The 56695-nt window shown below is 51.0% G+C and carries 57 protein-coding genes and 3 pseudogenes (1 of these 60 cut by a window edge); 19 read left to right on the top strand and 41 right to left on the bottom strand.

Annotated features, from left to right (window positions below; translation table 11 throughout):
* From AC1MDE_RS00300 to AC1MDE_RS00290, 3 genes are all read right to left on the bottom strand, one after another.
* On the bottom strand, nucleotides 1–479 hold the 5' portion of the coding sequence (locus AC1MDE_RS00300; protein ID WP_058960964.1) for a substrate-binding domain-containing protein. 385 nt of this gene lie to the left of the window's left edge; the window shows 479 of its 864 coding nt (coding positions 1–479); its start codon is at nucleotides 477–479; its stop codon lies off the left edge, out of view.
* 119 nt (nucleotides 480–598) lie between these two features.
* Nucleotides 599–1240, bottom strand: a complete 642-nt coding sequence (locus tag AC1MDE_RS00295; protein ID WP_058960965.1) for a LysE family translocator — start codon at nucleotides 1238–1240, stop codon at nucleotides 599–601.
* A gap of 67 nt (nucleotides 1241–1307) precedes the next feature.
* On the bottom strand, nucleotides 1308–1754 hold the full coding sequence (locus tag AC1MDE_RS00290) for an NUDIX hydrolase (RefSeq protein ID WP_306301160.1): 447 nt from the start codon (nucleotides 1752–1754) through the stop codon (nucleotides 1308–1310).
* Nucleotides 1755–1873: 119 nt separating this feature from the next.
* Here AC1MDE_RS00290 and AC1MDE_RS00285 point away from each other — a divergent pair, with 119 nt between their 5' ends.
* The gene (locus AC1MDE_RS00285; RefSeq protein WP_374754041.1) at nucleotides 1874–2041 is read left to right on the top strand and encodes a hypothetical protein; all 168 of its coding nucleotides are present in this window, start codon (nucleotides 1874–1876) and stop codon (nucleotides 2039–2041) included.
* Between the two features lie 56 nt (nucleotides 2042–2097).
* Here the strand turns inward: AC1MDE_RS00285 and AC1MDE_RS00280 are convergent, their stop codons facing one another.
* Entirely contained in the window at nucleotides 2098–2451 is a 354-nt protein-coding gene (locus AC1MDE_RS00280) for a DUF1428 domain-containing protein (protein ID WP_034829871.1), read from the bottom strand.
* Nucleotides 2452–2629: 178 nt separating this feature from the next.
* Between AC1MDE_RS00280 and AC1MDE_RS00275 the strand changes: the two genes are divergently transcribed.
* From AC1MDE_RS00275 to AC1MDE_RS00265, 3 genes are all read left to right on the top strand, one after another.
* On the top strand, nucleotides 2630–3313 hold the full coding sequence (locus AC1MDE_RS00275) for a RipA family octameric membrane protein (RefSeq protein ID WP_058960967.1): 684 nt from the start codon (nucleotides 2630–2632) through the stop codon (nucleotides 3311–3313).
* A gap of 100 nt (nucleotides 3314–3413) precedes the next feature.
* Complete coding sequence (gene blc / locus AC1MDE_RS00270; RefSeq protein ID WP_268152319.1) at nucleotides 3414–3941, top strand: outer membrane lipoprotein Blc; 528 nt, start codon at nucleotides 3414–3416, stop codon at nucleotides 3939–3941.
* A gap of 458 nt (nucleotides 3942–4399) precedes the next feature.
* A complete protein-coding gene (locus AC1MDE_RS00265) occupies nucleotides 4400–4948 on the top strand; it encodes a hypothetical protein (RefSeq protein WP_058960969.1) in 549 nt (182 codons plus the stop codon).
* A gap of 13 nt (nucleotides 4949–4961) precedes the next feature.
* Here the strand turns inward: AC1MDE_RS00265 and AC1MDE_RS00260 are convergent, their stop codons facing one another.
* Nucleotides 4962–5663, bottom strand: a complete 702-nt coding sequence (locus AC1MDE_RS00260; protein WP_480344098.1) for an alpha/beta fold hydrolase — start codon at nucleotides 5661–5663, stop codon at nucleotides 4962–4964.
* A 356-nt stretch (nucleotides 5664–6019) separates the two neighbouring features.
* On the opposite strand from AC1MDE_RS00260, the gene AC1MDE_RS00255 reads away from it, so the two are divergent.
* Complete coding sequence (locus AC1MDE_RS00255) at nucleotides 6020–7735, top strand: ABC-F family ATP-binding cassette domain-containing protein (RefSeq protein ID WP_480344097.1); 1716 nt, start codon at nucleotides 6020–6022, stop codon at nucleotides 7733–7735.
* Nucleotides 7736–7825: 90 nt separating this feature from the next.
* Here AC1MDE_RS00255 and AC1MDE_RS00250 read toward each other — a convergent pair whose 3' ends face one another.
* From AC1MDE_RS00250 to AC1MDE_RS00235, 4 genes and pseudogenes are all read right to left on the bottom strand, one after another.
* Entirely contained in the window at nucleotides 7826–8629 is an 804-nt protein-coding gene (locus tag AC1MDE_RS00250; RefSeq protein ID WP_479415118.1) for an anti-sigma factor family protein, read from the bottom strand.
* Nucleotides 8626–9092, bottom strand: a pseudogene (locus AC1MDE_RS00245) (sigma-70 family RNA polymerase sigma factor). Before AC1MDE_RS00245 ends, AC1MDE_RS00250 begins: the two are co-directional and overlap by 4 nt.
* 75 nt (nucleotides 9093–9167) lie before the next feature.
* Nucleotides 9168–9704: a tetratricopeptide repeat protein gene (locus AC1MDE_RS00240; RefSeq protein ID WP_082678128.1), complete on the bottom strand. Its 537-nt coding sequence runs from the start codon at nucleotides 9702–9704 to the stop codon at nucleotides 9168–9170.
* Nucleotides 9705–9707: 3 nt separating this feature from the next.
* Complete coding sequence (locus AC1MDE_RS00235) at nucleotides 9708–10304, bottom strand: cytochrome b (RefSeq protein ID WP_479415117.1); 597 nt, start codon at nucleotides 10302–10304, stop codon at nucleotides 9708–9710.
* A gap of 172 nt (nucleotides 10305–10476) precedes the next feature.
* Here AC1MDE_RS00235 and AC1MDE_RS00230 point away from each other — a divergent pair, with 172 nt between their 5' ends.
* Nucleotides 10477–11652: an efflux RND transporter periplasmic adaptor subunit gene (locus tag AC1MDE_RS00230; RefSeq protein WP_479415116.1), complete on the top strand. Its 1176-nt coding sequence runs from the start codon at nucleotides 10477–10479 to the stop codon at nucleotides 11650–11652.
* Nucleotides 11649–13583, top strand: a complete 1935-nt coding sequence (locus AC1MDE_RS00225; protein WP_479415115.1) for a MacB family efflux pump subunit — start codon at nucleotides 11649–11651, stop codon at nucleotides 13581–13583. The genes AC1MDE_RS00230 and AC1MDE_RS00225 overlap by 4 nt, the downstream gene beginning before the upstream one ends.
* A 76-nt stretch (nucleotides 13584–13659) precedes the next feature.
* Here AC1MDE_RS00225 and AC1MDE_RS00220 read toward each other — a convergent pair whose 3' ends face one another.
* Entirely contained in the window at nucleotides 13660–14487 is an 828-nt protein-coding gene (locus AC1MDE_RS00220) for a MurR/RpiR family transcriptional regulator (protein WP_160867490.1), read from the bottom strand.
* Nucleotides 14488–14661: 174 nt separating this feature from the next.
* Here AC1MDE_RS00220 and AC1MDE_RS00215 point away from each other — a divergent pair, with 174 nt between their 5' ends.
* Complete coding sequence (locus AC1MDE_RS00215; RefSeq protein ID WP_479415113.1) at nucleotides 14662–16218, top strand: maltose/glucose-specific PTS transporter subunit IIC; 1557 nt, start codon at nucleotides 14662–14664, stop codon at nucleotides 16216–16218.
* Nucleotides 16215–16904, top strand: a complete 690-nt coding sequence (locus tag AC1MDE_RS00210) for an N-acetylmannosamine-6-phosphate 2-epimerase (RefSeq protein WP_058960978.1) — start codon at nucleotides 16215–16217, stop codon at nucleotides 16902–16904. Before AC1MDE_RS00215 ends, AC1MDE_RS00210 begins: the two co-directional genes overlap by 4 nt.
* A gap of 69 nt (nucleotides 16905–16973) precedes the next feature.
* Here AC1MDE_RS00210 and AC1MDE_RS00205 read toward each other — a convergent pair whose 3' ends face one another.
* From AC1MDE_RS00205 to AC1MDE_RS00195, 3 genes are all read right to left on the bottom strand, one after another.
* A complete protein-coding gene (locus AC1MDE_RS00205) occupies nucleotides 16974–17189 on the bottom strand; it encodes a YdgH/BhsA/McbA-like domain containing protein (RefSeq protein WP_034829885.1) in 216 nt (71 codons plus the stop codon).
* Nucleotides 17190–17527: 338 nt separating this feature from the next.
* Nucleotides 17528–17839, bottom strand: coding sequence for a cupin domain-containing protein (locus tag AC1MDE_RS00200; RefSeq protein ID WP_097119056.1), 312 nt, complete (start codon nucleotides 17837–17839; stop codon nucleotides 17528–17530).
* Between the two features lie 86 nt (nucleotides 17840–17925).
* Nucleotides 17926–19056 carry an MFS transporter gene (locus tag AC1MDE_RS00195; protein WP_479415112.1) on the bottom strand — a complete coding sequence of 377 codons (1131 nt, stop codon included), beginning with the start codon at nucleotides 19054–19056 and terminating at the stop codon, nucleotides 17926–17928.
* A gap of 135 nt (nucleotides 19057–19191) precedes the next feature.
* Between AC1MDE_RS00195 and AC1MDE_RS00190 the strand changes: the two genes are divergently transcribed.
* On the top strand, nucleotides 19192–19941 hold the full coding sequence (locus AC1MDE_RS00190) for an IclR family transcriptional regulator (RefSeq protein ID WP_034829888.1): 750 nt from the start codon (nucleotides 19192–19194) through the stop codon (nucleotides 19939–19941).
* 41 nt (nucleotides 19942–19982) lie between these two features.
* Here the strand turns inward: AC1MDE_RS00190 and AC1MDE_RS00185 are convergent, their stop codons facing one another.
* The 5 genes from AC1MDE_RS00185 to AC1MDE_RS00165 form a co-directional block, all read right to left on the bottom strand.
* Nucleotides 19983–20288, bottom strand: a complete 306-nt coding sequence (locus AC1MDE_RS00185) for a CcdB family protein (protein ID WP_034829889.1) — start codon at nucleotides 20286–20288, stop codon at nucleotides 19983–19985.
* A 3-nt stretch (nucleotides 20289–20291) separates the two neighbouring features.
* Nucleotides 20292–20510: a type II toxin-antitoxin system CcdA family antitoxin gene (locus AC1MDE_RS00180; protein ID WP_034829890.1), complete on the bottom strand. Its 219-nt coding sequence runs from the start codon at nucleotides 20508–20510 to the stop codon at nucleotides 20292–20294.
* A gap of 236 nt (nucleotides 20511–20746) precedes the next feature.
* Nucleotides 20747–20956 carry a YdgH/BhsA/McbA-like domain containing protein gene (locus tag AC1MDE_RS00175; protein WP_182059268.1) on the bottom strand — a complete coding sequence of 70 codons (210 nt, stop codon included), beginning with the start codon at nucleotides 20954–20956 and terminating at the stop codon, nucleotides 20747–20749.
* A 191-nt stretch (nucleotides 20957–21147) separates the two neighbouring features.
* Nucleotides 21148–22401: an enolase C-terminal domain-like protein gene (locus AC1MDE_RS00170; RefSeq protein WP_479415111.1), complete on the bottom strand. Its 1254-nt coding sequence runs from the start codon at nucleotides 22399–22401 to the stop codon at nucleotides 21148–21150.
* 76 nt (nucleotides 22402–22477) lie between these two features.
* Entirely contained in the window at nucleotides 22478–23179 is a 702-nt protein-coding gene (locus AC1MDE_RS00165) for a FadR/GntR family transcriptional regulator (RefSeq protein WP_479415203.1), read from the bottom strand.
* A 279-nt stretch (nucleotides 23180–23458) separates the two neighbouring features.
* Between AC1MDE_RS00165 and AC1MDE_RS00160 the strand changes: the two genes are divergently transcribed.
* The 3 genes from AC1MDE_RS00160 (at nucleotide 23459) to idnD (ending at nucleotide 26778) form a co-directional block, all read left to right on the top strand.
* Nucleotides 23459–24226, top strand: coding sequence for an SDR family oxidoreductase (locus AC1MDE_RS00160; protein WP_480344096.1), 768 nt, complete (start codon nucleotides 23459–23461; stop codon nucleotides 24224–24226).
* 141 nt (nucleotides 24227–24367) lie between these two features.
* Complete coding sequence (locus AC1MDE_RS00155) at nucleotides 24368–25729, top strand: MFS transporter (RefSeq protein WP_479415109.1); 1362 nt, start codon at nucleotides 24368–24370, stop codon at nucleotides 25727–25729.
* Nucleotides 25730–25737: 8 nt separating this feature from the next.
* Complete coding sequence (gene idnD, locus AC1MDE_RS00150; RefSeq protein ID WP_337024386.1) at nucleotides 25738–26778, top strand: L-idonate 5-dehydrogenase; 1041 nt, start codon at nucleotides 25738–25740, stop codon at nucleotides 26776–26778.
* A gap of 58 nt (nucleotides 26779–26836) precedes the next feature.
* On the opposite strand, the gene AC1MDE_RS00145 is transcribed toward idnD, so the two are convergent.
* From AC1MDE_RS00145 to melA, 3 genes and pseudogenes are all read right to left on the bottom strand, one after another.
* Nucleotides 26837–27052 (bottom strand): YdgH/BhsA/McbA-like domain containing protein, encoded by a 216-nt coding sequence (locus AC1MDE_RS00145; protein ID WP_034829885.1) that lies wholly within the window; start codon nucleotides 27050–27052, stop codon nucleotides 26837–26839.
* A gap of 132 nt (nucleotides 27053–27184) precedes the next feature.
* Nucleotides 27185–28612: pseudogene (gene melB / locus AC1MDE_RS00140) on the bottom strand (melibiose:sodium transporter MelB).
* A 90-nt stretch (nucleotides 28613–28702) separates the two neighbouring features.
* Nucleotides 28703–30007, bottom strand: a complete 1305-nt coding sequence (gene melA / locus AC1MDE_RS00135) for an alpha-glucosidase/alpha-galactosidase (protein ID WP_058960985.1) — start codon at nucleotides 30005–30007, stop codon at nucleotides 28703–28705.
* Between the two features lie 219 nt (nucleotides 30008–30226).
* Here melA and AC1MDE_RS00130 point away from each other — a divergent pair, with 219 nt between their 5' ends.
* Nucleotides 30227–31066, top strand: coding sequence for an AraC family transcriptional regulator (locus tag AC1MDE_RS00130; RefSeq protein ID WP_479400206.1), 840 nt, complete (start codon nucleotides 30227–30229; stop codon nucleotides 31064–31066).
* Between the two features lie 17 nt (nucleotides 31067–31083).
* Here AC1MDE_RS00130 and AC1MDE_RS00125 read toward each other — a convergent pair whose 3' ends face one another.
* The 13 genes from AC1MDE_RS00125 to AC1MDE_RS00065 form a co-directional block, all read right to left on the bottom strand.
* Nucleotides 31084–31233 (bottom strand): hypothetical protein, encoded by a 150-nt coding sequence (locus tag AC1MDE_RS00125; RefSeq protein WP_479400207.1) that lies wholly within the window; start codon nucleotides 31231–31233, stop codon nucleotides 31084–31086.
* A 92-nt stretch (nucleotides 31234–31325) separates the two neighbouring features.
* On the bottom strand, nucleotides 31326–31541 hold the full coding sequence (locus tag AC1MDE_RS00120) for a YdgH/BhsA/McbA-like domain containing protein (RefSeq protein ID WP_058960987.1): 216 nt from the start codon (nucleotides 31539–31541) through the stop codon (nucleotides 31326–31328).
* 127 nt (nucleotides 31542–31668) lie between these two features.
* Nucleotides 31669–32562 carry a dihydrodipicolinate synthase family protein gene (locus AC1MDE_RS00115; protein WP_479400208.1) on the bottom strand — a complete coding sequence of 298 codons (894 nt, stop codon included), beginning with the start codon at nucleotides 32560–32562 and terminating at the stop codon, nucleotides 31669–31671.
* A 71-nt stretch (nucleotides 32563–32633) separates the two neighbouring features.
* Entirely contained in the window at nucleotides 32634–33962 is a 1329-nt protein-coding gene (locus AC1MDE_RS00110) for a cytochrome c (RefSeq protein WP_479400209.1), read from the bottom strand.
* Nucleotides 33955–35559, bottom strand: a complete 1605-nt coding sequence (locus AC1MDE_RS00105; RefSeq protein ID WP_480344095.1) for a GMC family oxidoreductase — start codon at nucleotides 35557–35559, stop codon at nucleotides 33955–33957. The genes AC1MDE_RS00110 and AC1MDE_RS00105 overlap by 8 nt, the downstream gene beginning before the upstream one ends.
* A 20-nt stretch (nucleotides 35560–35579) precedes the next feature.
* Nucleotides 35580–36080 carry a sugar dehydrogenase complex small subunit gene (locus AC1MDE_RS00100; RefSeq protein WP_479400212.1) on the bottom strand — a complete coding sequence of 167 codons (501 nt, stop codon included), beginning with the start codon at nucleotides 36078–36080 and terminating at the stop codon, nucleotides 35580–35582.
* Between the two features lie 56 nt (nucleotides 36081–36136).
* Nucleotides 36137–37516, bottom strand: a complete 1380-nt coding sequence (locus tag AC1MDE_RS00095; protein ID WP_058960992.1) for a c-type cytochrome — start codon at nucleotides 37514–37516, stop codon at nucleotides 36137–36139.
* Nucleotides 37517–37518: 2 nt separating this feature from the next.
* Nucleotides 37519–39147 carry a GMC family oxidoreductase gene (locus AC1MDE_RS00090; RefSeq protein WP_479400214.1) on the bottom strand — a complete coding sequence of 543 codons (1629 nt, stop codon included), beginning with the start codon at nucleotides 39145–39147 and terminating at the stop codon, nucleotides 37519–37521.
* 20 nt (nucleotides 39148–39167) lie between these two features.
* Complete coding sequence (locus tag AC1MDE_RS00085; protein ID WP_200574869.1) at nucleotides 39168–39707, bottom strand: sorbitol dehydrogenase family protein; 540 nt, start codon at nucleotides 39705–39707, stop codon at nucleotides 39168–39170.
* 365 nt (nucleotides 39708–40072) lie between these two features.
* A complete protein-coding gene (locus tag AC1MDE_RS00080; RefSeq protein ID WP_058960995.1) occupies nucleotides 40073–41014 on the bottom strand; it encodes a sugar phosphate isomerase/epimerase family protein in 942 nt (313 codons plus the stop codon).
* A gap of 27 nt (nucleotides 41015–41041) precedes the next feature.
* Entirely contained in the window at nucleotides 41042–41470 is a 429-nt protein-coding gene (locus AC1MDE_RS00075; protein ID WP_058960996.1) for a PTS mannitol transporter subunit IIA, read from the bottom strand.
* 34 nt (nucleotides 41471–41504) lie between these two features.
* On the bottom strand, nucleotides 41505–42515 hold the full coding sequence (locus AC1MDE_RS00070) for a Gfo/Idh/MocA family protein (protein ID WP_479400217.1): 1011 nt from the start codon (nucleotides 42513–42515) through the stop codon (nucleotides 41505–41507).
* A gap of 15 nt (nucleotides 42516–42530) precedes the next feature.
* Nucleotides 42531–43940 (bottom strand): sugar porter family MFS transporter, encoded by a 1410-nt coding sequence (locus tag AC1MDE_RS00065; protein WP_480344094.1) that lies wholly within the window; start codon nucleotides 43938–43940, stop codon nucleotides 42531–42533.
* A 754-nt stretch (nucleotides 43941–44694) separates the two neighbouring features.
* On the opposite strand from AC1MDE_RS00065, the gene AC1MDE_RS00060 reads away from it, so the two are divergent.
* Nucleotides 44695–45564, top strand: a complete 870-nt coding sequence (locus tag AC1MDE_RS00060) for an AraC family transcriptional regulator (RefSeq protein ID WP_480344093.1) — start codon at nucleotides 44695–44697, stop codon at nucleotides 45562–45564.
* A 60-nt stretch (nucleotides 45565–45624) separates the two neighbouring features.
* Here AC1MDE_RS00060 and AC1MDE_RS00055 read toward each other — a convergent pair whose 3' ends face one another.
* Complete coding sequence (locus AC1MDE_RS00055) at nucleotides 45625–46716, bottom strand: YncE family protein (RefSeq protein WP_058960999.1); 1092 nt, start codon at nucleotides 46714–46716, stop codon at nucleotides 45625–45627.
* Between the two features lie 450 nt (nucleotides 46717–47166).
* Here AC1MDE_RS00055 and fhuE point away from each other — a divergent pair, with 450 nt between their 5' ends.
* Nucleotides 47167–49344 carry a ferric-rhodotorulic acid/ferric-coprogen receptor FhuE gene (gene fhuE / locus AC1MDE_RS00050; protein ID WP_479400220.1) on the top strand — a complete coding sequence of 726 codons (2178 nt, stop codon included), beginning with the start codon at nucleotides 47167–47169 and terminating at the stop codon, nucleotides 49342–49344.
* 40 nt (nucleotides 49345–49384) lie between these two features.
* Here fhuE and AC1MDE_RS00045 read toward each other — a convergent pair whose 3' ends face one another.
* Both AC1MDE_RS00045 and AC1MDE_RS00040 read right to left on the bottom strand, forming a co-directional pair.
* Nucleotides 49385–49936 (bottom strand): C40 family peptidase, encoded by a 552-nt coding sequence (locus AC1MDE_RS00045; RefSeq protein WP_058961001.1) that lies wholly within the window; start codon nucleotides 49934–49936, stop codon nucleotides 49385–49387.
* Between the two features lie 263 nt (nucleotides 49937–50199).
* On the bottom strand, nucleotides 50200–51717 hold the full coding sequence (locus AC1MDE_RS00040) for an MDR family MFS transporter (RefSeq protein ID WP_479400222.1): 1518 nt from the start codon (nucleotides 51715–51717) through the stop codon (nucleotides 50200–50202).
* Nucleotides 51718–51796: 79 nt separating this feature from the next.
* Between AC1MDE_RS00040 and AC1MDE_RS00035 the strand changes: the two genes are divergently transcribed.
* The 3 genes and pseudogenes from AC1MDE_RS00035 to AC1MDE_RS00025 all read left to right on the top strand — a co-directional run.
* A complete protein-coding gene (locus tag AC1MDE_RS00035) occupies nucleotides 51797–52462 on the top strand; it encodes a TetR/AcrR family transcriptional regulator (RefSeq protein WP_058961003.1) in 666 nt (221 codons plus the stop codon).
* Nucleotides 52463–52521: 59 nt separating this feature from the next.
* Nucleotides 52522–52986 (top strand): SRPBCC family protein, encoded by a 465-nt coding sequence (locus AC1MDE_RS00030; protein ID WP_058961004.1) that lies wholly within the window; start codon nucleotides 52522–52524, stop codon nucleotides 52984–52986.
* A gap of 80 nt (nucleotides 52987–53066) precedes the next feature.
* A pseudogene (locus AC1MDE_RS00025) lies at nucleotides 53067–53198 on the top strand (porin); the annotation flags it as partial.
* A gap of 65 nt (nucleotides 53199–53263) precedes the next feature.
* Here the strand turns inward: AC1MDE_RS00025 and AC1MDE_RS00020 are convergent.
* The 4 genes from AC1MDE_RS00020 to accC all read right to left on the bottom strand — a co-directional run.
* Nucleotides 53264–53602, bottom strand: a complete 339-nt coding sequence (locus AC1MDE_RS00020; protein WP_034829921.1) for a helix-turn-helix domain-containing protein — start codon at nucleotides 53600–53602, stop codon at nucleotides 53264–53266.
* Complete coding sequence (locus tag AC1MDE_RS00015) at nucleotides 53599–53949, bottom strand: type II toxin-antitoxin system RelE/ParE family toxin (RefSeq protein WP_479401937.1); 351 nt, start codon at nucleotides 53947–53949, stop codon at nucleotides 53599–53601. The genes AC1MDE_RS00020 and AC1MDE_RS00015 overlap by 4 nt, the downstream gene beginning before the upstream one ends.
* Nucleotides 53950–54069: 120 nt before the next feature.
* Nucleotides 54070–55341, bottom strand: a complete 1272-nt coding sequence (locus AC1MDE_RS00010; protein WP_479400225.1) for a Glu/Leu/Phe/Val family dehydrogenase — start codon at nucleotides 55339–55341, stop codon at nucleotides 54070–54072.
* Nucleotides 55342–55411: 70 nt separating this feature from the next.
* Nucleotides 55412–56695: acetyl-CoA carboxylase biotin carboxylase subunit (gene accC / locus AC1MDE_RS00005; protein WP_480344092.1), on the bottom strand; the 1284-nt coding region annotated here is incomplete at its 5' end.

The raw sequence follows: 56695 nt of genomic DNA, 5'->3' as shown, positions 1-56695 counted from the left end.
CCGGCCACCAGCTGAATGTTCAGCGTTTTATGTTCTGCCTCAAGGCTGGACACCAGGCCTGCCATTTGACGCGAGGGATCGGCCTGCTGCTGACTGTGCATAAAGCCAAAGCGTTGATGTCCTTGAGACAGTAACAATAACCCCATCTCGGCACCCGCATCGAAACCATCGGCCATAACGACCTTAGCATTAGCCTCACGACTTTGGCTTAGGTGCACTGTCGCCACGCCAGGCAAAATGTTAGCTGCGATATGCAATTCATCATCAAACTGGGAAGTCAGAAACACTAACCCCGCCAGCGGCAATGATGCAGCATTCTGCAACATACGTTGATAGTTTTCGGGCGAATCGACATTCAGCAACAGCGTCACTAAACTACGCGCATTCAACTGGCGCGTCATTTCATTCAGCAGCGTGACGGTATTAGGGTTGGTGAATTCATCGCTGATGATACCGATGATATTGGGATTAACTGCCATGAACGGGCTCTCCTGCAACTTAGCGTGCGGTCATTATTTTGTAGGTAACGTAAGACACTTCACGTTACCCGATTAGGTCGCTATCGCCAATCATCAGACTTGCTGTCTCTTCTGCATTTTTAACGTCGGGTCAGGGCCAGGCGAATTCCCAGGCCAATAAATGTCATACCGACGATACGATCCAGCAGCTTTTGCAGCGTAATGTTGCGCGATACTGCACTCGCAGCACCGCCCGCCAGCAGGGCAAACGTCACATCAGTGATCAACCCAATCACCGCGTATGTTAGTCCCAGCAGCAGGAAGGAACTCGCATGATAGTTACCCTCTACCACGACGAATTGTGGGAAGAACGAAATGAAAAACAATAACACTTTGGGATTAGTGATAGAGGTAATAAAACCGCGTACTAAAAGATTACGTGTATTGGAGCGTGGCACCTGAGTCTGTGAGCGACATCCCTGAGGTTTGGCAATAAACGTTTCCCACACCATCTTGCCACCTAAATAAATAAGATAAGCAGCCCCGATATATTTAATCGCTGTGAATAACATCGGCGAGGCGGTAATTAACGCCGTTAAGCCTATTGCACTGGCCAACGCATGAGTACAGCTGCCGAGCGCCACACCGCTCGCAGATATCACGCCGCTGCGTCGCCCATTGGCCACGCTTTGCCCGATCACATAAGCGAGGTCCGGCCCCGGCGTGATACACAGCAGGAATACCGAAATGAGGAACAGGGGGAAATGGATGATATCCAGCATGCTAACTCCTTGTTGACGTGGCGTTTGTTGTACTGAGCATGGCCACGTAATCCAATCTGATGACGATTTATTTCGATACAAAGTAACGAAGGTAGAGCTGATACTCTTCGCTCATATTATCGGGCATATCATCAGTGGTGAAGAATGCCAATGACAACCCCTCACTTTTATCATTTATTAAATTACCATGCCATTTTTTTGACCAGTAAAGGGCGGTGACAACATTGATTTCATCGTTATTGTTAAGCGTAAAAGTAAATTCTTTGCCAGAAAAGACTTTCAAAAAATGAAGTTCATCGATATCAATGTTCGTCTCTTCTTTCACTTCACGCACAGCGGTTTGTTCGAGGCTTTCACCCGGTTCCATCAACCCACCGGGTAGTCCCCAGCTTCCGTCTAATCGCTGCTGTAGTAAAATACGTTGCTTATCGTCAAGGATGATGACGTTCGCTCCCGCAAGCAGCAACATACGATGTCCAACTAAGGTTCTCATCTCACTGACATAGCTCATCATGCTCTCCATCCCGTTTAGAATTACGAAAAAATAGCGTTAATTCATGACGATTTAGCAACGCCAATACACAATGCACTTCGCATCCGGTCATCCCTTCACCGTCATCAGAACATCTGTTGGTGCTGTATTTACCCGAGCGTGATAGGTGGCAGCAAACATGCCAGCAAATGGTATTGGCGGGATTTGTACAGATTGATTCGTTCAACCCATATTGGGATCAAAACGGAAAAACGTATCAAGATCACGATGGTTATCGAACCGTCATACAGTGTCAGCAGTGGCCGTAACCTCTCGCATGCCTGACCGCGACAGAAATGTGCAGGGCGCCGACGCGCCCTGCACATTACTCCTCGAGTAGAATCGAGAAACCGCCGTAAATCATTCTTTTGCCATCAAACGGCATGTTTTCGCCCATCTCTTTCATCCGCGGATCGGACATCATTTTCTGATTGGCCGCATCACGCACTTCACGTGAGGGATATTCAATCCAGCTGAACACCACTGTTTCTCCCTCTTCCGCTTTCACCGACCGATAAAAATCCGTGAGCTTGCCTTCAGGTACATCATCTGCCCAGCATTCCACGATGCGGGTGGCACCAAACTCCTTAAACAGCGGCGCTGCTTTGGCCGCCATGGCACGGTAATCCTCTTTATTAACTTCAGGCACCGCAACGACAAAACCATCTACGTACGACATAGGCTTTTCCTCCGTCGTGCTGTACACGGCCGACAGTGACCGCAGAGTAAAGTGTACAAATGATGTGCAAATCATGAGCAACTGCAGCACTGAAACTGCGTGTTGTCTCGCAGATTCCTGCCTGCGGCCGAAATTGCGTTACACTGTGCACCTCGATAGTTACGCCATCAGGATAGTTATGCGCATCACCATTGATTCGGCCGATCAGCCGTTTATTCACCGTTTGCTCGGAGAAGAGATAGGACAAGTGGATACCCAATCCAGCGACACGCGTTTACAACACGCCCTCGACATCGCTCGGCAGCAGAAAAATCACGAAGCGGAACTCGACTGGAAACGCAATGCGGTGTTTTTAGCGTTGTTTATTTTCCTCTATGCCGTCCTGGGCGCCTCGCTGACGCTGGATCTCACCGCACAAGCACCCAGCCACAAAAGTTTGGTGTATGCATTAGAAGCTGTCCCCGTGCTGATCGCCTTTTCCGGTCTGTTTGTCTCGTTGTTATTCCTGTTCTTCACCCGCAGCAGCGCGCGACGCCTGCGCAGTTGGGATCAAGGCATTTTTGTGCTGGAGAAATACGTTGGCACCAACCTCTATAAGCAAATCAATGAGATGGGCGCTCGCACCACCAACTATTCACAGTCAGCCATTAACGTTGCGCTTGCCCTGTTTATTTGTGTGACCTGGGTGGTGATGTACAACTACTTCACCTTTACCACCAGCGGCGTGATTGGCAGCGTGATTTCTTTGTTTATCACCACCATGACCTACGTGATACTCGATATTCAGTTGTTAAAGTCAGGCACCTCTATTGCGATTGATGAGCCACTGATTCCGGCTGACGAAGATAAAGAGAAGAAATAATCCCCTGCAGCAGGTGGCCTAAGGGCCGCCTCGATATTTCTTGCCTATAATCATGCTGACATACCCTTTAATACGGATCAGGATCGATAAAGGAGCAGTAATGAAAATATGGCCCATCGCCGCACTTGCCGCGTTAACGTTAACGCTGGTTGCCTGTAAATCCCCGACGCCACCAAAAGGTGTCACGCCCATCAGCCCTTTTGATGCCAACCGCTATTTGGGCAAATGGTACGAAATCGCCCGTCTGGATCACCGCTTTGAGCGCGGCAAAGATCATGTCACAGCCACTTATACTCAACGCGACGATGGCGGCATAAACGTGCTGAATCGCGGATATGATCCGGTGAAAAAAGAGTGGAGTGAGAGTGAGGGCAAGGCCTATTTCACCGGCAAATCGGATACCGCAGCGCTTAAAGTCTCCTTTTTTGGCCCGTTCTATGGCGGCTATAACGTGATCGCATTGGATGATGATTATCAATACGCGCTAGTGAGCGGTCCAAATCGGGGTTATTTATGGATCTTGTCGCGAGAGCCGAAGCTTCCGAATCAAGTGAAAAAACAGTACCTGGCTATCGCGCAAAGGCTGGGGTTTGATGTGGATAGGCTCATCTGGGTGGATCAAGGTTAAAACTGCACTCAGGAATGAAGTCATTCTACTTTCCATCCCTGTGTAGTTCAGCATAACCGGGCGTGAGACTCTGGTTATGCTGCAGCGTTGGGGTGGAGAATCTTCAATCGGCTTATGACCAATAACTTGCAGGCTTGCAACCTATCACGGGTTACCCCTTATTGGATGAGGAACACATCATTCCGTGAAAACTGTACATGAATGATTTATTTAAACGAATCACTTATTTATTAATCATATAACCAGGCATGTTTATAATGCGCTTCTCTTCGCAATATTGTCCTTTCAAAAAACCTGCTAAAATACGTCATCGTCTATGTTTTTATCAGTATAAAATATCTTTATCTGAAATTTCAAAGTTCTGATCATTCTGACTTATCAATCAACATATTGAGTCAACCCATCAGGCTGCTGTTCGCTTTTTTTTTCATTATCGCATTGCCAGTGGTGAGGGAAAAATGAATGAAATAACAGAAGAATCCCCCAGAACAAATCTCAGATTATTATGGGGCTTACTGATTATATTAACACTCATTTCGCTGCAGTGCCCAGCGAGCGAAATTAACCTATATTCCATCAACACGGGTTCCTACGTTTATCATCTGACCGGGAATCATGGGCAATATACTGAAAATTTTGAGAATAATTTCTTTTCGGTAGAAAGAAAATTGTCCGAAGATTCCACCTATAGCGTACTGGTCGGCACCATGAAAAACAGCTTTGACGATCGCTGTCTTGCGTTAGGGGTGAGAAAAGACTGGAAAACCTGGGATGATGGCTGGACCTTTAAAGGTATCTACGGCTACACCGGTGAGTTTTTTTTCGATGCCTTTAAGGATTGTGGCGATCACGGTTCCTATCACGACTTTAAAAAGGCCACCGGAATAGGATTCTCACCCTATATTTATCATGGCTTTCAATATAATTTCACACCCTATTTCGGCATTGAATCGGGGATTATTATCCCCTCGGTATTTGTTATCACCATTCAATGGAGCTTTAGATAAGCTCTGCACTTTTTTATTCAAAGTGCTGTTTTTCAAGCCAATCGGCGATGACAGAAGTGAGTCGAACAGGTTGCTCAAGGGGCAACATATGACCACTTTCACCGATAATTACCATATCGCCCCCCAATAAAGTGACAATCTCTCGGGACTCTTCAAGACCGCGCAGGCCATCTCCTTCAGATGCAATGACCAATATTGGGCAACGAATCGGTTGCTGCGTGACACCACTGCGATCAAGCATGGCTTGTGTTCGAAAAACATTTGCACCGAGATGTTTCCCCATAACACGAATTTTATCAATTAGTTGAGCATCATTCTGTCGCGAGGAATGTAACGATGGCTTCAGCACCGCCTGGCTAAAGCCATTAAAATCACCCATTAAGGCCGTTTGTGATGCCTTATCCAGTAACTCACGTTGTTCAGGAGGATCTTCACGAAGTGAAGTGGCAACCAAAACCATTCCTGCAGTACGCTCGGGAAAGGCTTCGGCGATGGCTCTTGCCACATAGCCTCCTAGTGAGAAACCGACCAAAATAAAGCGCGGCGGTAAGGTTGCCACGATATTGTCAGCATATTCGGTGATGCTTTCGCCGTGGCTCAAGCTGGCTCTGATACAGGTTCTGTCATCTGGATAGGCGCACACAAAATCATCCCAAAGTGTTTCATCCAGCATAAATCCTGGAATGAGTACGAGAGGTAAAGTTGTATTGTTCATCCGTGAATCCTTCAGTGTGGGGAATTAATGAGAATGTGTGACATCAAGTCCGTATAAAGGCTGTGGCTTCACAACATCGCGAATATTCTGTGGATAATGCCAGCCAAGGTGACTATCATCAACCCACCCTACTCACTACTGATAAATAAGGAGGATTACTATGCCATCGTGTGAATTGTTTATTTACTCACACTTTTATAGTAATTGGCCGCGCTCAGCTATCTCTGCATTCGTGCTGCGATAATCCGCCTGAGCGAAGTCTACTGAAATTCTCATCCCTTCCTCCGGCTTACCGGGTTGTCGTCAGCAGTTTTTGACGTCAGGCGTTCGCATGCCTGCAACTTATGAGTAAGCACATGAGCACATTACTATCCGCACACGCTGTCGGCTTTGATAACGCCTTCGGTACCCTATTTCACGACATCAATTTCAGCCTCAAAAAAGGCGATCGCATTGGGCTGCTCGGTGATAACGGCACGGGAAAAAGTACTCTGCTAAAGATCCTCAGCGGTGAACTTGCAAGCAGTAAGGGCAGCGTTACGTTAGCCAACCACTGTTTGCTGGCGCGAATTGAGCAACATCTTCCCCCTCTGCTCCAGCAAGCCACGCTGCTGACAAGCGTGATTGCGCGTCTGCCAGAACAGCAACAGGTCAGTGAAGCCTGGCGAGCGGAAGCGCTACTCTCTTCGCTGGGGTTCGATGCTGAACAGCATACCCAAACGGCAGCCACGTTGAGTGGCGGTCAACATGTGCGGTTACTGCTGGCGCGTGCACTTATTCTCCAGCCTGACCTGCTGTTACTGGATGAACCCAGCAACCATCTGGATCTTCCAACGCTGCTTTGGCTGGAACAGTTCCTGATAAATTGGAAAGGCAGCTTTGTGCTGGTCTCACATGACAGCACCTTGCTGGATCAGGTCACCAATTGCAGCTGGATCCTGCGCGATCAAACCCTGCAATTCTTCCGCCTGCCCTGCTCTGCGGCCCGACAAGCGCTGGCCCAGCAGGATGAAACCGATGCACAACGTTATCAGGCAGAACAGAATGAGATTGAGCGCGTCGAAAAAAGTGCCAAACGGCTGGCAATTTGGGGACGCACCTACGACAACGAAGGTCTGTCGCGTAAAGCGCAGCAAATGGAGAAGCGCGCCAGTTGGTTGAAAGAGGCACAAACCACGTTGACCGAAGGCAGCTTATGGCGCCTTCAACTGCTGGGAGAAGCGCTGGATGCCGATCGGGTGCTGGCACTGACTGAAATGCACATTCGCCCAGCGGAGAACGCGCCTGCGTTGTTTTCGTTACCCAGCCTGCAGGTTAAAAGCGGCGACCGCATCGCCATAGTGGGCCGCAACGGCAGCGGGAAATCTTCGCTGCTGCGCCAACTCTGGCTGGAATACCAGCGTGAGACCACCACACTGTTTCATCCGCGTGCAAAGTTAGGTTATTACGACCAAAGCCTCACGCAATTGCATGATGAGGAGAGCCTCAACGAGGCACTGGCGCATTTTGCCCCTCTAAGTGACGACCAGCGAAAGATGGCTCTGATAGGTGCGGGGTTCCCTTATCTCCGTCATCAGCAATTAGTGGGCTCGCTGAGTGGCGGTGAACGCTCACGCCTGCTGTTTGTCGGGCTGACACTCGCGCGCTATTCCTTATTGCTGCTGGATGAGCCCACCAACCATTTGGATATGCTGGGTAAAGAGGAGTTGGCAGCCGCCCTCAATCAGTTCGAGGGCGCGGTGTTGCTGGTGTCGCACGATCGCAATCTGATCGCCAGCAGCTGTAACCGTTTCTGGCTGATTCAGGATCAGCAACTGAGCGAGTGGCATGACTTTGCACAAGTGATTGAACTTATGGGGGCCGAACAACCGTCAGAAAAAAGTGTTGCTAGCGTTCAGCCCGTGGCGGCCGAATCGCATAACGACGAGGAGGAACTACTATTGGCCTTGTGCGATTTAGAGAGCAAGCTTGATGAAGATATGATGCGAAAGCCTAAACATCAAAAACCGACGTTGCAGACACAATGGCGCGTTGAGATTGCGCAGTTGAAACAGCTGCTGGGGATCTCGTAAGCGTTCTGCCGATAAAAAAAGCCCCTACAATATTTTGATGCAGTGTCGTAGGGGCATAATCGGGGGCGGTTCAAAGGTTGCCTTGTACATCTACACCAGAGCGGCGCTCAACACCTGCGCCGCTCGTTTTAACTGATCAGCAGGATTGCGCCCAATCAGCACGTACTGATATCCGCTGCGATGCCACCACACCAGATTCATACCGTGCCGTTTTTCCTGCGCCAATGCCCTCTGTTTACTCGCATCTTCCCGCGAAATACACAGGGCCATCGGACCGTAATTGCTGTGATTCCAGGCGATTTGAGTGATCAGTGAATCGTCGTAGCGCAGCATACGCACACTTTTCAAGCTTGCTTCAGGAAGCGTCAATTGCTCAGTCGTCAGACGCAGATCGAGGTCGCGCGCCGTGCGTTGTAATGAACGCGCTAACACCTGTGGCGAACTGTCGACATCCGCCAACGTTTCCGGGCTATAGAGCGACATATATTGTGCTTCCAGTTCACGTATTCGCGCGCTCTCATCCTGTTCAGCTTTCGCGACGGGTCTGGCCCAAAAACCGACGGCACTGCCCACCAGCAGAAAACTGACTGATGCCGCGATCAACGCACGGCGGCTAACCTGAACAGCCTCTTTTATCGGTGCGGACGGTGTGTTGTCCAGCAGGTACGCCAGTCGTGACTCCATACGCTCCAGCGGCGCCTCATCCAGCATTGGCGCGAACGCATCCGCAAAAGGTTGATTGCTTTTCATCAGCTCAGCCGTCCGTGCTGACAACGTTTCACTGCGCTTTAATTCGGTTTCAAACGCCTGCGCATCCTCCGCGCGCATTTCACCATCCAGCCAGGCAACGATAGCTTCGTCGGCATAGGGCGAGGTAAATCGTGGTGCATTCACAAGCGTTTCTCCTGTACCGCAGGCCGCGCTGTCACTGCGCTGGCTAAAGTAGTGCGTGCCGCAGCGAGGCGGCTCATGATGGTTCCAATCGGCACGGCCAGCGTGTCGGCGGCTTCCTGATAGGTAAAACCCTCGACATAAACTAAAAATACCGCGTTGCGCTGTGCCTCTGGCAACTGCCCAACCCGTTGCATCACTTTGGCATATTGCATGCGCTGTTCATTGTGTTGCTGATGGTCGGGAGCGAGCAATTCATCACTCTCGACGAATCCCTGCCCCATGCGTACCCGCTGCGCGCGCAGTTCGTTGATCCACACGGAGTGCAGCACGGTAAACAGCCAGCGATCGATGCGTGTGCCCGGTGTGTGCGGGCGCTGCGTTCCAGCGCCCGCACACAGGTGGACTGCACTAACTCTTCGGCCACATCTTTATTACGCGATAACACCATCGCGTAACGCCACATACGCGTCAGATGCGCCGCCAGATGTTGACGGACTTCAGTGCTGGTAATATTTCTATCCTCCGTCAACAGCGGTCATCAGGACTCAGGATGACCATTAATGGCCGCGTGCAAATCCTGATACTCTTCACACTTCACACCGCACAGCGATTTGATGATAGTGAGCTGCTCTTTAGCCAGATCCGGTCGGCCTTTGATCATCCAGGCTTCACCTAAATATTCACGCACTTTGGCATATTTCGGGTCTAGTGCGATCGATTTCTGATAGTAACGCATCCCTTCGTCGGTGCGGCCCAGTTTACGTGTGGCGTAGCCGCGATAATTCCATGCCTCTTTGGTGTTCTGATTGTGCAACGTATCCAGTAACGTCAGCGCAGCTTGATACTCGCCTTTTTTCGCCAGGTGGTAGGCGTAATTCGTCTTATCCTCATCACTCAGCATGCTGGTTTTTTCCGGCACGCAGGATTTGGTTTTGCTGTCATAAACCTGCCCTTTCGGACAGTCCGGGGTTTTCTTGTCACTGTCGTCATCGCCCATGGCGAATGCAGTCGGTGCATGTAACACCATCAGCAATACCGGCACGGCAAACCAGCGAACCTGATTCATCATCTTCATCATTCATTTATCCTCGTGGAGGGGCATCGAATCGCGCAACGGCAGCATACGGCGCAGCACGTTGTCACGCAGAACGTAGTGATGGAGTAACGCCGCCAGCGCATGCGCGCCTGCCAGGCTAATCAGCGCCCAGCCAACGTTATTGTGTAATCCCGCCAGCGTGTGACGCAGTGCGGTATCGACATGAATAAAGGTTGGAATATCGAACAGGCCAAAGAAATTAAACGGTTCCTGTTGCGACCAACGAAACAGAAAACCCAATACAACCTGAGTGAATAACAACAGGTACAACAAGCCATGAACGGCATGCGCGATGATGCGCATCGGCGTGCTGCTTTCAGCTGGCGCCACGGCCAAATGCGTCTGACGTTGGCAATAGAAACGCCACAGTGGGCGCACAATCATCACTAAAGCCAGCAAAATGCCAAAAGAGATATGCCACGCCTGTAAACCCTTGCGCAGCGGTGTGCCCTTTTCCAGTTGTTCCCAAATGTGCGCCGAGGCAAACAGAAAAATGACGCTAAACGCAGTGATCCAGTGCAGCGTCATGCTGAAAGCGTCATAGCGTTGACGTGAGTTTTGGCGGGCCGGAGCGGACATAGCATTTCCCAAATAGTGAGTGGTTTAGGGGTAAACAACTCAACGACGATTTCTATTCGAAAAATTTTCATTTTTTTCTCAACGCACCCAACTTAATGCAGAAATCCTGACGAATTTTCTCCTGTTTGTTGCATTTAGTGATTACTATTCTCGCTTCATTAAAGGGATGCTTATGTTGAATACCTCTAAAAAGCGGCTTTTGGTCGCGATCGCTATTTTGGCGATCATTATTCTGGTCTGGGCCTACAGCAGTTCAAGACCAAAACCGAATCCACTGGTCACTGCCGTGGTGCGTCAAGGCGACATCGAAAACGTCATCGCTGCGACCGGCAAGATGGACGCTATTGAGCGCGTCAATGTCGGTGCGCAGGTTTCAGGTCAGGTGAAAAAGCTCTATATCAAAGCCGGAGATAACGTCAGTAAGGGCGAGCTGATCGCTGAAATTGACGACCAGCCACAGCGCAGTGATTTACGCAACGCGCAGGCTGCACTGAGCGTCGCGCAAGCCGATCTGGAAACACGTGAAGCGACGTTGGTCAGGCAGGATGCGCAGTTCAAACGCCTGCAGCAAATGATTAAAGCCAACCTGGTGTCACGTCAGGATTTTGACGAAGCGGCAGAAGCGTGGAGCACCGCACGTGCTGAGTTGACGGCGCAAAAAGCGCGCGTCATTCAAGCACAAATTGAGGTGGACAAGAAGCAGCTCGATCTCAGCTATACCCGCATCATGGCACCGATGGATGGCACGGTGATCGCCATCGTGACCAAACAGGGCCAGACGGTTAACGCCGCGCAGAGCGCGCCGACCATCGCCAAGCTGGCGCAACTTGGCACCATGACCATTAAAGTGCAGGTTTCCGAAGCGGACATCACCAACATCCACCCCGGCCAGCAAGCCTGGTTTACCACCTTCGCCAATCCCGATAAACGCTACAACGCGACGCTGCGTAGCATTGAACTGGCACCCGAATCAGTGATGAAAGATGATGCCTTGATGGGCAACAGTGAAAGTACGCCGGCCAGCAGTACCAATGCCGCCATTTATTACAATGCGTTACTCGATGTTCCCAATCCCGATAACACCCTGCGCATCTCAATGACCGCGCAAGTTAATCTGCTGCGCGACAATGCGAAAGACGCGCTGTTGATTCCGGTACAGGCAACGAAAAAAGACGCGGAAGGCAAGACCTTTGTCGAGGTGGCGAACAAGGAGAATCAGCCTGAGAAACGTATTATCACCACCGGTATTTCAGACAGCGTTGATATTCAGGTTCTCAGCGGCTTGAAAGCCGGTGAAAAAGTCATCCTTGCTACCCAAGCCGCCGGTGCGGACAAGGTGGTGATGTGAGCTTGATCGAACTGAAAAACATTCAGCGCAGCTATGTTAACGGTTCAGAATCTTTGCATGTGCTGAAAGATATCAATTTGCAGATCGCCAGTGGCGAAATGGTCGCGATCATTGGCCCTTCCGGCTCGGGCAAATCCACATTGCTGAATATTCTCGGCTGCCTGGATGCCGCCGACAGCGGTCACTATTTTATCTCAGGCCAGAATACCGCTTCACTCTCTCCGGACGCGCTGGCGAAAGTCCGCCGTGAACATATTGGCTTCATTTTTCAGCGCTACCACTTAATGCCGGATCTGACCGCATTAAGCAACGTCGAAATCCCGGCGATTTATGCCAATTTGCCGGGGCATGCGCGGCGGGCTCGTGCTGCTCAATTACTGGAACGACTCGGTCTCAAAGGCCGTGAACATCATAAACCGGGTGAACTCTCTGGTGGCCAGCAACAGCGCGTCAGTATTGCGCGAGCGTTGATTAATGGAGCCGAGATTATTCTCGCCGATGAACCGACCGGCGCGCTGGATTCGCATTCTGGCGAGGAAGTGTTACGCATTCTTCATGACCTGAATCGTGACGGCCATACGGTAATTATCGTCACACACGATATGAAAGTGGCGCAACACGCAGACCGCATCATCGAAATCCAGGACGGCGAAATTTTTGCTGACAGCGGGCCAAAAACAGAGGCGACGCGATCGCGCTATCAGCCAATGGTGAGCAGAAGTCAGAGCAAGCTGCGCGGATTTATTGATCGCCTGCGCGAGTCAATGCGCATGGCGCTAAATGCCATGAATACGCATCGCTTACGCACCGCACTCACCATGACCGGTATTATTTTTGGTATTGCCGCTGTCGTCACTGTCGTCGCGCTTGGACAAGGTGCGCGTGAAAAAACGCTGGAGAGTATTTCCGGTCTCGGGACGAATGTGGTGTCCGTGTATGCCGGCGGTGATTTCGCCGAAGATGATGCGCATCCGGTGTTGACGCTGGTGATGGCTGATGCCGATGTGATTGCTCGCCAGCAGTTTGTCGACAAAGTCAGCCCTGAGCTGCTCTCGACCCAGCCGATCCGTTATCTCTCCAACTCGTCGAAAGCATCCGTATCGGGCGTCGGCAAAGATTACTTTGAGATTCAGGGCATCAAACTCACCGAAGGCAGCAACTTCAGTGATGAACGCCATGCCCGGCAAGAGATCATCATTGATACCAATACGCGCAATAAGCTGTTTGCAGCCAATGAAAACCCCATCGGAAAAATGATCGTGTTAGGGTCTGTGCCGGTGCGAGTCATTGGTGTGGCGCATGAAGATAACGGCATTTCGCCCAATCGTCTCAGCGTGTGGCTGCCCTGGAGCACCATGATGTACCGCATCAGTGGGCAAACAGCGCTCACAAGTATCAGCGTTAAACTTAAAGATGATGTGGTCAGCGGTCCGGCGGTGGAATCTCTCACGCAACTATTGACTGCGCGCCATGGCACCAAAGACTTCCTGATGTTTAACCGCGATAAGTACCGCAAAGCGATTGAAGGGGCAGCAGCCACCTTGACCTTGCTGATTTTGATGGTGGCATCGATTGCGCTGATGATCGGCAGCATCGGCGTGATGAATATTATGCTGGTGTCCGTCACCGAACGAACGCATGAGATTGGCGTGCGTATGGCCGTGGGTGCGCGGCGTGGCGATATCATGCAGCAGTTTATGATTGAGGCGGTGCTGGTATGTTTGGTTGGCGGTTCACTCGGCGTGGCACTCTCACTGGTGATCGGTCCGCTGATTAGCCTGATGGCAGGCGGTGTACTGACAGCCATCTACTCATGGGAATCCGCGGGGGCAGCTTTCGCCTGCTCCACTATTATCGGCATGATTTTTGGTTATTTGCCTGCGCGCAAAGCTGCCCGTATGGATCCGGTCGCCGCGCTGGCGAGTGAGTAAATGTATCTTCTCGGGTGCGCATCGCTGCGCACCGATTTTTCCGTCATGTTGGAAATAAGAGCGAATGACCCAGCGGTCAGATTAACATCGGCAACGTTGCACTGGCCGTTTGCTGACTAGCAGTGGCGTAATGCGCATCATGTGCCATCAGCTCCCCCATTAACGCCTCAACCAGCAACATCGCCCCTACCTTCCCACTCAACGTTCCGGCATTAAGTGGACCTTCCGGTCGCGCCGCCACCAGCAACATATCCGCCAGATTGCCCATCGGGCTGCGCAGCGTATTACTTAGCATCAGCACCTGAGCTTTGCGCTTCTTCGCCACATTGACCACATGCATCAGATCTTTGGTGGAACCGGAAGCAGAGATCGCGATGACCAAATCACCTTCACCCAGGGTCGAAGCATTCATGGCCGCACGATGCATATCACCAAACAGCTGCGCGGATTTGCCCAGCCGTAGTAGACGATAATGCAAATATTCGCCGGTTATCGCGCTGGCAGCCACGCCATAGATTTGGATAGAACGCGCCTGATGCACCGCCGCACCTGCCTGCTGTAAGACCTCGCGATCAATAAATTTTCCGGTATCGCGCAGCGCCTGCACCGACTCTTCCACCAGCGCATCAACCGGATCGCCCGTTGCTGCCAGCGTGGGCTGACTCTGCTGCACATCCAGCGCCAGCGCCATCTTAAATTCGGTGTAGCCTTTGCAACTCAGGTTGCGGCACAAGCGCGTCACGCTGGCTTCGCTGGTGTCCGTCTCTTTCGCCAATTCGGTAATGGTGAGATACAGCACTCTCTGCGGTTCGGTCAGGATGAAGTCGCCCAGCTTTTGCAGCGCAGGACTGTAGCCCGGCAAGCCCTGCTTCAGATGCAGCAAAATATTTCCATTGTCCGTCATGACACCTCTCCATTAGCCAATATTGATGGCGCTTAGTGTGCGTAAAGGCCCTGCTTTGTGCCAGCAGAATTGATTATAAGTGAAAGCTATCACACTAATGGTAGTAATTTTCATCCGATGAAGTAGATTATGATAATAATTTTTACCACAACAACACTTCGGGGATAAAAATTTATGTCAATGTTCAGTGGAGCCTCTTCAGGAGGCTGGTTTGAAAAAGCGCAACGTTTTGGAAAATCCTTTATGTTGCCGATCGCGGTATTACCTGCCGCCGGCTTGCTATTGGGCATTGGCGGCGCGTTATCCAATCCCAACACTGTTAAAGCCTATCCGTTTCTGGATATCGCCTGGCTACAAGGGGTGTTCACCATCATGGCCAGCGCCGGTTCGGTGGTCTTCGCCAACCTCGCAGTGCTGTTTGCGGTGGGCGTGGCGGTAGGTCTCGCGAAAAGCGACAAGGGCACAGCAGGACTGGCATCTCTGCTCGCCTATCTGGTGATGAATGCCACCATCAATGCCCTCTTGACGCTCACCGGCGTGCTGGCCAGCAGTAATCTCAGTGCCGTGGGTCAAGGTATGGCGCTGGGCATTCAAACGCTGGAAACCGGCGTGTTTGGTGGTGTTGTGATCGGGGTGGTCACCGCGTTACTGCACAACCGCTATAACAAAATTGCCCTGCCACAATTTCTCGGCTTCTTTGGTGGCTCACGCTTCGTCCCGATTATTAGCTCGTTTGTGGCGATTATCGTTGGCGCGGCAATGACCATCGTCTGGCCGCATTTTCAGAAATTGATATTCGGTATGGGTGGACTGGTCGATGCCACGGGGTATTTCGGCACCTTCATATACGGCTTTGTGTTGCGCATGCTCGGCCCGTTTGGTCTGCATCACATCTTCTATCTGCCTTTCTGGACTACCGCTTTGGGCGGCAGTGAAATGGTCAATGGTCATCTGGTTGAAGGCACTCAGCGCATTTTCTTCGCTCAGTTGGCCGATCCCAATACGCAGCAGTTTTATCTGGGGACGGCGCGCTTTATGTCGGGCCGCTTTATCACCATGATGTTTGGCCTGATCGGGGCTTGTCTGGCGATGTATCACACTGCCAAACCCGAGAACCGCAAACGTGTGGCCGGTTTGTTATTATCCGCCGCTCTCACCTCATTTCTGACTGGGATCACCGAACCGATTGAGTTCTCGTTCCTGTTTGTGGCGCCAGTGTTATATGTGATTCACGCGCTGTTCGATGGCCTGGCCTTTATGATCGCCCACATCCTGCACATCACCATTGGACAGACCTTCTCCGGCGGTTTAATCGATTTCATTCTGTTCGGTGTATTGCAGGGTGAAGCGAAAACCCACTGGATGTATGTGCCCCTGGTCGGCGTGCCATGGTTCCTGCTGTATTACTGTACCTTCCGCCTGCTGATCACTCGATTCAATTTCAAAACGCCAGGCCGTGAAGATGTCAGCATCGATACCTTGCCAGTTGCCGCTGGCGAACGCCCTTTGCAGGTGATTGAAGCGCTGGGCGGTAAAGACAATATTGCCGAACTTGACTGCTGCGCCACACGTTTGCGTATCACACTAAACGACAGTTCTAAACTTAATGAAGCCGCATTGAAGGCCACGGGCGCTCGCGCGGTTATCCAGCGTGGCAACGGCGTACAGGTGATCTATGGCCCGCACGTCACCATTATCAAAAATGAAGTTGAGGAGTTACTCGCGCTATGAAAGCAAACATGCTGGAGCAAATTAAAGGGAAACTGGTGGTGTCTTGTCAGGCACTGGAAAATGAACCCCTGCACAGCGCCTATATCATGTCGCGTATGGCATTAGCCGCGAAGCAAGGTGGCGCGTCGGCAATCCGCGCCAACAGTCTGATCGATGTAGAGCAGATTATGCAAACCGTGGATTTGCCCATTATCGCCATTATCAAACGAGATTATTCAGGCAGTGATGTATATATCACTGCCACGCTCAAAGAGGTCGATGAATTAATGGCGGCGAATCCAGCGATGATCGCGCTGGACGCCACGCAGCATCAGAGGCCTGGCGAACTGCAGTTGCCGCAGTTGGTGGCGGCGATTCGTCAACGCTATCCGCAGTTATTGCTGATGGCAGATATCGCGACAGTTGATGAGGCGTTGCTGGCGGATGAACTCGGCTTCGACTGCGTAGGTACTACGCTGCATGGCTATACGGCGGAAACGCGCGGAAAGTATCTGGCGGCAAATGATTTTCACTTTCTGCGTGAAGTATTAACAGCAGTGAAGGCGCCAGTGATTGCAGAAGGCAATGTGGAAACACCTGAGATGGCGGCGCAGTGTTTAAAACTGGGCGCACATGCTGTGGTGGTCGGTGGCGCGATTACCCGTCCTCAGCAAATAACGCAGCGTTTTGTCAACGCAATCAGCTAATACGTTTTATCAGGCCTTAAATAGCAAAGCCGCCCGAAGGCGGCCTTAACGCTGAAGCGGAAACTGAACTTATTTGTACAGTTCTGCAGTCATGTGCACACGGTTGTTGGTGTTCGCTTCAGTGATTTTATACTGAGCGCCCTGCTGCTGTGCTACTGCGGCAACTTTCGCTTCGGCACCGTCAAGAGTTGATGACTCAACGGAGATGCTCTGGGCAAAGCTGGCAGCAGACATCAGTGAAAGAGCGGCGGCAGCGGCGATGGTCAGTGTTTTGATGGTTTTCATGGTCTTATTCCTTTGGGTTGTTTGTGAAGGCTGTGTGCCTTCGATGAAAATAATAATAACCCAGGTTACCATTACCATATTAACTATTAGTGCGATCATGATAATCCAGATAATCATACGCAGCGTTACTGTCACATCGACTGTCATAATGATCAGGATGTTATCCACATTTCAGGTGAAAAGACCGCGCGCTAACCTGTGGATAAATCATCTCTCACCGCCAACCACGCCAGCTACACTGCCGTGGTTACTTTTCGTACGAGCTTGCGCCTGATTGCTCACTCATCTCCTGTTACGCCTAACGGATCAAATCGTTACCGATTACGGTTAGTGTGGTTTCATACCGAATCCTCTTTCTCAACCACCAGTACCCGCGCGGCGCCCTGCGGATGGGCAACATGCTCGGTTCCCACACTGGCAAAGAAAATATCACCGACATTCAACATCACTTTCTGTACTTCGCCCTGCTCGCGGTAATGCATTTCTACTGCACCATCCAACACCACAAAGACCTCTTCGCCGTCGTTGATGTGCCAGCGATAAGGTTTATCAGTCCAATGCAGTCTGACGCTGGTACCGTCGAAATTGGCAATATCAACGGCATCCCAGGCTTTGGCTGGAGTAAAGTTTTTACTGATGATGGTTTTCATGCGCATCCTGAATGATTGAGATTGCGCACTATATTAACGGTAAGCCGTCGATGAATGAGGACATGCATCGACCCTTTTCGGACAGATTAATCCCTCACCACGGCGAACTTACGCAAAGCAACAATATTCATCACGGCCAGTATTGCTGCGGCAATAAAGGTCATCTCCACTTGGCCGGGAATATAAGCCATAAAGGCCGCGAGAAATTGCCCGGCAAAGATTGCCATCGATAAACGCGCCAGTTGACGTCCACGCTCATGCGGTTGGCTGGTTTCAACCGTCATATGGTTGACCAGAGGCACTGACAAGCCAAATCCCATGCCTAACAGGATGCCGCCCGGCAGGCACAGCAGCATGTCCGGTGCAGCAGCAAACTCCAGGTGCGCCAACATATAACAAACGAACGCCATGATCAGGGTTGGATAAGGACCAAATTGCAGTGCCACATGCGGCATCAACGCTGCAGCCAGCACGGCCACCAGCGAAACGAATGACAGAAAATACCCGATATGAGCGGCATTAACGCCCAACGCGGCAAAGCGTTGTGGCAGCATGATGATAGCGGTAAAGAAACACATCATGGAGCAGATGGCCGCCAGCAATACCGGACGCAATGCCCGATCGCTGTTGGTTGCGCCTTCATCCCTGGTTTCAGTGGCGATTTGCTGTTGCGGACGTGGAATCAAAATGACCACCAATGCGAGCAGCAACCAGGAGAAAAGATAGAGTGCATAGGGATAGCGCCAACTCAAGGAAGCCAGAATCCCGCCAATAAATAAAAACACCACTCCACCAAGTTCGATAGCCATGCCCTGACGCGCCATCATTTTAAGTCGTGCTTCAGCCTGATAAAAACTGGCAATTAAACTGGTTCCAGCCGACATCACTACGGCGGTAAAACAGCCTAATAGGACACGATCAATGATCTGCAGGGGTGCGCCGGGTAACCAGGCACCCGCCACGCCCAATCCGCCGTAACAGAAAAGACCCACAAGAAGCATGGGGTAAGCGCCATAACGGTCTATCGCTCGTCCGGCAAAAGGCCCTGCCAGTACCACGCCCAATGCTGGCAGCGTTACCAGCCAGTTAGCCAGATGTGAGACTCCTAATTGCGCAGCAATCTCACTCAATCCCGGTACGATAACGCAGCCCACCATGATGGTCAGGCAACTCACAGCCAATAACGTCATTGCCGCTGCAGGTTTTAATACAGTCATGAATACACCTATCCGCATAATGGGTTTATCATCCACATATCGGACATGAGTGTTAAGGTAATCGCGTGTGATGTCAATCGCTAGCGCGTAACGTGATAGAGTGGCGCGTGGGTAAATCGATGAAACGGATGAATAATGGTCGCAGATACTGAAGCTAACGGATCACAGGTGATTGCACGTGCCGCCACCCTTTTGCGCGCACTGGAAAATCGCCCCGCTGGATTATCAATGTCCGAACTGGCGAAATCGACTGCGTTACCGCGAACCACGGTTCATCGATTGGTGACCTCTCTGATTGCTCAGCAGTTGCTGATCCAGGACAGCGCGGGAATTAAATTGGGGCCAGCACTGACCAGACTTGCCGCCTCAGCGCACACCGATATTATTGCGCTGGCGCAACCGGCGATGGAGACGCTGGGCCGTCGCACCCGCGAAACGGTGGACTTGTGTGTCTGGCGTGGCAGCCACACGGTACTGGTCAGCCAATATGCTTCGGATCAGGAGCTGCGCGTGGTTTCGCCCATCAGCACCGCCTTTCCTTCCCACTGCGCCGCACATGGCAAAGCCCTATTGGCGGAACAGCCTGAAGAGCTTTTGACGACGTTAATGCCGCAGTTGAATGAGGTGCGCACCCTGCAAACGTTGAAAGATCGTCAGCCTTTGCTGAAAGCGATTGAGTCAATTCGCCAGCAAGGTTATGCGATTGATCGGGAGGAGCATGCGCGCGGCGTTTGTGGCGTCAGTGTTGCTCTGCACACCGGGCCGGGTGAACGCTATGCGCTGGCCTTAGCCGTGCCGGCTATGCGCTTCGATGAGCAGTTTCCCCAACTACTGGCCGCGCTGATGCAGGCGAAGGCAGAAATTGAAACGCTGGTGGCGCGCTAAAAAGATAAAACCCGCCAGGGCGGGTTAGATTTGAGAGTGGTTTACACACCCCAAAACAGAATGTTAATAGCGTCTTTAATTTCAGTTTCGTAGATTGCAAGACTTCCGACTTTATCGCCAAACACGCTTTTTGAAACGCTAACGACATCGTCAGTTTTCAGCCGATAAGCAGTGCCATTGAGTTGAACGATTGGAAGGAGCTCTTTACTCACTTTTTCAGAGAGTAAAGAGGCATCAACAAGCGGGATGGCCATTCTAAATCCCGGTGTATCAAGGATGTTACTCTGAACATCGACAAAAAGTTGGTAATGACTGGTCCGCTTATATTCATAAACATCAAATTGCATGAGTTACCACTTCCTGTTCTCATCAGCGAACGAGCCAAACTTTTGGTTAAAAGCGGCAAGTTCTTCCATGCCCTCACGATTTTCTTCCTTCCAACGTTCCCCTTTAATGCGCTTAGCCTCTTTGGCGTAAGCCGCATCCGCTAATGCAGAAACGTTAACGCCGGAGTCAACCAAATATTTATAGTTGTCTTTCTCAACGGTGATACTGACTTTGCCTCTCATTTAGCCCCCTAAATCGATGTCGTTTAGAGGTATACTATATGGGTATACAATGAGGGTAAATAGTCACCATTGCCAAATCTGTGTCAGGGAAATCTGAATATTACAGATTTAAGGTATATGAGGGGGCCTGGATGACCTTAGAGATCATCTAAGTAGAACGTATGAGAGGCGGTTACTTAGTTCAGAAACAGTAAAGCCGCCCGAAGGCGGCCTTAACGCTGAAGCGGAAACTGAACTTATTTATACAGCTCTGCAGTCATGTGCACACGGTTGTTGGTGTTTGCTTCAGTGATTTTGTACTGTGCGCCCTGCTCTTGTGCCACTGCGGCAACTTTTGCTTCTGCACCGTCAAGAGTTGAGGACTCAACGGAGATGCTCTGTGCAAAGCTGGCAAATGAAGCCAGAGTAAGGGCTGAAACTGCAACGAAAGTTTTGATGGATTTCATGGTCATTTCCTCAAATTCATTTTCAGATTATGAGGCATTCCGCCTCGATGTGAAAAAGAATAGACCTGTATTGTGATGGTTGAAATCTAATCATTTTGCTTTTATCGTTCTAATTATTTGAATGAGAATTTTGGGGTGAGTATTTGCCTTACCGCATCAGAAATAACAAAGCCGCCCGAAGGCGACTTGAATTAAGGCCTTGCCGCAGAGCCATCCGGCAAGCGAGCATTAGTCCACTCGGGTAGATCACCTTTAACTGGATACTTAGCTGCACGGGCTTCATCAATATCTACACCTAAACCTGGGCGAACACTGAGGTATGCATAACCACGATCAATCTCCGGGCAGCCCGGGAAGACTTCCTGCAAAGCCTCATTGACCGGCGTATATTCCTGAATACCGAGGTTAGTAATGCTCATATCGATATGCAGATTTGCAGCGACACCAACGGGTGAAATATCACCTGGTCCATGCCAGGCGGTTCTTACGCCGTAGAGCTCAGCAAAAGTCGCCAGCTTTTTGGCAGGCGTAATACCGCCGATGGTACTGACATGGCAACGAATATAATCGATAAGCTGGTTTTGAATCAGAGGTTTCCATTCGTTAATCTGGGTAAATAACTCTCCCATCGCAATCGGTGTACTGCTCTGTGTCCGTAATGTTTTAAGCCAATCGATGTTCTCAGGGGCGACAGGATCTTCGAGGAAAAACAGCTGGAATTCTTCCAACGATTTCGCCATTTGGATTGAGGCTATGGGTGTGATGCGCTCGTGAACGTCATGGATAAACTCCACACCGAAACCAATTTTATTGCGCAGATGATCAAACAAACGGGGCACCGCACGCGCGTATGCTTCGGGATCGAAATAGACGCCCGGCGTCTGACTACGAGGTGACACCTTCGGCTGAATATTACGTGCCTTAGCCAACTTACCGGCGATCAGACGTAAATCATCGGTGCCGGCACCGCCGTACATGCCTACCTGGCAGCGTACATATTGATAACCCTCTTCCATGCGGGCCCGAATATTATCTTCAACTTCAATTTCATCTGCACCGTCACAGTGGCGATAAAGAGCAATTCCATCACGGCACTTCCCACCCAACAGTTCATACACTGGTAGCCCAGCCACTTTACCTTTTAAATCCCACAAGGCCATATCGACGCCAGAAAGTGCGTTGTTCATGACCGGACCATTTCGCCAGTAGCCACTCACCGCTGCCGATTGCCAAATATCCTCAATGCGCGCGGGATCCTTACCTATTAAGAACGGTTTCATATAGTTGTCGATAGCAGAGGCGACGGCATGAATACGTTGTGTAAACGTTGCACAGCCCAAACCGTATAACCCTGGTTCGCTGGTTTCAATTTTAACCACCACCAGGTCAATACCGCCCGGCGCGGTGAGAATGGTTTTTACGTTGGTAATCTTAAGTTGGCTCATGCTAATCCTCATTAATCTTGTATGATGTCCTACATGTTAGAGATATAAAAAAAGCCGCGATGGGCTTTTCCTATGTTCAGTTATGACGTACATCTTCAATGGCGTGCACGTTATGAGTCATCGCACTGTTCAGCGTCTCTGTTGCCATATCTGCATCACGATTTTTCAGCGCCATAAATACCTTAATGTGGGCTTCAACGCTCTCAAGCGTAATGCCCAGCACACGGTTTAACTCTTCGAGATAATGCACATAGATGCCTTTGAGTGACTCCATAACATGAATGAAAATTTTGTTATGCGAAGCTTTCACGATGGCCAGATGAAAGTCGTAGTCTGCCAGGGAGTACTTCTTGTAATCATCCCGATTGACCAGCATACGATTGAGCGCACTCTCCAACGCCTGAATATCTTCATCAGTTGCATTCTCTACAGCTAACTCCATGCAACGAAACTCAACGGTTTGGCGAAACACACGCATATCGTCAAACTCTTCCTGAGACAGATGCAAAATCGGCTGATTATCGCTGAATGCCCCATAGCGCGCGACATCCCGGGTAACATAAGTCCCCTTGCCCTGATGCGTGATGACGATACCTAAATCACGTAGCTTTTGCACAGCACTGCGCACGCTGACTCGGCTGACCTGGAAGGTGGCCGTGAGTTCTGCTTCAGAAGGCAACTTACAGCCTGGCTCCCAGATGCCATCTTGAATGTTCTGCTTCATCTGTTCGTAGATCACATCCACGATATTGTGTTTTTGAATACTCGCCAGCGCCACGTTGTTCACTCACTTGTCCTACATGTTGGCCTTTTTAACTTTTTCACTGTCCTGGCACAAGGCGTTTTTTCTTTTATCACGCTTAATCCCTTTGACTAACAGAATAAAAAGACATCAATTTCATGCAGTTGATGTTTCCTTTACTATTTCCAGCTCCTGCTACCTGATCCCATTTTTGTGAAACAGTCTGCAATTTATTGATCAGGTTATTGCTGCTACCTACAACCTCACGTACAACTCTCACATCAACTTGTTAGTCATGTTACATGAGGAGTTATTATGCCACCCCTTTTCGATTTAACGGGAAAAACGGCGTTAATTACCGGTTCAACGCGTGGACTCGGTTTTGCCTACGCCACAGGATTAGCGCAGGCTGGCGCTTCCGTCATTCTCAATGGCACCAGCGAGCAACATATGCATCACGCGTTGGCACAGTTAGAAGCTCAGGGGTTTAGTGCGCGGGGCTTTCTCTTTAACGTCGCAAACGAGGATGAGATAGAGCGCGTTTTCGCACAGCTTGATGAAGAAGATATCCACGTCGATATCGTCATCAATAATGCGGGCATTCAGTTCCGTAAACCTATGCTGGAGCTGGCGTTAAGTGACTGGCAGCGTGTAATAGATGTGAATCTCACCAGTGCCTTCCTGGTGGCTCGTGCCGCAGCGCGGCGTATGGTGGCGCGCAACAGCGGTGGCAAAATTATCAACATCGGCTCACTCACGAGTGAAGCCGCTCGCGCCACCGTTGCCCCTTATACCGCGGCAAAAGGCGGTATCAAATTACTGACGAAATCGATGGCAGCTGAATGGGCAGTCCATAACATCCAATCTAATGGCATCGGGCCGGGCTATATCCTCACCGACATGAACAGTGCGTTGGTAGAAAATCTGGAATTTAATCAATGGGTTTGCAATAGCACACCCTCAGGGCGCTGGGGTAAACCTGATGAGTTGATTGGCACAGCAGTGTACCTGGCCTCCTCTGCCTCTAACTACGTCAATGGACAAATGATTTATGTCGACGGCGGTTGGCTCGCCACGCTTTAAGCCGGTAATGCCAATCTCAAAACAAGACGAAGAGGCCAGAGAAATGTCTCAGATCGGCGCAGAAAATCACATTAAACAGATAACTACGCTACCTGGTATCACATTCACCGACAACATCAGCTTACTATCATAGGTTTAAAAATGAACATTAAACCCACCCGTACCCGATTCTCCGTGCTGGCGATGTTGTTTGTTGTGACGGCCATTAATTATATGGACCGTGCCAACCTTTCCGTTGCGGGTTCTCACATTCAGGGAGACCTGGCGCTCTCACCCACGCAGCTCGGATTGCTGTTCTCGATGTTTACCTGGTTCTACGCCATGAGCCAAATCCCGGTAGGATATCTGCTGGATCGCATCGGTTCCCGCTGGCTGTATGGCAGCGCAATTGTATTGTGGAGTGTGTTCACCCTGTTAATGGGGTTTGCTTCACACCATCTTTTCACCACCGCCACTGCTTCCTTTATGATGCTGCTGGCTTGCCGCGCTTTGGTGGGAATCGCTGAAGCACCCTCTTTTCCTTCGAACACCAAGATCATTGCGACATGGTTTCCCGATCATGAACGTGCCCGTGCAACAGCGACCTACTCCAGTGCGCAATACATTGGCCTCGCGCTACTCACCCCGCTGCTTTCCCTGATCGTGAGCAAGTGGGGCTGGGAGATGTCATTTTATATTTCTGGCGCAGTCGGCATCGTATTTGGCATTTACTGGCTGATTCGCTATCGCGATCCACAACACAGCACGCAGGTTAATCAAGGGGAACTGGAGATTATTCGCCAGGGTGGTGGCTACGGTTCTGAAGTCAAAGGGGCAAATACGCGGGTGAACTGGCCTGAAGTACGCTTCATTTTGCGTCAACGCACAACCTGGGGTCTTTTTATTGCCCAGTTTGCGGCTTCGTCCACCCTCTACTTTTTCCTGACCTGGTTCATTGTCTATCTGGAGAAAGGGTTGCACCTGTCGATCGACAAAGCAGGGATTGGCGCCATGTTCCCTTACCTCATGGCCATGGCTGGCGTGTTATGCGGTGGCACATTAAGTGATCTGCTACTGAAGCGCGGTCGCAGTCGTACCTTTGCGCGAAAACTTCCTGTGATGTCAGGCATGCTACTGACTTGCTCAATTGCGCTGGTGAATTTCTTCCAGGACCAACCTGTCATAGCGATTGGCATTCTCTCCATCGCCTTTTTCGCCAATGCTTTCTCCAATCTCGGTTGGGTGGTTTGCAGTGATGTCATTCCACGCCATCTCATTGGCACCATTGGCGGATTTCTCAATATTTTTGGCAACCTATCCGGCATCGCCAGCCCGATCATCATCGGCATCATTCTGCAACGTACGCAAAACTTCCAATATGCGATGTGGTACATCGCGGCTGTCGCACTGGCGGGTTTCCTCGCTTATCTGTTCCTGGTGGGGAAAATCGAAGTCATGGTTCCTCCAGATGAACAACCTACCCCGCGCGACGATGAAAAATATAAAACGCCTTCAAATGCTTAGGAGCAATCATGCAGCATAAAACGGTTAAAGCCGTCATGGTGGCAGGCGCCCATGATGTACGGTGTGAGAATCAAGATATTGCCTGGAACAGCGATCAAGTGCTGGTGAAAGTGGAACGCGGAGGGATCTGTGGTTCAGACATCCATTACTTCTTGCATGGCCGAGCCGGCATGTCGGTGTTGAAGTCTCCGATGGTATTAGGTCATGAGTTTGTTGGCATCGTTGAGCAAGCGCCTAAGGAAAGCAATTTGCGGGCTGGGCAACGCGTGGCGATCAATCCATCGCAACCCTGTCAGCATTGCGACATCTGCCGCTTAGGCAAACAAAATCTCTGCCGCTCGATGCGATTTATGGGAAGCGCGCAATTTTATCCCCATGTGAACGGTGGTTTCGCGCAGCATGTCGTCGTCGCTCCAGAACAGTGTATCCCTTACGCCGATAATGTTGAGGCTAAAGTGATCGCCTTTGCCGAGCCGCTGGCTGTTTGTATTCACGGCATCAAGCAGGCCGGAGATTTAACGGGCAAGCGAGTTTTGGTCACTGGCGCAGGACCGATTGGATGTCTGGTGATTGCTGCTGCGTTGGCCTCAGGCGCGACGGAAGTGGTAGCGACCGATCTCAGCGAACGCTGCCGTGCGCTGGCATTAAAAATGGGTGCAGCTTCGGTATGGGATCCACGCGATGAAGAGGTCGTTGCCGGTTGGCGTGAGCATGGAGGCAGCTTCGACGTCTGCTTTGAAGCCTCTGGTGCTGCCGCTGCCGTCGCCTCAGTCGTTGCCTATACCCGACCCGGCGGGATTATCGTACAGCTTGGTATGGGGCAGGCTGAGATCACCTATCCTATCGGCCCTCTTTTGGTTAAAGAGGTGCAATTACGCGGCTCGTTTAGATTTGTCGATGAATTTGCCACCGCTGTACGTTGGCTTGAGACGGGCAAAATTGATCCTCTGCCATTACTGTCGGCAGAACTGCCAATGGACCAGGCGGTTGGCGCACTCGAATTAGCTTCTGATAAGGAAAGGGCTGCAAAAGTGCAGTTAGTGTTCTAGGTCTCAGAAACAGCAAAGCCGCCCGGAGGCGGCCTTAACGCTGAAGCGGAAACTGAACTTATTTATACAGTTCTGCAGTCATGTGCACACGGTTGTTGGTGTTCGCTTCAGTGATTTTATACTGTGCGCCCTGCTGCTGTGCTACCGCGGCAACTTTCGCTTCGGCACCGTCAAGAGTTGATGACTCAACGGAGATGCTCTGGGCAAAGCTGGCAGCAGACATCAGTGAAAGAGCGGCAGCAGCGGCGATGGTCAGTGTTTTGATAGTTTTCATGGTCTTATTCCTTTGAGTTGTTTATGAAGGCTGTGTGCCTTCGATGGAAATAATAATAACCCAAGTTACCATTTCACCATTGACTATTAGTGCGATCACCATGATCACACTAATAGTACTCAAGGTCATGGATCAGATCGAACTCCGGATCTGCTGCGCAGGCAAGGAGCCTTCTGCTTCAGGCGTGACCTCAGCTACATGTTGCGCACCATACTTATTTTGTAACCACTGCTGCACCTGATCCAATAAATGCCCATCCAACGCGTAATAGCGCAGATAAACGCCCACGGTGATGGCGAAAAAGAGTAATGGCGCGCCTACCATAATCGCCTGCATACCTAAGAGGGTTGATGCACTTTGCTGCACATTTGGCACATAGCCAATCAGGCTAAGCACCATACCGATAAACAGCCCGGCAAAAGCAGCACCTGCTTTCACCACCATGGTTTGGACAGAATAGGCAATGCTCTCAATACGGACACCGAGCGCGTAGTCACCTTAGTCCACGGTGTCCGCCACCATAATCACCAGCATTACCCAGAAGAGTGCATTGCCAATATTCACCAATACACCAGACAGTGAGATAAGCACTGCCCCTTGCGGCGCCCAAACAGCAATCGCGAACAGCATAAAGCAGCTGAGCACCGGCAGCACCGACGCGCTGAGCCACAATACCCGACGGGAGAAAATGCGAACTAAGCGTGGGAACAATACAATGGTGATGAGATTAGCCACACCGGCAAACGCCATATACCACGGGAAAAGATCCTCGCGTCCAAATACATATTTAAAGTAATACACGGCGAATGCTGTAATGATGCTATAAGCCAGGTTCCACGCCAATGCCATGATTAACAATACAAATAATGGTCGGTTGCGGGTGATCATACTGAGCACGGTGCCGAGACTGTGTTGTTCGCTTTTTGCTGTTGTTTGCGATGAGGAGTACCTCTCATGCACATTCAGCAGCGTCACCAACGTAGAAAGGATGAAGAAAAACACGATGATGTAAGTGAAATAGAGAAAACCCTCACCTTGGTTGCCGCCACCTAGCCAGCGGATAGCGGGTAATCCAATCACCCCCGTGAGATAGCCTGCACAACTGGCAAAAAATCGCGGCCAGGGAATCAATGCTTCTCGCTCACGTTTATCCAGCGTAATGCAAGGTACCAGTGACCAAAATGGCACATCCATGATGGTGTAGGTAAATCCCCACAGCAGATAGGTTATCCAGATCCACACAATTTGCCCGGTACCCTGAAAATGATGAGCATGAAACACGGCAATCAACATCACTGAGTTCACTAACGTACCAAGCAAAATCCAGGGTTTAAATTTGCCCCAACGGGACCGGGTGCGTTCGACGATCCATCCCATAACAGGATCGGCTAACGCATCGAGAAATCGTGCCACCAGAAATAACGTGGCGACCATGCCCATCGAAATACCGGCCACATCGGTGTAGTAAAACATCAGATACATGTAGATGATGCCAATGGCGAAATCTTTGCCGAATGCACCCAGGCCATAGCTGATTTTGGTCTTTAGCGACACACTCATGATTGACTCTCCTCCTTGAACGGGTGGCAACCGACAGCCATGAAGCAGTTGCCTCCACGCACAGGTAATTTAGCAGAAATTCTCTGAATATCAGTGATATGAAGGCAACCAATCGCCATGTGCCGCAATCAGTTCGTCACACAGACGTATCGTATCGTCGATGGAAAGCTCCGCAGAGGTATGCGGATCGAGCAGAGCCGCATGATAAATGTGCTCTTTCTTACCGGTGACCGCCGCTTCAATGGTCAGGAGTTGCGTATTGATATTGGTGCGATTCAGCGCCGCGCACTGTGGCGGAAGATCACCGACGTAGCAGGGAGTAATGCCTTGAGCATCCACCAGACAAGGCACTTCTACACAGGCCTCGCGGGGTAAATTAGTGATTAAGCCGTTGTTAAGTACGTTACCGCCAATCTTATAGGGTTTATCAAGCATCATGCTTTCAATGATATAAGAGGCATATTCCAGGCTGCGGGTATGGGTGAGATTTTCATTGTGGGTTAATTGCTCACGTTGCATATGCCAGCGTTCAATCTGCTCAATGCAGCGACGCGGATACTCATCGAGCGGAATATTAAACTGCTCAATTAATTCCGGATAATTTCGCTTGATCCAGTAAGGCATGTATTCCGCATTGTGCTCGGAGGACTCAGTGACGTAATAGCCGAATTTATGCATGATCTCATGTCGCACCCTATCATCATGTTGCTCTGTCAACGCCAATGAACGACGCCGAATCTCAGGATAGAGGTCCTCACCATTGCGTCGAATATCTAATAACCATGCCATATGATTGATACCGGCAATATTGAACACCACATTGTCAGTTGGCATATCAACGCTCTTTAACAACGTTTCAGCGCAAACTTGTACGCTGTGGCATAAGCCCACCGTTTTGATGCTGGTATATCTGAGCATTGCGCCCGTCAATGATGCCATGGGATTGGTATAATTGAGCAGCCACGCATTTGGGCAAACCTCTTCCATGTCCCTCGCCAGATTAAACATCACGGGTAAGGTGCGTAGCGCGCGGAAAAGCCCCCCGACGCCCAAAGTATCCGCAATGGTCTGACGTAAACCGTATTTTTTAGGAATATCGAAATCAATCACGGTGCTGGGCTGATACCCACCCACCTGAATGGCATTGATAACGAAGTCTGCTTGCTTCAATGCCTCACGTCGTAATTCAACCCCCGCATATTGATGAATGCGTGCGCGGTTTTGGTTAATATTGGCATTAATGTTTGTCAGCATTTTGTAAGACTCATCGAGTCGCTGCGCATCAATATCATACAGCGCAATCTCAGCATCAGAGATATCAGCAGTAGCCAGCACATCACCGAGCACATTTTTGGCAAAAACAGTGCTCCCCGCTCCAATGAACGTTATTTTCATTTTTTCACCTTATATTCCAGCACGACTGTGTCGTTAAAACATAAACAACGGCCAGGCGAAGCGATATGTATAAATGTGACATCCTTATAGCAGAATGGTATTGCCGTTAAGGAAGTGTGATGAATATCTCACATTGCCTTTTATCAGGTAAATCGGCGTGCTAGCCGCTTAAAATGTGTGATAGAAAGTTCAAGCATCCCCTCCCGTTGATGATTACATATGGAAAAATATTTACTACCTGAACATATATTGCATTTTGGTTTGAATATTTATCAGTTTGGCCACGAGGCGTGTGTGCCCGCTCATACTTTCGGCCCCGCAGTACGCCAACACTATTTATTGCACTATGTTATGGCTGGCAGAGGGAGTTTACTTTCTGAAGAGGGACGTTGGGATATTTCAGCCGGGGAAGCTTTCTTAATCTTCCCGCATCAGATAACCACCTACTCTGCCGATAAGAAAATACCCTGGGAGTATATGTGGCTAGAGGTAGATGGATTGATAGCGCAGCGCACCTTTGAGCTTTGCGGGCTTAACCGAGAGACCCCCGTTTGGACGGCAGCATTACCGCGAGGTCATCAGGAACTGGAGGAGGTATGGAAATTATTGATTGCTGAAGATGCCGATCGTCCGATCAAACTGGCTGGATTAACCTGTTTATTATTCGATGCATTAATCAGTGGCGGGAAAAATAGTGCTGTCTCCACCAGCAATGATAACAAGCAGCTGGATCATGCCATTGCCTTTATCGAACGCAACTATCAGAACCCCATCGGGGTCAGTGATATTGCGAACCATTGCCGAATTGACCGCAGTTATTTGAGTCGAATGTTCCAAAAAGCGTTGGGTGTAGGACCTAAACAGTATTTATTACGTACGCGTATGAACATGGCGAAATCTTTACTGCAAGATGCATCATTACCCATCAAAGTGATTGCCTGTTCGGTGGGTTACAACGATCAACTCCATTTCTCTCGCGCTTTCAAACAATATTTTGATTTACCACCGACAGAATGGCGAAAACGTTATCCGCCAAACAGCGACTGTATTGAGCTTTAACATTACCGACGCCACAATCAGGATTTTGCCATCAGCGATTTAACCGTGGAGATAAAGTGCGGCCACTGATGGAATCGCATAATCGGTATATGAGCCTGGCGTTGCGCCCTTAATGCATCGACAAATGCGCTGGCTTGCTGATCAATATCTTGATGATTCTGTTTCATGGGGCTGCCCCTTTTGCGGAGAGTGTTAAGACGGAAAAAGCCGCCCCGTAAGGCGGCCTTTCCCGGCACTTCCCTGTGCAACCATCCGATACTTATTTGTACAATTCTGCGGTCATGTGCACGACATTGCCGTTGCTGGCTTCAATGATTTTGTATTGTTCATTCTGCTGATGAGCCTGAGCAGCAATTTTCGCTTCTGCTCCATCCAGAGTCAGAGAAGTTGCAGTCACTGTTTGTGCGAAGCTGGCAGCAGACATCAGAGAAAGAGCGGCAACAGCGGCGATTGACATAGCTTTGATAGTTTTCATGGTCATATTCCTTGGTTTGTTTGATGAGAAGGCTGTGTGCCTTCGATGGAAACAATAATAACCATGTAAACTATATCAATCTTAACTATTAGTGCGAAAACTATGATCGCACTAATAGTTAACTGAGCTAGGCCAACTCCAGCGATCTCATCACCTGGAGTACTTCCCGTTGATGCTCACTGGATAAAGCACGTAGCGGGCGCGGCAAGTTGTTTTCCTCCGCCAGCCCAAGCAGTGCCGCTGCGGCCGCTATCACGCGAATACTGCCGCCATGTTGACGGAACAGCGTCCAAAGCGGCTCCAGTCGCTGGGATTGCTCAACGACAGCAGCGAAATCGCCCGCCTGAGCGGCTCGTGTCAGCGCTAATGCTGTGTTGGGAAATAAGCCGCCAGATACGGAATACCAGACATCGCATCCCGCCATTAAACCGTTGCCGGCCGATGCATCACCACTGACACCAATGCTTATCTCTGCGGGGAGTTGCGCACGTAATGCGCTCACCCGCTGGGCTGCGGAATGCATGTCGGCAGGCACACCCGGTATTTTGATGGAAGCGATATTGGGAAGCGCGGCTATCCGTGCGTAAAGATCATTTGAGAACTCGGTGTGGGTCGTGCCGGGATTATCATAAACGCAGATGGGCAGCGAAACATTCCGCGCCACCTCGGCATAGAAGCCAAACACTTCTTCTTCAGTGAGCTTTTGGTAGGAAACAGCAGGTAATAATAAAGCGCTTACGCCTGCATGCTGCGCATCTTCCGCCAGTCGCAGCACCTCATCTGTGCTGGTTGCGCCAATGCTAACCATCACCGGAATGCCATCCGCATGCTGTACGGCCAGCGTCGCCACGCGCTTGCGCTGCTCGCGGGTGAAATAGGCGTAGCTACCGGTTGAACCCAGCACGCCCAGTGAATCGACTTTTGCCGTTGTTAGACGCGCGAGAAGCGAGAGAAAGGATTTTTCATCAATGCCTGTCGCATTGACCGGGGTCAGCGGAAAGGCACTAAGACCTGAAAACATAGCCAGCTCCTGTTAGATAACGTAAAAGCGCATCTTAACAACAGCTGACTATTTGTCATAGGACAAAGCCGTTAGCGTTTGTTCTTTCTTCTGAAACCTAACCAGAACAGCCCCAGCAACACGATGAACCCGGCAGCGGCCATGCCGATGCGCGACACCAGCATCAGCGGCGAAGCATCACCACCAGCACGCAGTGATTTCACTCGCTCCTCGCTGATCTGCACCTTGCTGTGCCCGATATCTTGCATCACATAGTTAGTCAGCGCAGCGATTTGGTGGTCGTTGAGTTGACCGGCAAAGCCAATCATCCCTTGCCCTTTTTCAGGCCAAACGCCTTGCAGTACTGCCATCGCCACATTGTCCGCATTGGGCTTATTCAACACCGGATGATTTTGTAATGCCGGCAGTCCATTCAGCCCCTCGCCTGTCAGGTTATGGCAGGATGCACAGTTATTGCGATAGATCTGTGCGCCTTCGCTTAATACCGCCTGCGGCGTATCGTCACCTCTTACCAGCGTCCAGCGATTGGCCTGCGCAGGTTCAGCAGTGGCGCTATCCTGTGGTAACAAATAAGTCGCAATAGCCTGGCGATCTTCTGCTGTCATACGCGAGAAGCTCTTATCGATCGCTTCCAGCATCGGACCGCCCGCCGTTGCGCCGTTGCTGGCGTGGCCAGTTGCAAGATACTGCGCCAACATTTCACGTGTCCAATGCGGTTTGCCCTGCAAGGCTGCCGCCGTGATATCAGGTGCAAACCAGGTACCGAGTGACGCACCCTGCAAGTTTTTGTCCTCCTGTTCCGCCATCAGGAAATTACGTGGTGTGTGGCACGTGCTGCAGTGGGTTAACCCCTGTACCAAATAGGCACCGCGATTCCATTCTTCTGACTGCTTCTCGTCCGGCTGGAAGGGCTTGCTGTCCATAAACAACAGATTCCAGGCTGCCATGCTGAAACGCAGATTGAAGGGGAACGGCAATGCCGTTTTCTCAGGCTGAATATCTACCGGCTGCACACCCTGCATAAAGTAGGCATACAATGCAGCGACATCCTCATCGGTGAGCTTCGCGTAAGCGGTATACGGCATCGCCGGATAAAGCTGACTGCCATCACCGCGAACCCCTTTACGCAACGCATCGGCAAACTGCTGCTCGCTGTATTGGCCGATCCCCGCCGTTTTAGAGGGGGTGATATTGGTACTGAAGATCGTGCCCAACGGGCTGGCAATCGCGTGGCCGCCACTGAAAGGGGCTTTACCCTCTTCGGTGTGACACGCGCCGCAGTCACCGGCAATCGCCAGATACTCCCCGCGCTTAATCAGTTGCTCATCCGCTGCATGCGATTGTGAAACAGCCAACGCCAACGTGCCTGCTGCAAGCAGGGCTTTCCAGTGCTTAGCCATGTTGCGTTTCCTGCAGGATTTTGTCGGCGGTACGAAGAGCCAACGCCATTGCCGTGAGCGTGACGTTACAGGTGCCCACCGTCGGCATCACACCCGTGCCAACCATAAACAGATTATGATGATCATGTGCACGCCCCCACGCATCGGTCACACTGGTCGCCGGGTCGAGGCCCATAGAGAGCGTGCCGGTGATGTGCTGACGATTAGAGAACTTGCCAGTTTTGCTGTGCTTAATGTTGGTTGCGCCGAGTTTGGCCGCAATCGCGTCATAGCATTCACGCGTTTTTTCGGTGCCTTTGATGACATAGTCGTTCACGTCCCAATACAGCGATGGCGTGGGTAAACCCAGCTCGTCCTTGTTGCTGCTCAAGGTCACGCGGTTGTTCGGATCGGGTAACTGCTCAAGCGCATTTTTGATGCTAAGGCGACGCGCGGCGCGGAAGCGAATCGCTTCCTGCAACTTCTTGCCAAACAGCCCTTCCGCCAGCGCTTCTTTAGTCACTGAGGCAACCTGTGAGGCGTTAGAGATATCGATACGGAACGGTGAATGTTCGCTGCGGAAATCGCCGTCACGGAACTGACCAATCGAACAAGGACTCACCGGGCCACGCCCTGGCCAAATCTCTTCATCGACGTCAAACGTCACGCCTATCGCCGGGTGATCGCACAGGTTGCGACCCACATTATCGTGCGCGTTGGCGATACCGTTCGGGAATTTATCGCTGACAGACATCAGCAGCAGTTTTGGGGTTTCAATCGCGTTGGCGGCCAGTACAAAGGTTTCAGCCGTGACACGATGGCTGACTTTGTTCCAGTCATAGTAATTGGCTGCCACGATATTGCCTTTGGCATCGTGCTCCAGCTGATACACCACCGCTTCGGTGATCACTTGCACGCCGCTGTTTTCAGCCTGCTGTGCGGCAATCCCGCCGTGATACTGGGCGTCGATTGGGCAAAGCGGCATGCAGTTGTTATTACCGCAGCAGGCTGGGCGACCATCATAACTGTGGCTATTTCGGCCTGTACTGTCATCCAGCACGGTGAAGTCAGGCGCAAGGCGAGCTGTCACACGCTGCTGAAGCCAGGAGGCGGGGACGCGTTCCATCGGGTAAGGCTTGCTGCGCGGCGAACCATTGTCCGGCGATCCGCCGACACCCGCGATCACTTCCGCCTGATAGTAGTACTCTTCCAGGTCGTCATAGCCAATTGGCCAATCTTTGCCGACGCCATACTGGCTGTGCTGACGGAAGTCGTTGGGAACAAAGCGCCACAACTGCGCCGCCCAGTGCCAGCTGGTGCCACCAAACATGCGAATGTACTGCGCAGCAAACGGATGCGGCCCGGCCTGATGCAGGTAATCATTCGGTTCCGGTGTATAGCGCGGATGCGGTGCCTTAGGTGAGAACGGATACGGCGACATAAAGTCAGATTTGAACGCCGACGCACGGAAACGCTCAACCAGTTGATCGCGTCCAACTTTCGGGCCGGACTCCAGTAACAGTACTGATTTACCTGCTTTTGCCAGACGGGTCGCCAGCAGCGAGCCGTTAACGCCCGCGCCGATAACAACCACATCGGCGGAATTATTGTTTTTCATAACGACATTACTCTTCTGAATCAGGGCTGTTGCGCCCAGCTACCACATTTGCCGTAGGAGAAACTCGGCGGCACTAATTTGTCATCCACCAGCAGATTGGCGAGCGTGTTCACGTAGGTGACATACAGCGCGTGATTGCCCTTGCCGACCACACCGTTGTACCAGCCGCCAAGTATCACTTTTGCCAGCTTTTCGCTGTCCGCATCCGAGGCAAACGCCAGGTGATCATGCTGCAGCAGTTCTGGCTGGTTTTGCAGTAACGCCTTCAACTGTGCGAGCGCAGGGAGAAGACCTTTCTGCGTCTGGCTCAGGGCCAAAAGCAGCGCACACCCAACGGTGGCATTCAGGGATTCTTGTTGCGTCAGCTGTTGTGAAACCTGCATAAAATCATCCAGCCCAGCCACGTTGGTCGGTGACTGGGCGGCGTTAAGGCGCGGCAACGGCAAAAGCTGGCCTGCGGCGCTGGCAATCGTCACCAGCCCGACCATCTTCAACACGCTGCGGCGTGAGTAGTGCTTCATAGTGTCTTCCAGTAAAAACGTCGCCTGCCATCACAGGCGACAGAATAAAATCGAATCTATTTTTTATGTCTGCGGCGCATCAGCCACCACATTAGCAGTGCAATTACCACCAACGCACCGACGCCTACCCCGACCTGCGCCAGCATCACCAGTGGTGATGACGGTCCACCACGACGGATTTCCGCCACCTGATCAGGTGAGACGGTTGCGTCAACATTGCCGTAGTGATGCAAGATCCAGTTCGACAGCGTGGCAACTTGCTGATCATCAAGCTGATTCAGTGCGTTCGGCTGCGAACCAAACGGCGGCATAAACACATCACCTTCGGCGGTATGACGCTGAACGCCGTAAAGAATGGTAGCAATCAGGTTCGACGGATTACGCTCTGCAGTAGCACTATTATGGAATAGGCTCGGATAAAACGCGTCTTTGGTTCCCTGGCCGCTGCTGCCGTGACAAGACGCGCAATTGCCGGAGAACAGGCGAGCACCTTCATCGCTGGTGGGCGCGTTAAATGCATCACCACGGAACGCCACCAGATTTTGAGCCGCTTTACCCTGTTCGAAGCGCGAAGCGCCGCTCGCAGGTGCATCTTTATCCGTCACGCTGCCCATGTATTCGGCAATCGCGGCCAAATCGGCATCCGATAAGTGCTGGAAGCTATGGGTAATCGCCTCCGCCATGCTACCAGCAGCCTGCGCTTTCCCCGCGAGACGACCGGTTTTCAGGTAAGTGATAAGATCCTGCTGTGACCACTGGCCAATCCCACTCACCGCATTGGCGGTGATATTCGGCGCGAACCACGGGCCGACCTGCGCACCAGTAAAGGCATCACCCTCTTTCTCCTGCATCAGAAAACCGCGTGGGGTGTGGCAAGTGCTACAGTGCGCTGCGCCATCCACCAGATAGCGTCCGCGATTCCAGCTGTCAGAGTGTGACGCATCCGCTGTGTAGCCCGGTGCTTTCAGGAACAGCGCGTTCCAGAACATCATCGAAAAACGCAGATTCAACGGGAACGGCAGATGGGTCTCTTCCGTCGTGTTATCCACCGGCTGCACGCCTGACATGAAGTAGGCGTACAGCGCATGCACATCTTCATCCGTTAAGGTGGCATACGCGGTGTAAGGCATCGCCGGATAAAGATTGGCGCCATCGGCACGCACACCTTTACGCAGCGCATCAGCAAATTGCTGCTCACTGTAGTTGCCAATCCCTGCGACCTTCGACGGCGTGATGTTGGTGGCGATGATTTCACCCACCGGTGATTCAATCGCTTTGCCACCGGCGAAGGGTTTACCGTGTTCAGCGGTATGACAGGCAGTACAATCTGAGGCTACCGCTAAATATTCGCCTTTTTTGACCAAGGCATCATCAGCGGCATGAGCGGCACCGCTCGCCAGTGCCAGAACCAGCGCGATCTGTTTTATTTTCAACATGATTACGCCTCCAGAGCCTGTTTAACGATGGCATCAGCGGCTTTAAAGGCGAGCGCCACCATCGTCAAGGTGCTGTTACCGCAGGCGGTACTTGCCATCGCCCCGCCGCCCGGCAGGAACAGATTGCGGTGATCGTGAGCGCGACACTCGTTGTCCACCACCGAATTAGCCGGGTCGTTACCCATGATGGTGCCACCCATGATGTGCTTGCTCTGGTTGAATTGTTTCGAGAACTTCTTATCGATCGCGCCCATCGCTTCGGCAATCTTGTCAGCGATCGGTTTGGAGTAGTTCTGGTACGAACGGCGAACATAGTCGCCCACATTGTAGTGAATGGCCGGTTTCGGCAGACCAAGCCAATCCTTTTTATCGCTCAGCGTCAGGCGGTTATTGGCATCAGGCAGGATTTCATGCGCCAGCACGATATCGGCGGTGCAGGCGGTCATGCGGCGGATCTCTTCATCCAGTGCTTTACCCACCAGCCCTTTCTCCAGTGCGCCAAAAGTGACGAAGCGGTTGCGCGCAAAGTTGTTGAAGCGGAAGTAAGCACCCGCATGCTCAGAACGGAAATCGCCTTGCGAGGTTTCCATAATGCCGCTATTCACCACCGGTCCTACGCCCGCCCAATAAGGTTCATCCAGCGTTAAGGTCATGGTGATTTGTGGATGGTCCATCATGTTGCGGCCGACTTGATCGGAGCTATTCGCAATGCCGTTCGGGTTGCGCGAATCAGCAGACATCAGCAGCAGTTTTGGTGTTTCCAGCCCGTTACACGCAATGATGAACAGCTTGCCGCTGACACGATGGGTTTGCTTGTGCTGATCGTAGTAGTGCACCGCTTCGATTTTGTTGCCGGCATTGGTTTCAATACGCCACACCACCGCGTTATCGAGGATGGTGGCGCCTTTGGCTTCAAGGCGGGAAAGTGCCGTCGCACCATCATACTTCGCGCCCACCGGACAAACCGGCACACAGTTGTTATTGGCGCAGCATGCCGGGCGATCGTCATAGGACATGCCGCTGTTACGGGCCTGCGCGGTAGGGATGTTATGCAACCCCAGCTTCTCGCGCACCACTTCGGTAAAGCGTGCTTCACCCGGTCCAAACGGCAGCGCGGGCATCGGATAAGGTTTCGAACGCAGTGGAGGCCATTGCAGTGCCGGATCGTCCGGTCCACAAATGCCGAGTTTATATTCAGCACGGGCGTAATAAGGTTCCAGCGTCTCATAATCAAACGCCCAGTCACGGCCCACGCCATAACGTGAATGCAGCTGCATATCCGCTGGGGTTAAGCGCCAGCAAGTACCGGCCCAGTGCCAGGTCGAACCACCGGCATAGCGCACGTAGCTTTGCGCATAAGAGTCTTCACCGCTTAATTGCAGATAGCCTTTTCCTGCGCCCGCCGGTTCCGGATGAGGCGCCCATTCGCGTGATGGGTAGCACTCAATCGGGTTGCCTTTGGCTGCCAGCGGCAGGTTACGATAATTTTCTACGATTTCGGCACGCGATACGCGCGGGCCGGCTTCCAGCATCAACACCGGAATACCGGCATCAAGCAGTTGCTCAGCGATCACCACACCGACCACGCCGGTGCCAACGATCACCACAGGTGACTGAGAAGGAGCTGCCATGTTTTGTCTTCTTTTAGTGGTCAGAATTGCGGTACGGGAAGAACCGGAGTGTTAGCACGCTGCCAGTTGTTAGGCCCACTGATGCCGTAAGACGGGATCGTGATGGTGTCTAACGTGGTCTGCCAGGTGAGCGCCTGCTCGTAAGCGAACGCTTTTGCCGAACGCTTGGGTTCGAGGCAGCCGGTGTACCAGCCAAAGATGATCTTGTGCGCCAACGCCTGCAATTCGCCTTGCGGAATTGCCGGGAAGAAATCTTCAACGATCTGCGCCTTGTTAGCTTTAGCAATCGCCAGCAAATGATTGAGATTTGCCATCAAATCGGGCTGTTCAAGTTCTAACAACGCCAGCATGCGCTGCCCCACCGCATCATCTAACTTATGGTTGACCAGAAGACGAGATATCTGCATGAAAGGAATGAAGTTTTTCGACGAGTCTGCAAACGCCAGGCGCGGAAGCGCCGAGGTGATCAGGCCGCCAGCCACGATCACGACGCCGGAAAGTAACACTCTCCGACGTGACAACTGGACCTCACCAAGTGGCAGGTCTTGCGAAGTACTCATGGTGTATCCCTGGTTAGTGACACGCTCAAAATCCCCCGCAAAACGGAGGAAAAAATATCTAATTGATTGATATAACGTAAAACACCCGCCGATTAACAATCACGCAACGCAACGTTAATCAGATACCTTAGAAACGCACGGGTTTTTAATATAATAAATAGATCCTAAACAAAATCCATACGTAATGATGTTTTCGAATCAAAAATGAGTGGGATTGGGCAGGAAAAATGGTGATGTAATCATTTTGAGTGATGTAAGTCGCAGTAAATCTTTAACAAAATGCGATTGAGACCGGATTGGAGTGTAAGAGCGAACTTAAAAAAACCGCCATCTCTATGAGACAGCGGCCTTAATTTAATACAAACCTACTGACTCAGCGTTGCGTTCAGCGCATCAATGGAAGTCTGCAGACCAGCCTCCACGCTCATGGTGAGATCTTCCATCTCCAGCGACACATCACCGTTGTAGCCCGTCATGCGCAGCACAGAAAAGAACTCTTTCCACCACTTCAGATCCTGACCGCAACCGACAGCAACGTAGTTCCAGGTCCGGGTTTTCGTGTTCGTCACCGGTTGATATTCCATCAAACCGTCAACATCGGCCAAACCACGCTCAATGCGCGCGTCCTTGCCGTGGACGTGGAAAACTGCCCCTTCCAGCCTACGTGCAGCAGCAATCGGGTCCGCACCCATCGCAATCAGGTGCGAAGGATCGAGGTTCATGCCGATCATGTCACCCACCTCGTGACGCAGGCGCAGCAATGTCGAGGGGTTGTACACCAATTGGCATGGGAACTCTTCAATCGCGATTTGTTCGACGCCATGCTGTTTAGCGTGCTGGACAAATTTCTTCCACCACGGAATGGCCACCTCATGCCACTGATAATCGATCACACCCGGCATATAATCTGGCCATGAGATGGTAGAGGTAATCCAGTTCGGCACGCGATCTTCTGGCCCCCCACCTGGCAGGCCACTCATCATCACGATCTTTTTCACGCCCAACTTGCCTGCCAACTCAACCGCGCGATAGCTACTTTTCGTGTGTGTCTCACCCAATTCACCCGGTGCTAACGGGTTCCCCGAGCAGTTGAGCGCCACGATGCGCATTTCACGTTCAGCCAGCTCTTGCTTGAACTTCTCCAGTTTTTCTGGCGAGGCCAGAAGTTCCTCTGTTTTCACGTGCGGGCAGGGTGACCATCCACCCGCCGTCATTTCTACGCCCTCAATACCGTAGCTTTTAACTTTATCCAGCATCGCCGCGAAAGGTAAATCCGCCAGAACGTCAGTACATAATGCAAGCTTCATTGTTTAATCCTTCATCTGGTGCGTAAATCACGCTTTCTCAAATTGTTCGATAAATTCTTGTTTGGTTTTTGCATTGGCTAATAACGTGGTTTTCACTTCATCGCCGAGCAAATTGGCAATATCAGCTAACAGTGGAATATGTTCATTTTCAGTTGCCGCAACAGCAACGACGACAAACACCACCTTTCCAGCGCCCCAACTCACACCATTTGGAAATTGAAAAACCTGATACCCGGTTTTAATCACCTGGTCGAGGTTCTCTTTCGCACAATGAGGGAAAGCAATACCCGCCGCAATATAGGTAGAAACGCTTTTTTCACGCGCTAACATGCCATTGATAAAGCCAGGTTTTACATAACCGGACTGCTCTAACGCCTTTGCCGCTATCTCAATGGCTTGGTTTTTATTCGCTGCCCGACATTGCAAATGCAGCGCATCTTCCGTCAGTTTCAACATCGTCATTCCTCACTTTTCGCGAGAAGTTAGGTTATTAGCGATAAAGCGCGGGCTGCTCTGGAATCACCACGTCATGTTTCTCGCCATCTTTCAGCGAGGCCAGACCGGCATCACAGACCAGCGCGACGACGTAGCCATCCCAGGAGGAAGGGCCGCTCATTTCGCGACCATCACGCACGCTGTCAACAAAATGCTGAACTTCGCGATCGTAAGCCGTTGCAAAACGTTCCATGCAAGATTGCGCAATGTGTTGTGCATTGCCGTTCAGTGAGCGGGTACTGATGAACTGTTGCTCCGTCAAGGCGGCAATGGCATTTTCACCAATCACTTCACAGCGGATGTCGTAGCCGTAGTGGCAGTTCACAAACAGTTCATCGTCAATACGAACACCGGATTCGGTTTCGAAGATCACAATCAGCGGATCCTGCAAGTGCGGCAATGCGCGGCGGGTTTTCTTACGCGGCTTGTCTACACGCACAGACGTGATGTTTTCGTTCAGCAAATAGCGAATGATGTCGATTTCGTGAGTGGCGGAGTCGTTAACCGCCATCTCGAGCGTGTAGCTCTCTGGTACTGACGGGTTGCGGTGAGCACAGTGAATCAACATGATGTCGCCCAACGCGCCCCCCTCGATCGACTGCTTCAGCGCCTGATAACCCGGGTCAAAACGACGCATAAAGCCCAATTGTAAAAGGCGCTTACCCGCTTTGACCTCTGCATCAATAATTTCTTTCGATTCATCAGCCGTTGGTGTCAGCGGTTTTTCGCAGAATACGGGCTTGCCCGCATTAAAGGCCGCCAAAATTTGCGCTTTGTGTACCGGACCAATAGAGCAGATAAAGACTGCATCGACCAATTCGGAATTGATCATCTCTTCTGCATCATAAAACGCGGTGGCACCAAATTCGTTCGCCACGGCATCGGCTGTTGTGTGGTTAATATCGCAAACAGCAGTGACTTGCGCGCCGGAAATAACATGGTGGAAACGTTTCAGATGGTCCAGGCCGATCATGCCCAGACCAATTAAGCCGATTTTGACTGTCATTTATTCATCCTCAGGTTAAAAACGAAATTTCTTTTCAATCTGTTCCAGAGTCAGGCCACGCGTTTCTGGTAAATATTTCACCAGCAGAATAAGCATGATGACGTTGGTCGCGCCGAAGAAACCGAAAGTCATGCCGCCACCGTAATGGCTAAGCAAATAAGGGAAGATGGATTGGATCATAAAGTCGAAGATCCACAGGCCAAATACCGCAAAGCCCATGCCGACACCACGCATTCTTAATGGATAGATTTCCGCTAACATCAGCCAGAATACCGGCGCAATCCAACCCTGCATAAACACCAGGAATACCAACATCAAGCCAAGAATGACATAAGGTGCGTTGGCGAAATTGGCATGCAGCGTATCCACTCCGTTGACGGTTTCAGTGTGGAAGAAGAATTTAAACGCCAGGCCAATCAACACCAGGCTAACGGTTACCCCAGCCTGACCGGTGAAAAACATTTTTCGGCGTGAATGCTTGCCAATCAACGCCATGCCCAGCAGCGTCGCCAATACGGAGATAATGCCGTTCGCCACCGCACCGGTAACCGCTGCCGCATCACCGAGCCCGGTTGCTTTCAGGACGATTGGCGCGTAGTACATGATGGTGTTGACTCCAGTCACTCGAGTGGCCAGCACAATCATTAAACCAATCAAAACCAGTTGAATCACCCAGCGATTTTTTAGCTCAGCGAACAGATTAAACTTCACCTGATCAGCCTTAACGATCTGCTGAATCTCTTTCACTTCGCGGTCTACTTCCTCCGGAAGACGCAATGTTTTCAGCACCTTCACGGCCTTATCCGTTTCGCCACGGCGAATAAAGAAGCGTGGTGATTCAGGCATCATTAACATCCCGAACCACAAAAGCGCACCCGGCAGTGCGGGAATCGCCAGCATAATGCGCCAGTTGTGCTGCATCTCTGGATACAGGTTTACAATCGCAGCGTTAACGGAATACGCCAGGAATTGCCCGGTCACGATCATTAATTCGTTGACCGTCACCAATCGTTCACGCTGATCTGCCCGCGCTAATTCGGAAATATAAATAGGTACTGTCACGGAGGCACAGCCCACCGCTAAGCCCAGAATAAAGCGGGCCACAATCATTGAGGGCACATCCCAGGCGAATGCAGTGCCTAAAGCGCCAAACATAAAGATAGCTGCAACCCATAGCAGGTTTTTACGCCTCCCCTGTTTATCCGATAAATATCCGCCAAATAATGATCCAAGTGCCGCACCGAATAACAGGAATGAGGTAATAAAACCTTCCTGCGCAGGTGTCAGATTCAGGTCATACTTCATGAATATCAGCGCACCGGAAATAACACCGGTATCGTAACCAAAGCATAAACCACCAATCGTTGAAACAATGGTGATTAACCGCATGCGCTGAGGATTTTGCAGGTTCGTTTTATTATACATAGCTGTTCCATCTGGTTGTAAGGTAAAACCGTTGCAAGCCGTATTTTTGGTCAGTCGTCGCTGAGGAATTTTACGCAGCCTGAATCAGAACATTTATTTAATGCACAACATCATTATTGTTATTTTCCTGGCAACGCTGAACACGCTGCCAGTCCCCTTCTCGTTACAACAACGTTATATCAAAGTGAATTCCAAACACCAGTTGCTCTCGCCCACACGATTTAACAGCGTGCGAAAGATCATATATTCCTCACAAAAAGCACGAAAACCAGTGATTAAAGTCACATTGCAAATATTGTGCGTTGACATAGCAAGAATGAAGACAGATTAAAAAAGCCATATTTTCACATTTTTGTTAAAATATTTCTTAGCGACTATGGCACGCATTTAATGGCGCTTATCGCCTGTGGTTTCGTCAATTTTGTATTTCTACCTGTTCGTATACAGCAATTTTGATGATATTTTCACTTTAGCCCTCAACTTATCCCTATTGATTGCAAGTTCATGCCGCTCAACACAACATCATGCTTTCCTGGTATTTAATGTGTGGGTATATTTTGATCAAAATAAAAGTGTGACGACGATCAAATTTATATTTTAGCCAATGTTTAAAAAACAAAAATCAACACCTGGCACTCTCCTAAAATCATCAACGCCTTACCTGTCAATGGATTAAATATCAGTAAAAAGCAAAAATGATGATTACGAGGCTGAAAACTAATGCAAGAATAGCGCTATACCAACAGGAGCTACCATGATTACCTTTTGCATAAATGAACATCCCTCCGCCCGTGGCTTCGACAACAGTTTGCGTCCGCGCCTGGCGTTTATGTGCAAAGCAGAAGGTAAAGAAGAGGCCATTCCTCGCGTCATGCACAAGCATGATGACCGCTTTGAAGTGATGTTCATACGCTCAGGCAGTGGCATCTACAACATCGATGGCCGAGGCTATAACGTCAAGCAAGGCGATATCATGTTGTTTAACGCGAATGTGCTTCATGACGAAAGCCCTGATGCGTCAGACGATTTATTGATCTTCAGTTGCGGCGTCGAACAACTTAAGGTTGATGGCTTGCCTCTCAATATTCTCACCACGCGCGCCCAACCTGCCGTGATGCCCAGCGGTGAGTTTTATGATGAAATTTGCCAGTTGTTTGATCAGATGTGGGCGCACGTTAACAGCAAACGGCTCTTTAGTGCCGAAATCGGCGATAACTTACTGAGCGTGCTGTTATTACTGTGCCGCAATATCTGGATTGAAAACAAACAAGAGCAGGAGAGCAATAACACCCTACTGGGACAACGCATCAAAGATTACATTGATAATCACTATAAAGATGATATCGCTCTGAGTTCGATCACCGCTGCATTGAATATGAATCAATTTTATCTGGCGCACGTATTTAAAGATTATTCAGGTTATTCACCCAAACAATATCAGACACGTCGCCGAATTGGCGAGGCGCAAAATTTGCTATTGAGCACCAATCTGGGTGTCACTGAGGTGGCTAACGCCGTGGGTTACGATAACGTCAATAACTTCCATCGCATCTTTCATAATCTTGTCGGCATTCCACCTGCACGCTATAAAAAATTCTGGCTGACCGGGCAACTCAATCGTTAATTTTTCGTTCTTCCAAAAGCAAAATGCCCTCTTTCGAGGGCATCTTTTCATAGCGCAATCTTATTTCAGTGTAATACGCGCAATACCATCGGTGCCTTTAGTTGAAGAGTCTTTATTGAACTCGGCCTTCAAGGTCACATACAGGGTATTGTTATCCGGTCCAATCAGCAGGCTGTTGGGATTCTGTTCGAATGACCAACTGTTCTTCACTGCGTAAGTGGTGGCATCCAACTGCAGTACTCTCTTCGATTCGCGCTGGCTGATGAAGATCTCATTGCGCTTCGCATCGAATTTAATACCCAGAGAATCACCCTCGATACGCTTGATCACTTTACCGGTGCGCTCGTCAAAGACCAATGTGGCTTTGCCTTTAGAATCGTCAGTCACAAACAGGCGGCCAGTGGATGGATCTTCTGCCATGTTCAGGAACAGATACTCTTTACCGTCACCGGCTGTCCAGCGCTTCTCGATTCTGTGGGTGCGCGGATTAATCACCAGGATCTCGCCAGAGCCGTTGGCCGCATAAATACGTTCAGTAACTGGAGAGTAAATAATGCCCGTTACCCATTTGCCCGCATTTTTAATCTCGGTTTTCAGTTTGAAGGTCTTAGTATCGACCACGGAGATATAACCTGGATCGGCCACTCGACCGACATACAACTCATTGCCATGCCACAGCACTTCACGCGCACCCGCTGGGTAGCCTTCTTTGCTGATTTTGCCCGGGAACACTAAACGCTGCAGCACTTTACCGCTTTGCGCGTCCACTTTGGAAATAGCGCCATCCAGTGAGTTGGTGGTGTAGAACACGCTGCCCTGCTCATCGATCGCCGTACCAAAGTTTTTCAGATCGGTGTGTGTCTCACCCTTGGTCTCAAGCGTCACAGGATCAAGACGATAGATCATACCGCCGTTAACATCTTTGAATGCCTGTGCGCTGGCGACAAACAGTGCTTTCGATGCTGGAGAGTAGGCCATTTCGTACAGGCCATCGCCCAGGTCGCGTTTCAACACTGCGGTATCAACCGGTTTTACAGTCTCAGCGGCTGGTGCCTCGGCTTTTTTGGCAGGTGCCTGGCAAGCCGTCAGGCTAAATGCTGCGGCGATCGCCATAGCAACAGTGGCTTTACGCGGGCTAAACAACGATTTCATGCTGAACTCCATCAATGGATGAACGGCTCCGACCACATTGTAGCGGGCGGAAAATATAAGAAGAATGAGAATCATACGCATTAACGTAAAGTAATCAAATATTCGCGTAGGTTTATGTGCTCATTCCATCGACTTAATGAAATGAGCGTTCAGCCAAATCGGGCGCTGTGTAGGGCTAAAACGAGTAAAATCTTGCCTGATAAATGTGAAAACGTCCGCAACTAGCGGGTTATAAATCCATCCAGTTAACTGAATTTCCTCGAATTTACATATTATTACACTTCAGATTGAATCCTTGCGAGATTCTATAAAGCAAATGATTATCATTGGCGTTCGTAATTAGATAGTGCATTCGTTTGTTCTGCCCTTTTGGGTAGCACGACGCAACCACCAGCATAACAACCGAAGCGTAATGGCTTCTTATAACCATCATTTACCACGGAAACGATTATGTCTTTGATCGGCAGGGAATCAGGTATCCGCAAAACGTTCAGCGTTTCATTGTTGGCTATGGCAGTACACGCCCTTCTCAACCCCACATTGGCGCAGGCTGCCGATACGACTCAGCAGGATCTGGTGGTCAATGCCACCACCAGTGACAGTAGTGATGACACTGACAAGCAGGACTATGCGGTGAAAACCACGCGAGCGGGCACCAAGCTGCTACTCACCCCGCGCGATGTGCCGCAATCAGTGAGCGTGGTGACGCAGCAGCGTATGCAGGATCAGCAGCTACAAACTGTCACCGACGTGTTGAATAACACCACTGGTATCACCAGCAATTTGGTGGATTCTGAACGTTCTGAATACTATTCCCGCGGCTTCAAAATCACTAACTTCACCTTTGATGGTATCCCCACTTCTACGGGTGATAACTGGAACTACGGTGACGCGGCATCTGATACCGCCATTTATGATCGTATTGAAGTGGTACGCGGCGCGACAGGCCTGATGACTGGGGCTGGCAGCCCCTCCGCTTCGGTCAATATGGTGCGTAAACACGCCGACAGTAAAGATTTTACTGGCTCGGTCAGCGCCAGCTATGGCAGTTGGAATAAACAACGCTATGTCGCTGATATCGCCGGGCCGTTGAACAGTGAAGGTTCGCTCCGCGGGCGCGTGGTAACGGGTTATCAGGATCAGGACAGTTGGCTCGATCGCTATCATAAAAATAAGAAGTTCCTTTATGGCGTGGTCGATGCGGATATCACCGCTAATACTACCCTTTCATTAGGTTATGACTACGAAAAGGCCGATACGCGCGATCCTACCTGGGGTGGCTTACCAGATTTCTATAGCAACGGTTCTCTTACGCACTACAACCGCAGCCTGAACTCCGCCGCCGATTGGACTTACTATCACACCGAAATACAGAAGGTTTACGCCGATCTGGTGCATAACTTCGATAACGGCTGGAGCTTCCATGTGAATGGTACCCATGCCAAAAATACCTTTAGCGATAAGTTGCTTAACCTGTATAGCGCATTCCCTGACGAGAGTACCGGCGAAGGCGTAACCGGCTACGGCAGCCTGGACCGTGGTAAACGTGAACTGACCTCCGTTGATGGTTACGCCAGCGGCCCGTTTGAGTTACTTGGCCGTCAGCACCAGTTGATGGCAGGCCTGAGTTACAGCCGCCAGCACAACCAGACTTACAGCCAGGATGGCGTCACTGACCTGGATGAATATGATATTACCGCCGCTGATATGGGGCCATTTAACAACAACTGGAACGGTAATCTTGCTGAGCCGCAGTGGCAAGGTTGGTATCTGAATGCCAATGATGTCATTCGCCAGAAGTCTGCTTATACCGCCGCGCGTATTTCATTGGCCGATCCACTATCACTGATTATTGGTGCTCGCTACACCGAATGGAGCACCAACGGCAGCAGCGGCGATATGACCCAGCACAACACCACGCCGTATGCCGGTCTGGTGTATGACATCAATGATACCTGGTCTGCGTACGCCAGCTACACGTCGATTTTCCAGCCTCAAACCTACCGCAATAGCTCAGGCCACTACCTTTCTCCGGTTACCGGAAAAAGCTACGAAACGGGGTTAAAATCGGCCTGGTATGACGGTCGTTTGACCGCAACCTTTGCGGTATTCCGCATTCAGCAAGAAAATGTCGGGACAGCAGAGGATGGCGTCTACGTTAATAACAGCAGCGAGCAGGCCTACACCGCCACTAAGGGCGCACGCAGCAAAGGCGCCGAGTTTGAACTGAACGGTGCGCTTACCGATAACCTGCAATTAACCTTCGGCGCAACGCGCTATGTAGCGCGTGATTCGGATGGTCGTTATAACCCTGATCAACCGCAAACCCAGTTTAAGCTGTTCACCCGTTATCAGGTTCCAATGCTGCCCGACCTGACTATCGGCGGGGGTATTAACTGGCAGAACCGCGTATTTGAAGATGTGAGCGCGCCAGATGGCAGCACCCAGCGCGTGTATCAGGGAAGCTATCCACTGGCAAACCTGTTTGCCCGTTATCAGGTCACCAAACAGGTTGCGGTGCAAGCTAACGTCGATAACTTATTCGACCGTGAGTACTACACCTATATGAACAACTATGTTTACGGTGAGCCGCGCAACTTCTCGGTTAGCGTGTCATATCAATTCTGATAAAAAAATCCCCGGCGCCAGGCCGGGGATACTTTCTGCATCACACTTTATTTTTATAATTAAAGCTGATCTGCGAATTCTGTTCACGTGGCAGACGCCGCGCCTCCAGATATACCGATTTCCAATACGGATTATTCAGTGAGGAGCGCATCACGCCCTGGCTAACCGAAGCGTGGAGGAATTGATGATCGGTGTCATAAAAGCCAACGTGTAACTCGTGTTTGATACGAAAGAACACTAAATCACCGGGTTGCAGGTGCGCCTTATCAACCGGCTGCCCCATGGCAATTAATTCGCGCGTTGTGACACGATCCATTGGAATATTGAAACGATCTTTTAAGGTTCGCCAGACAAAACCGGAGCAATCCACACCGTTTAATTGCGTGCCGCCCCACTGATATTTGGTGCCTTCCCATGAGTGCATCTGGTCGTGTAATGCCGCGATCACCGGAATCAAATCGGGTTGCTTACCACCATCGGTTGAAGCATCGACACTCTCTTCCGCAGGTGGATGAGAAGTTTTGGAAGAGCAACCTGCCAGGGTAATAACAAACAGACAGGCGATAAATTTTCTGGCCGCAGAGTTGATCATGGGATGACGTTTTCGCTGAGGGAGACAGTGGTTAGAGATTTATACCGCAAAAAAGTTGCAAAAATAAATAGCTCGCCGCTGAATTCTTTTAATCCTCTTCTTTTTTACTTAAGTTTACGCAAACGTAACATCATGTATTTGGGATAAAAATTATATATTCCTTCGCCAATTTTCGCTTTGGAGGTTATTAATTCGCCCAACTCTGCTGCTATTTCATCCCACCATCAGCATCTGGCTGCCGATGGTGGCAAGCCGGCATCATTTTATTGTTTGGATTGACTGCGTAACGGCGACTCCGGCAGGAACAACGACAGAATAAATGCCACTGCCATCACCACCGCTGCCATTTGAAAAGCCGCATGCACCGCTTCGCTAAATACCTGCAAATAAGCTTGCTGCACATCATAAGGCAAATGGTGCACGGCGTTAGGATCCAGCGTTGCGGGTAATTTATCGCCCTTTTCGACCAGCTCAGTCAAACCCGATTTCAAGACGTGGCTAAACATCGCACCAAACAACGCCACACCAATTGAACCGCCCACCGAACGGAACAACGTGACGGAGGATGTGGCGACGCCAATGCGGTCTGGCGTCACACTGTTCTGCACCGCCAGCACCAGCACCTGCATCACCATCCCCATGCCCATTCCGAGCACGCAGGCGTAGAGATAAATCTGCCACAGCGCAGATTGCAGGGTGAGCGTCGTCATAAGAGCCATCCCGACGGTTGCCAGCAGTGTTCCGCCAATCGGGAACAGACGATAGCGACCGGTACGACTGATAATGCGTCCGCTGATAATCGATGTCACCAGCAGTCCACCCATCAGCGGCAGCAACTGCAACCCAGCTTCGGTCGGGGTTGAGCCTTTCACCACCTGTAAATAGAGCGGCAGGAAAGTCACGCTGCCAAACAACGACATCCCGACAATAAAGGCCATCAAACTGGAGAGCGAAAAGCTGCGATTGCGGAACAAGCCCAGCGGAATAATCGGTTCCCACGCACGACGCTCTTCATAAATAAAGCCAATTACGCCCACCAAACCAAATGCCAAAATGCACCACAGCACGGGATCGCTCCACGCACGCAGCGTGCCACCTTCGCTGGTGAAAAGCGTAATCCCCACCAGCGCCAGACTGAGACATACGGCACCGGGATAATCGATCTCGTGCGGCTTACGTTTGTTATCCGCTTTAAATACTGCGTTGATAATCACTAGGGCGAAGAGGCCTAGCGGCAAGTTGATGTAGAAAATCCAGCGCCAGGAGGCGTGCTGCACGATAAAGCCACCGAGTAACGGGCCCACCACCGTCGCCAAACCAAATACCCCGCCAAACAACCCTTGGTATTTGCCGCGATCGGCAGGCGGGATGACATCCGCCACCGCTGCCATGCTAACCACCATTAGCCCACCGCCGCCCAGACCTTGCAGGGCACGAGTAAAGATCAGTTGCTCCATATTTTGTGCCAGTCCACACAAAGCTGAGCCAATCAGGAACAAGACAACGGAGATCTGCAGCACCGTTTTACGGCCAAACAGGTCACCAAATTTGCCATACAGCGGCACGACGATGGTGGACGCCAGCATATAGGCCGTCACGATCCATGACAGGCGATCCAGCCCGCCCAATTCACCCACAATAGTGGGCAACGCGGTTGAGACGATGGTCTGGTCGAGTGCAGAGAGCAGCATTACCAGCATCAGTGCGCCCATCAGCAAGCGGACGGAAGGTGGACTCTCTTCCCCGCTGCCCGATCGCGGCGCTAATGTTTCAGGTTTCATAACAGACACCAATTGAAATTAATTAAATACACAATTAATATTGATCGAAGTCTGACATGAAACAAGTGAGCGCGTAAAGATGACCGCACAAAAAGTCGCTGCTGATGATAAGGCAACCATTGCCAAACCTCGCCGTCCTGGGCGTCCGCGTGGCGGTGCCATCTCTGCACAACAGCGCGAGCATTTATTGGATATCACGCTGGCACTTTATGCCGAAAGCGGCATCGCTGAAACCTCGCTGAATGCAATCGCTCGTAAGGCTGGCGTGAGTCCGGCGATGCTCAACTATTACTTTCAGTCGCGCGAATCGTTGTTAGATGTGGTGGTTGAGGAGCGCTTTTTACCGTTACGCCAGCGGCTGGAAGCACATTTTGATGGGGAGATAAGTGACCCTGTCACCACATTCAGTGGATTCATCCGTGAAATCGCTGATATCGTTCTGAACAACGACTGGTTCGCCCCATTATGGATGCAAGAAGTCACCAGCGGTTCGCACGGCTTAGGTCAACACATCAAAGAACGTTATGGACATGCGGGACGCGACAAAGTCAGGGCGTTAATTGTGCGCTGGCAACAGCAGGGTTTATTGAATGCAGCGTTGAATCCCGATTTGCTGATGACCTCCATCCTGAGCATGATACTCGTGCCCTTCACACGCTTCGCCAATGAGCCGGAGTTTGATACGGAGCTGATTGTACAGCACACGCTTAGCTTGTTCTGTCAGGGGATCCGCCCAGTCAGCTAACCCGTTTTCTGCCTCGCAACTACACTTTTGAAATGACATTCTGCGAGCAGGAAAACATGATGATTTTAGATGCCGATACCGATTTACAGCTTGAGCGTTCCCTGCAAGTACCGGCCGATGTGATTTGGCGCTGCTGGACCACACCAGAACATCTCAAACACTTTTTTGTGCCTAAGCCTAATAAGTTAGTCAGTTGCGATATCGATCTGCATCCTGGTGGTCGGTTCAACACGGTTTTTGAGGTGGATGGGAATGAAATGCGCAACGAAGGGGTATTTCTGGAGCTGATACCTGGTCGGAAGCTGGTTTTTACCGATACCTATACTGAGGGATGGAAACCTGCTGAGCATCCTTTCATGACCGCAATATTGCTACTGGAACCGCTCAATCCTCATGCGACCCGCTATGTTGCCATTGCCAGGCATCGCAACGCTGAAGCGCGTGCCGAACATGAAAAAATGGGCTTTCATAGCGGCTGGGGCATGGTTGCCGATCAGCTTGAGGCCTATGCCAAGATGCTTTAATGGGCACCTGCGGTTTTCTTGATAATGAGCCTACTTAAAGGCTCATGGGCAATGAAGCTTTACTTAAATTCCTTGAGCCAGGATTAACCTACTACTTCAATAAAAACATGTAGACCTTTGTGGCCTACTAGATCAACCTGCTCGACGATAACAACAAACTCGGTCTGCCGAATGATGACCAGGTAGCATTGGGTCTGGTGTATCAGTTCTAATATATTGAAAGGCCAGCAATGCTGGCCTTTTTCGACTACTCGCAGTCAAGTTTGCAGCGCGTGAATTACTCGATCACCAACTGGACCTTTTTGCCCATCGCCGCAACCATACCCACTAACGAATCAATGGTAAATTTTTCTGTTTTTAGATTAACCACATCTGAAACTCGGGGTCTGGAAACGTGCAGGATCTTTGCCGCTTCAATCTGCTTATGGCCACTTGCCGTCATCCATTCAGAAATTTCAGTCATTAGCTGCTTCTTTAATTCGTCGGCTCGGTTAATTTCTTCACGAGATTGTGTCAGAAGGGAGTCCGCTTCAGCCGGTTCGAATCCGAGATCAGCAAAAATATTGCTGCCCGCTTTGGTGATATGCCGCGACTGGGTATCGATTTTATCGGTCATGTTAGTTTTCTCCGTTCTTCGATAACTGCTTTATAACGCTCGATAATTATATTCACATCTTTGGGGCTGGTTTGTTGTGTTTTCTTTTGGAAGGCATGTATGACATAAATGGCTTCAACAAATTTTGCCACATAAACGACGCGATATTCGCCATCATCGCCTTTTATTTTGATCTCAATAACACCTGCTCCCCAGCGATTTACAGCCTTGTAGTGAGTGGGATTATGTCCATTTTGAATTTTGTGAAGTTCAAATCCAACGTCCTTTTTCACCTCATTGGGGAACATTTTGATGTCCTCCAGAGTTGTACCACGCCAGTCTAAATCCTTTTCATCCTTTTCATCCATTTCCGTGCGCTTCACACCACTCCATTTGTGTATAAAATATTATACACACCTAAGTGTACGGAACAAACTTCAGGCAATAAAAAACCCCGCATTTGCGAGGCTTCTCTCAAACTAATGTGTTTACGGATACAACCCGCGATCCTTCCTTGCCAGCAGAATTCGCTCGCAGGCAACGGCGTAAGCTGCCGTACGCAGCGTCACGTTCAGCGCATCCGCTTTATGCCACACCGTTTCAATCGCGTGCTGCATAATGCTGTCCAGCCGTTGATTGATCTCCTCTTCGCTCCAGAAGAAGCTGGAGAAGTCCTGCACCCATTCAAAGTAACTCACCGTCACGCCGCCCGCATTCGCAATCACATCTGGCACCACAGCAATGCCGCGTTGCTGCAAGATATCATCGGCTTCCGGCAACGTCGGGCCGTTTGCGCCCTCAATAATCAGGCGACACTGAAGCAGGTTAGCGCGTTCAGCTGTGATCTGTCCCTCCAACGCTGCAGGCACCAGAATGTCGTAAGGCTGCGTCCAAAAATGTTCATCCGCTATGGTGTCAGCACCCGGGAAGCCCGCGATACTACCGTGAGCCTGCTGCCACGTCTGTAACGCCGGGATATCCACTCCGCTGGACAAATACAATGTGGCTTTGTGATCCTGCACCGCCACCACTTTTGCCCCAATCGCATGGAACAGTTCGGCGCTGACGCTGCCAACGTTACCAAAACCCTGCACCGCCACGCGGCTACCTGGCACACCAATGCCCAGCTTAGTCGCAGCGCTGCAACCGGTGACGAAAACCCCGCGCCCGGTGGCTTTGACGCGCCCCAGTGACCCGCCCAGATGCACCGGTTTGCCGGTCACTACGCCGGTGGTAGTGGCGCCAACGTTCATCGACCAGGTATCCATCATCCACGCCATTACCTGCGCGTTGGTTCCAACATCAGGGGCGGGAATATCCTGTTGCGGACCAATCATATTGCCGATCTCGCTGGTATAGCGCCGGGTTAAACGCTCCAGCTCTTTATGGGATAAGGTGGTGGGATCGACACGCACGCCGCCTTTTGCTCCGCCAAACGGCAAATTCAGTGCGGCGCACTTCACCGTCATCCATGCTGAGAGCGCCATCACTTCCTGCAACGTCACATCAGGATGAAAACGCACCCCACCCTTACCCGGCCCACGCGACAAATTGTGCTGCACGCGATAACCCTCAAAATGACGCACTGAGCCATCATCCATTTCCAGAGGGATATCAACAATTAATGCCCGCTTCGGATGCGTCAACGTATCGGCCCAACGGCTGAGATCGCCCAGCAGTGGCAACACGCGTTCAACCTGCGTCAAATACGTTGACCAGGCTGAGTGACAGTCGCCTGTCACATAGGAAAGTTCAGACAAACTGACCTCCAGATTTTACTGTCAGGATAGAAAATGCCGCCAACGGCAGAATGGCGGCGAGAGGATTGGTTTAGTCGTGCAGGCCGAGTTTTTTCTCCAGATAGTGGATGTTGGTGCCACCCTGCTGGAAATGTTCGTCGGACATGATTTTCATCTGCAGCTCGACGTTGGTCTTGATGCCGTCGATGATCAGTTCCGCCAGCGCATTTTTCATGCGCGCGACGGCCACTTCACGGGTGTCACCGTAGGTGATCAGCTTGCCGATCATGGAATCGTAGTACGGCGGCACGCTGTAGCCGGCATAGATGTGCGATTCCCAGCGCACGCCAAAACCGCCTGGCGCGTGGAAACGGGTGATCTTGCCCGGGCTCGGCAGGAAGGTGTTCGGATCTTCGGCGTTGATACGACATTCCACCGCATGACCGCGTACCACCACGTCTTCCTGTTTGATCGACAGCGGCTGACCGGCAGCAATACGCAGCTGCTCTTTGATCAGATCCACGCCGGTGATCATCTCGGTCACCGGATGCTCCACCTGAATACGGGTGTTCATCTCGATGAAGTAGAACTCACCGTTTTCGTACAGGAACTCAAAAGTACCCGCACCGCGGTAGCCGATATCGATACAGGCTTTCGCGCAGCGCTCGCCGATAAAGCGACGCAGTTCTGGCGTGATGCCCGGCGCTGGCGCTTCTTCAACCACTTTCTGGTGACGACGCTGCATTGAGCAGTCACGTTCCGCCAGATAGATGGCGTTGCCCTGACCGTCGGCCATCACCTGAATCTCGATGTGACGCGGGTTCTCGAGGAATTTCTCCATGTAGACCATGTCGTTGTTGAAAGCCGCTTTGGCTTCCGCTTTCGTCATGCCGATGGACTGCTCAAGATCCTTTTCACTGCGCACCACGCGCATACCGCGACCGCCGCCGCCGCCGGAGGCTTTGATGATCACCGGATAACCGATGCGCTTAGCGATGGCACGGTTTTTATCCATGTCTTCGGTCAGCGAGCCATCAGAACCTGGCACGGTCGGAACGCCGGTTTTCTTCATGGCGGTGATCGCAGACACTTTGTCGCCCATCAGGCGGATGGTGTCAGCTTTCGGGCCGATGAAGATAAAACCAGAGCGCTCAACCTGCTCGGCGAAATCGGCATTCTCAGAGAGGAAGCCGTAGCCCGGGTGGATCGCCACGGCGCCGGTGATTTCGGCGGCAGAGATCAGTGCAGGGATGTTCAGGTAACTTTTGACCGACTGTGCCGGGCCGATGCAGACGGTTTCGTCCGCCAGCAGCACGTGCTTCAGGTCGCGGTCAGCGGTTGAGTGAACCGCAACGGTCTTGATGCCTAATTCTTT

The organism is Pantoea folii, from assembly GCF_056678875.1.
This window is presented reverse-complemented; position numbering and strand designations above follow the sequence as displayed.

What these genes read in the sequence shown, in the direction of transcription:
- AC1MDE_RS00110 (WP_479400209.1), bottom strand. Translation starts at nt 33,962, where the DNA reads ATGGCTAAGCACTGGAAAGCCCTGCTTGCAGCAGGCACGTTGGCGTTG.
- AC1MDE_RS00215 (WP_479415113.1), top strand. Translation starts at nt 14,662, where the DNA reads ATGTCAATGTTCAGTGGAGCCTCTTCAGGAGGCTGGTTTGAAAAAGCG.
- AC1MDE_RS00080 (WP_058960995.1), bottom strand. Translation starts at nt 41,014, where the DNA reads ATGAAGCTTGCATTATGTACTGACGTTCTGGCGGATTTACCTTTCGCG.
- AC1MDE_RS00125 (WP_479400207.1), bottom strand. Translation starts at nt 31,233, where the DNA reads ATGAAACAGAATCATCAAGATATTGATCAGCAAGCCAGCGCATTTGTC.
- AC1MDE_RS00090 (WP_479400214.1), bottom strand. Translation starts at nt 39,147, where the DNA reads ATGGCAGCTCCTTCTCAGTCACCTGTGGTGATCGTTGGCACCGGCGTG.
- AC1MDE_RS00290 (WP_306301160.1), bottom strand. Translation starts at nt 1,754, where the DNA reads ATGATGAGCTATGTCAGTGAGATGAGAACCTTAGTTGGACATCGTATG.
- fhuE (WP_479400220.1), top strand. Translation starts at nt 47,167, where the DNA reads ATGTCTTTGATCGGCAGGGAATCAGGTATCCGCAAAACGTTCAGCGTT.
- AC1MDE_RS00185 (WP_034829889.1), bottom strand. Translation starts at nt 20,288, where the DNA reads ATGCAATTTGATGTTTATGAATATAAGCGGACCAGTCATTACCAACTT.
- AC1MDE_RS00115 (WP_479400208.1), bottom strand. Translation starts at nt 32,562, where the DNA reads ATGTTTTCAGGTCTTAGTGCCTTTCCGCTGACCCCGGTCAATGCGACA.
- AC1MDE_RS00295 (WP_058960965.1), bottom strand. Translation starts at nt 1,240, where the DNA reads ATGCTGGATATCATCCATTTCCCCCTGTTCCTCATTTCGGTATTCCTG.
- AC1MDE_RS00040 (WP_479400222.1), bottom strand. Translation starts at nt 51,717, where the DNA reads ATGAAACCTGAAACATTAGCGCCGCGATCGGGCAGCGGGGAAGAGAGT.
- AC1MDE_RS00200 (WP_097119056.1), bottom strand. Translation starts at nt 17,839, where the DNA reads ATGAAAACCATCATCAGTAAAAACTTTACTCCAGCCAAAGCCTGGGAT.
- AC1MDE_RS00175 (WP_182059268.1), bottom strand. Translation starts at nt 20,956, where the DNA reads ATGAAATCCATCAAAACTTTCGTTGCAGTTTCAGCCCTTACTCTGGCT.
- AC1MDE_RS00280 (WP_034829871.1), bottom strand. Translation starts at nt 2,451, where the DNA reads ATGTCGTACGTAGATGGTTTTGTCGTTGCGGTGCCTGAAGTTAATAAA.
- AC1MDE_RS00020 (WP_034829921.1), bottom strand. Translation starts at nt 53,602, where the DNA reads ATGACCGATAAAATCGATACCCAGTCGCGGCATATCACCAAAGCGGGC.
- idnD (WP_337024386.1), top strand. Translation starts at nt 25,738, where the DNA reads ATGCAGCATAAAACGGTTAAAGCCGTCATGGTGGCAGGCGCCCATGAT.
- AC1MDE_RS00120 (WP_058960987.1), bottom strand. Translation starts at nt 31,541, where the DNA reads ATGAAAACTATCAAAGCTATGTCAATCGCCGCTGTTGCCGCTCTTTCT.
- AC1MDE_RS00155 (WP_479415109.1), top strand. Translation starts at nt 24,368, where the DNA reads ATGAACATTAAACCCACCCGTACCCGATTCTCCGTGCTGGCGATGTTG.
- AC1MDE_RS00130 (WP_479400206.1), top strand. Translation starts at nt 30,227, where the DNA reads ATGGAAAAATATTTACTACCTGAACATATATTGCATTTTGGTTTGAAT.
- AC1MDE_RS00240 (WP_082678128.1), bottom strand. Translation starts at nt 9,704, where the DNA reads ATGAAGATGATGAATCAGGTTCGCTGGTTTGCCGTGCCGGTATTGCTG.
- AC1MDE_RS00105 (WP_480344095.1), bottom strand. Translation starts at nt 35,559, where the DNA reads ATGAAAAACAATAATTCCGCCGATGTGGTTGTTATCGGCGCGGGCGTT.
- AC1MDE_RS00170 (WP_479415111.1), bottom strand. Translation starts at nt 22,401, where the DNA reads ATGAGCCAACTTAAGATTACCAACGTAAAAACCATTCTCACCGCGCCG.
- AC1MDE_RS00100 (WP_479400212.1), bottom strand. Translation starts at nt 36,080, where the DNA reads ATGAAGCACTACTCACGCCGCAGCGTGTTGAAGATGGTCGGGCTGGTG.
- AC1MDE_RS00030 (WP_058961004.1), top strand. Translation starts at nt 52,522, where the DNA reads ATGATTTTAGATGCCGATACCGATTTACAGCTTGAGCGTTCCCTGCAA.
- AC1MDE_RS00085 (WP_200574869.1), bottom strand. Translation starts at nt 39,707, where the DNA reads ATGAGTACTTCGCAAGACCTGCCACTTGGTGAGGTCCAGTTGTCACGT.
- AC1MDE_RS00180 (WP_034829890.1), bottom strand. Translation starts at nt 20,510, where the DNA reads ATGAGAGGCAAAGTCAGTATCACCGTTGAGAAAGACAACTATAAATAT.
- AC1MDE_RS00230 (WP_479415116.1), top strand. Translation starts at nt 10,477, where the DNA reads ATGTTGAATACCTCTAAAAAGCGGCTTTTGGTCGCGATCGCTATTTTG.
- AC1MDE_RS00065 (WP_480344094.1), bottom strand. Translation starts at nt 43,940, where the DNA reads ATGTATAATAAAACGAACCTGCAAAATCCTCAGCGCATGCGGTTAATC.
- AC1MDE_RS00255 (WP_480344097.1), top strand. Translation starts at nt 6,020, where the DNA reads ATGAGCACATTACTATCCGCACACGCTGTCGGCTTTGATAACGCCTTC.
- AC1MDE_RS00015 (WP_479401937.1), bottom strand. Translation starts at nt 53,949, where the DNA reads ATGGATGAAAAGGATGAAAAGGATTTAGACTGGCGTGGTACAACTCTG.
- AC1MDE_RS00190 (WP_034829888.1), top strand. Translation starts at nt 19,192, where the DNA reads ATGGTCGCAGATACTGAAGCTAACGGATCACAGGTGATTGCACGTGCC.
- AC1MDE_RS00070 (WP_479400217.1), bottom strand. Translation starts at nt 42,515, where the DNA reads ATGACAGTCAAAATCGGCTTAATTGGTCTGGGCATGATCGGCCTGGAC.
- AC1MDE_RS00095 (WP_058960992.1), bottom strand. Translation starts at nt 37,516, where the DNA reads ATGTTGAAAATAAAACAGATCGCGCTGGTTCTGGCACTGGCGAGCGGT.
- blc (WP_268152319.1), top strand. Translation starts at nt 3,414, where the DNA reads ATGAAAATATGGCCCATCGCCGCACTTGCCGCGTTAACGTTAACGCTG.
- AC1MDE_RS00195 (WP_479415112.1), bottom strand. Translation starts at nt 19,056, where the DNA reads ATGACTGTATTAAAACCTGCAGCGGCAATGACGTTATTGGCTGTGAGT.
- AC1MDE_RS00060 (WP_480344093.1), top strand. Translation starts at nt 44,695, where the DNA reads ATGATTACCTTTTGCATAAATGAACATCCCTCCGCCCGTGGCTTCGAC.
- AC1MDE_RS00075 (WP_058960996.1), bottom strand. Translation starts at nt 41,470, where the DNA reads ATGTTGAAACTGACGGAAGATGCGCTGCATTTGCAATGTCGGGCAGCG.
- AC1MDE_RS00045 (WP_058961001.1), bottom strand. Translation starts at nt 49,936, where the DNA reads ATGATCAACTCTGCGGCCAGAAAATTTATCGCCTGTCTGTTTGTTATT.
- AC1MDE_RS00210 (WP_058960978.1), top strand. Translation starts at nt 16,215, where the DNA reads ATGAAAGCAAACATGCTGGAGCAAATTAAAGGGAAACTGGTGGTGTCT.
- AC1MDE_RS00145 (WP_034829885.1), bottom strand. Translation starts at nt 27,052, where the DNA reads ATGAAAACTATCAAAACACTGACCATCGCCGCTGCTGCCGCTCTTTCA.
- AC1MDE_RS00260 (WP_480344098.1), bottom strand. Translation starts at nt 5,663, where the DNA reads ATGAACAATACAACTTTACCTCTCGTACTCATTCCAGGATTTATGCTG.
- AC1MDE_RS00220 (WP_160867490.1), bottom strand. Translation starts at nt 14,487, where the DNA reads ATGACGGACAATGGAAATATTTTGCTGCATCTGAAGCAGGGCTTGCCG.
- AC1MDE_RS00160 (WP_480344096.1), top strand. Translation starts at nt 23,459, where the DNA reads ATGCCACCCCTTTTCGATTTAACGGGAAAAACGGCGTTAATTACCGGT.
- AC1MDE_RS00275 (WP_058960967.1), top strand. Translation starts at nt 2,630, where the DNA reads ATGCGCATCACCATTGATTCGGCCGATCAGCCGTTTATTCACCGTTTG.
- AC1MDE_RS00235 (WP_479415117.1), bottom strand. Translation starts at nt 10,304, where the DNA reads ATGTCCGCTCCGGCCCGCCAAAACTCACGTCAACGCTATGACGCTTTC.
- melA (WP_058960985.1), bottom strand. Translation starts at nt 30,007, where the DNA reads ATGAAAATAACGTTCATTGGAGCGGGGAGCACTGTTTTTGCCAAAAAT.
- AC1MDE_RS00035 (WP_058961003.1), top strand. Translation starts at nt 51,797, where the DNA reads ATGACCGCACAAAAAGTCGCTGCTGATGATAAGGCAACCATTGCCAAA.
- AC1MDE_RS00205 (WP_034829885.1), bottom strand. Translation starts at nt 17,189, where the DNA reads ATGAAAACCATCAAAACACTGACCATCGCCGCTGCCGCCGCTCTTTCA.
- AC1MDE_RS00055 (WP_058960999.1), bottom strand. Translation starts at nt 46,716, where the DNA reads ATGAAATCGTTGTTTAGCCCGCGTAAAGCCACTGTTGCTATGGCGATC.
- AC1MDE_RS00265 (WP_058960969.1), top strand. Translation starts at nt 4,400, where the DNA reads ATGAATGAAATAACAGAAGAATCCCCCAGAACAAATCTCAGATTATTA.